The sequence below is a fragment of the Winogradskyella vincentii genome, from assembly GCF_020166345.1.
Taxonomy (GTDB): Bacteria; Bacteroidota; Bacteroidia; order Flavobacteriales; family Flavobacteriaceae; genus Winogradskyella; species Winogradskyella vincentii.
In genome coordinates this window covers 461,371-519,041 of record NZ_JAIUJS010000002.1, presented here as the reverse complement: position 1 = coordinate 519,041, position 57,671 = coordinate 461,371, and the positions used below count along the sequence as shown (strand labels likewise).

Annotated in this window: 50 protein-coding genes and 1 tRNA gene (2 of these 51 only partly in view); 33 read left to right on the top strand and 18 right to left on the bottom strand. The window is 33.4% G+C overall.

Annotated elements, in window-relative coordinates; translation table 11 throughout:
* The 6 genes from frr to LBV24_RS05480 all read left to right on the top strand — a co-directional run.
* On the top strand, positions 1-477 hold the 3' portion of the coding sequence (gene frr / locus LBV24_RS05505; protein WP_224477586.1) for a ribosome recycling factor. The gene continues 78 nt to the left of window position 1, outside the view; 477 of the gene's 555 nt are visible here — the last part of the coding sequence; its start codon lies beyond the left edge, outside the window; it ends in the stop codon at positions 475-477.
* 67 nt (positions 478-544) lie between these two features.
* Entirely contained in the window at positions 545-1,825 is a 1,281-nt protein-coding gene (locus tag LBV24_RS05500; protein ID WP_224477585.1) for a DUF5686 family protein, read from the top strand.
* Between the two features lie 168 nt (positions 1,826-1,993).
* On the top strand, positions 1,994-4,414 hold the full coding sequence (locus LBV24_RS05495; protein WP_224477584.1) for an efflux RND transporter permease subunit: 2,421 nt from the start codon (positions 1,994-1,996) through the stop codon (positions 4,412-4,414).
* Positions 4,415-4,435: 21 nt separating this feature from the next.
* Entirely contained in the window at positions 4,436-5,869 is a 1,434-nt protein-coding gene (asnS, locus tag LBV24_RS05490) for an asparagine--tRNA ligase (protein ID WP_224477583.1), read from the top strand.
* 78 nt (positions 5,870-5,947) lie between these two features.
* Positions 5,948-7,414 carry an RNA polymerase factor sigma-54 gene (gene rpoN / locus LBV24_RS05485; RefSeq protein ID WP_224477582.1) on the top strand — a complete coding sequence of 489 codons (1,467 nt, stop codon included), beginning with the start codon at positions 5,948-5,950 and terminating at the stop codon, positions 7,412-7,414.
* Positions 7,415-7,416: 2 nt separating this feature from the next.
* Positions 7,417-8,025: a hypothetical protein gene (locus tag LBV24_RS05480; RefSeq protein WP_224477581.1), complete on the top strand. Its 609-nt coding sequence runs from the start codon at positions 7,417-7,419 to the stop codon at positions 8,023-8,025.
* Here the strand turns inward: LBV24_RS05480 and LBV24_RS05475 are convergent.
* The 8 genes from LBV24_RS05475 to LBV24_RS05440 form a co-directional block, all read right to left on the bottom strand.
* Positions 8,020-8,709, bottom strand: a complete 690-nt coding sequence (locus tag LBV24_RS05475; protein ID WP_224477580.1) for a porin family protein — start codon at positions 8,707-8,709, stop codon at positions 8,020-8,022. The genes LBV24_RS05480 and LBV24_RS05475 overlap by 6 nt on opposite strands.
* Before the next feature lie 86 nt (positions 8,710-8,795).
* Positions 8,796-9,260 (bottom strand): ExbD/TolR family protein, encoded by a 465-nt coding sequence (locus LBV24_RS05470; protein WP_224477579.1) that lies wholly within the window; start codon positions 9,258-9,260, stop codon positions 8,796-8,798.
* An 11-nt stretch (positions 9,261-9,271) separates the two neighbouring features.
* Positions 9,272-9,907, bottom strand: a complete 636-nt coding sequence (locus LBV24_RS05465; RefSeq protein WP_224477578.1) for an ExbD/TolR family protein — start codon at positions 9,905-9,907, stop codon at positions 9,272-9,274.
* Positions 9,908-9,913: 6 nt separating this feature from the next.
* Complete coding sequence (locus LBV24_RS05460; protein ID WP_224477577.1) at positions 9,914-10,366, bottom strand: hypothetical protein; 453 nt, start codon at positions 10,364-10,366, stop codon at positions 9,914-9,916.
* Positions 10,367-10,381: 15 nt separating this feature from the next.
* Positions 10,382-11,152, bottom strand: a complete 771-nt coding sequence (locus LBV24_RS05455; RefSeq protein WP_224477576.1) for a MotA/TolQ/ExbB proton channel family protein — start codon at positions 11,150-11,152, stop codon at positions 10,382-10,384.
* A gap of 75 nt (positions 11,153-11,227) precedes the next feature.
* Positions 11,228-11,315 (bottom strand) — tRNA-Ser (locus LBV24_RS05450).
* Between the two features lie 75 nt (positions 11,316-11,390).
* Positions 11,391-12,419, bottom strand: coding sequence for an asparaginase (locus LBV24_RS05445; protein ID WP_394371116.1), 1,029 nt, complete (start codon positions 12,417-12,419; stop codon positions 11,391-11,393).
* A complete protein-coding gene (locus tag LBV24_RS05440; RefSeq protein WP_224477574.1) occupies positions 12,419-13,186 on the bottom strand; it encodes a TatD family hydrolase in 768 nt (255 codons plus the stop codon). The genes LBV24_RS05445 and LBV24_RS05440 overlap by 1 nt, the downstream gene beginning before the upstream one ends.
* A gap of 48 nt (positions 13,187-13,234) precedes the next feature.
* Between LBV24_RS05440 and LBV24_RS05435 the strand changes: the two genes are divergently transcribed.
* Both LBV24_RS05435 and LBV24_RS05430 read left to right on the top strand, forming a co-directional pair.
* Positions 13,235-13,687 carry a retropepsin-like aspartic protease family protein gene (locus LBV24_RS05435; protein ID WP_224477573.1) on the top strand — a complete coding sequence of 151 codons (453 nt, stop codon included), beginning with the start codon at positions 13,235-13,237 and terminating at the stop codon, positions 13,685-13,687.
* 49 nt (positions 13,688-13,736) lie between these two features.
* On the top strand, positions 13,737-14,363 hold the full coding sequence (locus tag LBV24_RS05430) for a response regulator (protein WP_224477572.1): 627 nt from the start codon (positions 13,737-13,739) through the stop codon (positions 14,361-14,363).
* A 506-nt stretch (positions 14,364-14,869) separates the two neighbouring features.
* Here LBV24_RS05430 and odhB read toward each other — a convergent pair.
* Entirely contained in the window at positions 14,870-16,081 is a 1,212-nt protein-coding gene (odhB, locus tag LBV24_RS05425; protein ID WP_224477571.1) for a 2-oxoglutarate dehydrogenase complex dihydrolipoyllysine-residue succinyltransferase, read from the bottom strand.
* Between the two features lie 46 nt (positions 16,082-16,127).
* Positions 16,128-18,881, bottom strand: coding sequence for a 2-oxoglutarate dehydrogenase E1 component (locus LBV24_RS05420; RefSeq protein WP_224477570.1), 2,754 nt, complete (start codon positions 18,879-18,881; stop codon positions 16,128-16,130).
* A gap of 109 nt (positions 18,882-18,990) precedes the next feature.
* On the opposite strand from LBV24_RS05420, the gene LBV24_RS05415 reads away from it, so the two are divergent.
* Entirely contained in the window at positions 18,991-19,542 is a 552-nt protein-coding gene (locus LBV24_RS05415; protein WP_224477569.1) for an alpha-ketoglutarate decarboxylase, read from the top strand.
* Here the strand turns inward: LBV24_RS05415 and LBV24_RS05410 are convergent, their stop codons facing one another.
* A complete protein-coding gene (locus tag LBV24_RS05410) occupies positions 19,543-19,974 on the bottom strand; it encodes an RrF2 family transcriptional regulator (protein ID WP_224477568.1) in 432 nt (143 codons plus the stop codon).
* 122 nt (positions 19,975-20,096) lie between these two features.
* Here LBV24_RS05410 and LBV24_RS05405 point away from each other — a divergent pair, with 122 nt between their 5' ends.
* The 12 genes from LBV24_RS05405 to LBV24_RS05350 all read left to right on the top strand — a co-directional run bounded on the left by LBV24_RS05405 (position 20,097) and on the right by LBV24_RS05350 (position 30,862).
* On the top strand, positions 20,097-20,576 hold the full coding sequence (locus LBV24_RS05405; protein ID WP_224477567.1) for a c-type cytochrome: 480 nt from the start codon (positions 20,097-20,099) through the stop codon (positions 20,574-20,576).
* 25 nt (positions 20,577-20,601) lie between these two features.
* Positions 20,602-21,186 carry a fasciclin domain-containing protein gene (locus LBV24_RS05400; RefSeq protein ID WP_224477566.1) on the top strand — a complete coding sequence of 195 codons (585 nt, stop codon included), beginning with the start codon at positions 20,602-20,604 and terminating at the stop codon, positions 21,184-21,186.
* A 27-nt stretch (positions 21,187-21,213) separates the two neighbouring features.
* Complete coding sequence (nosZ, locus tag LBV24_RS05395) at positions 21,214-23,166, top strand: Sec-dependent nitrous-oxide reductase (RefSeq protein ID WP_224477565.1); 1,953 nt, start codon at positions 21,214-21,216, stop codon at positions 23,164-23,166.
* 89 nt (positions 23,167-23,255) lie between these two features.
* The gene (locus LBV24_RS05390; RefSeq protein WP_224477564.1) at positions 23,256-23,873 is read left to right on the top strand and encodes a hypothetical protein; all 618 of its coding nucleotides are present in this window, start codon (positions 23,256-23,258) and stop codon (positions 23,871-23,873) included.
* Positions 23,870-24,298: a nitrous oxide reductase accessory protein NosL gene (locus LBV24_RS05385; protein ID WP_224477563.1), complete on the top strand. Its 429-nt coding sequence runs from the start codon at positions 23,870-23,872 to the stop codon at positions 24,296-24,298. The genes LBV24_RS05390 and LBV24_RS05385 overlap by 4 nt, the downstream gene beginning before the upstream one ends.
* A 9-nt stretch (positions 24,299-24,307) precedes the next feature.
* A complete protein-coding gene (locus LBV24_RS05380; protein WP_224477562.1) occupies positions 24,308-25,549 on the top strand; it encodes a nitrous oxide reductase family maturation protein NosD in 1,242 nt (413 codons plus the stop codon).
* Positions 25,543-26,250: an ABC transporter ATP-binding protein gene (locus LBV24_RS05375; RefSeq protein WP_224477561.1), complete on the top strand. Its 708-nt coding sequence runs from the start codon at positions 25,543-25,545 to the stop codon at positions 26,248-26,250. The genes LBV24_RS05380 and LBV24_RS05375 overlap by 7 nt, the downstream gene beginning before the upstream one ends.
* Positions 26,243-27,025, top strand: a complete 783-nt coding sequence (locus tag LBV24_RS05370; protein ID WP_224477560.1) for an ABC transporter permease — start codon at positions 26,243-26,245, stop codon at positions 27,023-27,025. Before LBV24_RS05375 ends, LBV24_RS05370 begins: the two co-directional genes overlap by 8 nt.
* A 30-nt stretch (positions 27,026-27,055) precedes the next feature.
* The gene (locus LBV24_RS05365) at positions 27,056-27,475 is read left to right on the top strand and encodes a hypothetical protein (RefSeq protein WP_224477559.1); all 420 of its coding nucleotides are present in this window, start codon (positions 27,056-27,058) and stop codon (positions 27,473-27,475) included.
* A gap of 107 nt (positions 27,476-27,582) precedes the next feature.
* Positions 27,583-27,927 carry a hypothetical protein gene (locus LBV24_RS05360; protein ID WP_224477558.1) on the top strand — a complete coding sequence of 115 codons (345 nt, stop codon included), beginning with the start codon at positions 27,583-27,585 and terminating at the stop codon, positions 27,925-27,927.
* 81 nt (positions 27,928-28,008) lie between these two features.
* Positions 28,009-30,276, top strand: coding sequence for a TonB-dependent receptor domain-containing protein (locus LBV24_RS05355; protein ID WP_224477557.1), 2,268 nt, complete (start codon positions 28,009-28,011; stop codon positions 30,274-30,276).
* Positions 30,277-30,394: 118 nt separating this feature from the next.
* On the top strand, positions 30,395-30,862 hold the full coding sequence (locus LBV24_RS05350; RefSeq protein WP_224477556.1) for a c-type cytochrome: 468 nt from the start codon (positions 30,395-30,397) through the stop codon (positions 30,860-30,862).
* Here the strand turns inward: LBV24_RS05350 and LBV24_RS05345 are convergent.
* Together LBV24_RS05345 and LBV24_RS05340 are read right to left on the bottom strand one after the other, a co-directional pair.
* Positions 30,859-31,206: a hypothetical protein gene (locus tag LBV24_RS05345; RefSeq protein ID WP_224477555.1), complete on the bottom strand. Its 348-nt coding sequence runs from the start codon at positions 31,204-31,206 to the stop codon at positions 30,859-30,861. The genes LBV24_RS05350 and LBV24_RS05345 overlap by 4 nt on opposite strands.
* A complete protein-coding gene (locus LBV24_RS05340; protein ID WP_224477554.1) occupies positions 31,206-32,180 on the bottom strand; it encodes a polyprenyl synthetase family protein in 975 nt (324 codons plus the stop codon). The genes LBV24_RS05345 and LBV24_RS05340 overlap by 1 nt, the downstream gene beginning before the upstream one ends.
* 121 nt (positions 32,181-32,301) lie before the next feature.
* Between LBV24_RS05340 and LBV24_RS05335 the strand changes: the two genes are divergently transcribed.
* From LBV24_RS05335 to LBV24_RS05300, 8 genes are all read left to right on the top strand, one after another.
* Entirely contained in the window at positions 32,302-32,907 is a 606-nt protein-coding gene (locus LBV24_RS05335; protein ID WP_224477553.1) for a TetR/AcrR family transcriptional regulator, read from the top strand.
* Between the two features lie 7 nt (positions 32,908-32,914).
* On the top strand, positions 32,915-34,258 hold the full coding sequence (locus tag LBV24_RS05330) for a TolC family protein (RefSeq protein ID WP_224477552.1): 1,344 nt from the start codon (positions 32,915-32,917) through the stop codon (positions 34,256-34,258).
* Positions 34,259-34,267: 9 nt separating this feature from the next.
* Positions 34,268-35,434, top strand: a complete 1,167-nt coding sequence (locus LBV24_RS05325) for an efflux RND transporter periplasmic adaptor subunit (protein WP_224477551.1) — start codon at positions 34,268-34,270, stop codon at positions 35,432-35,434.
* Between the two features lie 5 nt (positions 35,435-35,439).
* The gene (locus LBV24_RS05320) at positions 35,440-38,985 is read left to right on the top strand and encodes an efflux RND transporter permease subunit (RefSeq protein WP_224477550.1); all 3,546 of its coding nucleotides are present in this window, start codon (positions 35,440-35,442) and stop codon (positions 38,983-38,985) included.
* Positions 38,986-39,085: 100 nt separating this feature from the next.
* Positions 39,086-40,840, top strand: coding sequence for an aspartate--tRNA ligase (gene aspS, locus LBV24_RS05315; protein WP_224477549.1), 1,755 nt, complete (start codon positions 39,086-39,088; stop codon positions 40,838-40,840).
* Positions 40,841-40,884: 44 nt separating this feature from the next.
* Positions 40,885-42,666 carry a chloride channel protein gene (locus LBV24_RS05310; protein ID WP_224477548.1) on the top strand — a complete coding sequence of 594 codons (1,782 nt, stop codon included), beginning with the start codon at positions 40,885-40,887 and terminating at the stop codon, positions 42,664-42,666.
* Positions 42,663-42,908 carry a hypothetical protein gene (locus LBV24_RS05305; RefSeq protein ID WP_224477547.1) on the top strand — a complete coding sequence of 82 codons (246 nt, stop codon included), beginning with the start codon at positions 42,663-42,665 and terminating at the stop codon, positions 42,906-42,908. Before LBV24_RS05310 ends, LBV24_RS05305 begins: the two co-directional genes overlap by 4 nt.
* 179 nt (positions 42,909-43,087) lie before the next feature.
* Entirely contained in the window at positions 43,088-43,279 is a 192-nt protein-coding gene (locus LBV24_RS05300; RefSeq protein WP_262901999.1) for a cold-shock protein, read from the top strand.
* 50 nt (positions 43,280-43,329) lie between these two features.
* Here LBV24_RS05300 and LBV24_RS05295 read toward each other — a convergent pair whose 3' ends face one another.
* Positions 43,330-43,779 carry a nucleoside deaminase gene (locus LBV24_RS05295; RefSeq protein ID WP_224477546.1) on the bottom strand — a complete coding sequence of 150 codons (450 nt, stop codon included), beginning with the start codon at positions 43,777-43,779 and terminating at the stop codon, positions 43,330-43,332.
* A gap of 13 nt (positions 43,780-43,792) precedes the next feature.
* Positions 43,793-46,426, bottom strand: coding sequence for a T9SS-dependent M36 family metallopeptidase (locus tag LBV24_RS05290; RefSeq protein ID WP_224477545.1), 2,634 nt, complete (start codon positions 46,424-46,426; stop codon positions 43,793-43,795).
* A gap of 208 nt (positions 46,427-46,634) precedes the next feature.
* Between LBV24_RS05290 and LBV24_RS05285 the strand changes: the two genes are divergently transcribed.
* Positions 46,635-48,419, top strand: a complete 1,785-nt coding sequence (locus tag LBV24_RS05285) for a 1-deoxy-D-xylulose-5-phosphate synthase (RefSeq protein ID WP_224477544.1) — start codon at positions 46,635-46,637, stop codon at positions 48,417-48,419.
* A gap of 226 nt (positions 48,420-48,645) precedes the next feature.
* Here the strand turns inward: LBV24_RS05285 and LBV24_RS05280 are convergent, their stop codons facing one another.
* Positions 48,646-49,986 carry a deoxyguanosinetriphosphate triphosphohydrolase gene (locus LBV24_RS05280; protein WP_224477543.1) on the bottom strand — a complete coding sequence of 447 codons (1,341 nt, stop codon included), beginning with the start codon at positions 49,984-49,986 and terminating at the stop codon, positions 48,646-48,648.
* A gap of 185 nt (positions 49,987-50,171) precedes the next feature.
* Between LBV24_RS05280 and LBV24_RS05275 the strand changes: the two genes are divergently transcribed.
* Together LBV24_RS05275 and LBV24_RS05270 are read left to right on the top strand one after the other, a co-directional pair.
* The gene (locus tag LBV24_RS05275) at positions 50,172-51,374 is read left to right on the top strand and encodes a porin (RefSeq protein ID WP_224477542.1); all 1,203 of its coding nucleotides are present in this window, start codon (positions 50,172-50,174) and stop codon (positions 51,372-51,374) included.
* 79 nt (positions 51,375-51,453) lie between these two features.
* Entirely contained in the window at positions 51,454-53,763 is a 2,310-nt protein-coding gene (locus LBV24_RS05270) for an inorganic phosphate transporter (protein WP_224477541.1), read from the top strand.
* 51 nt (positions 53,764-53,814) lie between these two features.
* Here LBV24_RS05270 and chrA read toward each other — a convergent pair whose 3' ends face one another.
* Complete coding sequence (chrA, locus tag LBV24_RS05265; RefSeq protein WP_224477540.1) at positions 53,815-54,942, bottom strand: chromate efflux transporter; 1,128 nt, start codon at positions 54,940-54,942, stop codon at positions 53,815-53,817.
* Between the two features lie 15 nt (positions 54,943-54,957).
* Positions 54,958-56,697 (bottom strand): Na/Pi cotransporter family protein, encoded by a 1,740-nt coding sequence (locus LBV24_RS05260; protein ID WP_224477539.1) that lies wholly within the window; start codon positions 56,695-56,697, stop codon positions 54,958-54,960.
* Positions 56,698-56,831: 134 nt separating this feature from the next.
* On the opposite strand from LBV24_RS05260, the gene LBV24_RS05255 reads away from it, so the two are divergent.
* Positions 56,832-57,671, top strand: partial view of an OmpA/MotB family protein gene (locus LBV24_RS05255; protein WP_224477538.1) — the 5' portion only. Its footprint extends 12 nt past the window's final position; the window shows 840 of its 852 coding nt (coding positions 1-840); its start codon is at positions 56,832-56,834; its stop codon lies off the right edge, out of view.

Sequence of the window (57,671 nt, the reverse complement as noted above, 5' to 3'; positions counted from 1 at the left end):
TTGGTTAATATCAGAGCTGGGAAAGCAACACCGTCTATGTTAGGTAGCGTAATGGTGGATTACTATGGTGCACAAACACCTCTTAACCAAGTGGCAAATGTAAATACACCAGACGGTAGAACTATCTCTGTACAACCATGGGAAAAGAGTATGCTTCAAGAAATTGAACGCGGTATTATGGTTGCCAATTTAGGTTTTAATCCAATGAATAATGGCGAAACAATAATCATAAACGTTCCACCATTAACTGAAGAGCGAAGAAAAGAATTGGCTAAGCAAGCAAAATCAGAGGCAGAAGATGCAAAAATTGGTGTTAGGAATGCCAGAAAAGATGCAATGCATGATATCAAAAAAGCAGATGCATCTGAAGACCTTCAAGGAAATGCTGAGATTGATATACAAGAATTAACAGATACTTACGTTAAAAAGATAGATAGTATTCTAGATGTCAAAGAAAATGAAATTATGACGGTTTAGAATTCTTGAAAAACATTAAAAACATCCCAACAAAACGGGATGTTTTTTTTAACAATAATACCTCTTTATGTCGAAGCATCTCTTTGTTGTTATTTTTTTACTTGTTGCAACAAATTGTTTTGCTCAAAAACCAAATGAATTAGAAAAGGATTCAGCCCGAGTTAAGCAAGACTCCATAAGAAAAATCGAATTTATCAGAAAGCTGGGCAATGGTTATCTTCCTTTTAAATATTTCAATCTAGATTTAAGATACCTTATTAAATTTAATCAATATGAAGGATTTAGGACAGGTCTAGGCGGAATAACCAATAATAAATTTTCTGAAAAATATCGTCTGAATGGTTATGCAGTATATGGATTTAAAGACAAACGTTACAAATATAGTGTAGGTGGAGGATTTAGAATTAATGAGAAGTCTAATACTTGGATTAATTTGTCATACACTGATGATCTTCAAGAAACCGGAAGTTCTTCATTTTTAACTGACAAACGCTTTTTTACTTTTTTTGAGCCTAGACTTCTTAACATCGACTTATTTCATAGACATATAACAAAATCCATTTCAGTTGAGCATAAGATATCTAAGCATTTACTGACTGAAACGCAGTTGGCAACAAGCAAAATCAACCCAACTTATAATTATAATTTTGTGCTGGATAATGAAAGTTTCAACAACTTCGATGTTAGTACTGCCAAGATTAGCTTGCAATGGAGCCCATTTAGCATTTATAGATACGAAAAAGATTATATAGTTGAAGAAAAGGATGGTTATCCTAAATTTACGTTACAATTTACTCAAGGATTTAAATCGGTATTTGGAAGTGATTTTAATTTTTCAAAATTAGATTTTAGAACTATTTATCATCTTCAACATAAAAATGAGTCATTAACCACTCTTGGTTTGGTAGCAGGTATTGCTGATGGTGAAACGCCACTAACTCATCTATACCATTCTTACCCAAACAACATCAGAAAAGAAACAATTTTACAGCGTTTTTCTGTCGCGGGTTTGAACAGTTTTGAAACCATGTATTTTAATGAGTTCTTTAGTGATAAGTTTAGTACGTTGCAATTCAAACATTTCTTCAAACCTTTTAAAATTACTGAATGGTTTAAACCTCAATTAGTATTAATTTCTAGACATGCTGTTGGCACAATGAATAGTATTGATAGACACCAAGGCATTGACTTTAATACCTTAGAAAAGTTATACTCAGAATCTGGTTTTGAAATCAATAAGTTGTTCTTTGGATTTGGATTGAGTTTTGCTTATCGATATGGAGGCTATCACCTTCCAAATTTCGAAGATAATATTGCCTTTAAGTTTACCTTTAATATTTCTCTGTAGCATATATTATATTCCTGTTAATTAAATGGCTAATCCTTAGGTTTTTTCTACCTTTGCCGCTCATTTTGAAATGAATTTTGTTATTGATTTAATTCAGCAACAATTCAATTAAAAAAGATTATCAATAAACAACATCTTAAAGAATAAACTCTTTAAGGACTTAAGTGCATGTTTAAACTATTTACTACAGGATTTTGGGAGGCTGTTGCAAGGTTAATTCTTCGTAACAAAATCTTCATTTTAATAGTCATAGTCCTAGCTACTGTTTTTTTTAGTTTACAGTGGAAACACATGCGTTTTACTTACACTGAAGCGAATTTACTTCCGGATGAACATGAAGTTAATTTAGTATACAACAATTTTTTAGAGGTCTTTGGCGAAGAGGGTAATCTTATTGTTCTTGGCGTAAAAGATTCAAGCCTTTTTACAGTACAACAATTTAATGCATGGAATAAACTTGCAGATTCATTTAAAGAATTTGACGAAGTTGAAACAGTTCTTTCCATAAAAGACTTACAAAAACTTGTAAAAAATACTAAAAAAGAGCAGTTTGAATTAGAACCTTTCATACAAGATTCTATTAGCAGTATTGACCAACTGAATGATTTGCAAAAAGAGCTTTTTAAAAAGTATCCGTTCTATGATAATTTTTTATTCAATGCAGATTCAAAAACTATAAGAACTGCCATATATCTTAAAAAAGATATTGTAAATACTGCGGCTAGGAAGGATTTCATAATTGAAGACTTAGAAACCATAGTTAATTCCTTTGAACAAAAAACAGGGTTGGATGTTAGGGTTTCAGGAATGCCGTATATAAGAACATTAAACTCACAAAATATTGTTGATGAGATTGGCCTTTTTATCAGTGCAGCGTTACTAGTAACCTCCTTAATTTTCTTTCTGTTTTTTAGATCCTTTAGAGCTACTTTTATTTCTTTAATAGTGGTATGTATTGGAGTAATGTGGACCTTTGGGATACTCGGTCTATTAAAATATGAAATCACAGTCCTAACAGCATTAATACCTCCTTTAATCATCGTTATAGGTATACCTAATTGTATTTTTCTAATTAATAAATACCAGCACGAAGTAAAATCTCACGGTAATAAGGTAAAATCACTTCAGCGCGTCATAACAAAAATTGGTAATGCCACTTTAATGACTAATGTTACAACCGCATCTGGTTTTGCAACATTCATACTTACCCAAAGTAAATTATTGAAGGAGTTTGGTATTGTAGCCTCATTAAGTATTCTAGCAATTTTCATTTTATGCTTATTAATTATACCTATTATATATACGTTTTTACCATATCCTAAAGCAAGACATTTAGAGCATTTAAATAAACGTTGGATTGGTGGTTTTGTTGATTGGATGGAGCGGATGGTGAAACACAAAAAAATCACAATTTACGTAACAGGTTTAGTGCTGATTATAGTTAGTATGATTGGGATTAACAAAATCACCATTTCAGGCAGTCTAATTGAGGATATGCCTAAGAATAAACAATTCTTTAAGGATATTAGGTTCTTTGAGAACGAGTTTAACGGTATAATGCCGCTTGAGATTATGGTTGACACCAAGCGCAAAAAGGGTGTAATGAAATTAGGTACCTTAAAGCGTATAAATGAGGTTGAAGAGTTGATTTTTGAAACTCCAGAGTTATCCAAGCCAATTTCAGTTGTAAGCTTAGTGAAATACAGTAAGCAAGCTTATTATAACGGTAATCCTAAGTACTATCAATTACCGACAAGCCAAGAGAATAGTTTTATACTATCCTATGCGAAAAACTCTAATTCGGAGGTAGATTTATTGAAAAACTTTGTCGATAGTACTGGCCAATATGCACGTGTTACAACTTTCATGAAAGATATCGGTACCGATAAAATGGAGCGTATTCAAGAGAATCTTCAAAATAAAATAGACAAAGTATTTCCAAAGGAGCGCTATGATGTGACACTAACAGGAAAGGCATTAGTTTTTCAAAAGGGAACAAAGTATCTGGTAAGGAACCTTGTCATTTCATTGAGCTTGGCCATATTCTTAATATCATTATTTATGGCTTATATGTTCCGTTCATTTAGAATGATCATAGTATCCTTAATCCCAAATCTATTACCATTACTGGTAACTGCAGGTTTAATGGGCTATCTAGGCGTACCGATAAAGCCATCTACCATTCTAGTATTTAGTATTGCTTTTGGTATTTCTGTTGATGACACCATACATTTCTTGGCAAAATACAGACAGGAATTGCAAGCTAATCACTGGAAAATTAGAAAATCCGTTTATGCTGCCTTAAGAGAAACTGGTGTAAGCATGTTCTATACATCTATCGTTCTATTCTTTGGGTTCTCTGTATTTACCATTTCTAGTTTTGGTGGTACTGTAGCCTTAGGTGCATTGGTGTCTGCAACCTTATTATTTGCGATGCTTTCAAATCTGTTATTATTACCTTCATTATTATTATCGCTGGAACGTAATATTGCAAACAAAGAGGTACTAAGGGAACCAGCAATTAACATTATTCCAGAGGAAGATGATGACGAGGATGAAATTGAAAATAAAGAAGAAAATATATCTTAGCATTTAAAAATTTAAATAGAGATGATGACTAAAACTGTAGCAGAATTACTTTCACAAGAGGTGACCTTGCAAGATGTTACCGTAAAAGGATGGGTTAGAACATTTAGAGCAAATCGATTTATTGCTTTAAACGATGGTTCTACCTTAAATAATATCCAGTGTGTAGTAGATTTCGAAAATTTTGATGAGGCAACATTAAAACGTGTTACAACTGGTGCTGCAATTCATGTATCTGGTGAATTGGTTGAGAGTCAAGGAAAAGGACAAAAAGTTGAAATCCAAGTAAAAAAACTTGAGATTTTAGGTGACTCAGATCCTGAAACATACCCTATTCAACCAAAGAAACATTCGTTTGAGTTTTTAAGAGAAAATGCACATTTACGCACACGTACAAACACATTTAGTGCTGTAATGCGTTTGCGTTCGTCATTATCATTTGCAATCCATAAATACTTTACTGAAAATGGATTTTACAATATGCATACACCAATTGTAACTGGAAGTGATGCAGAAGGCGCAGGAGAAATGTTTAGAGTTAGCACTTTAGATGCTAAGAACCCACCACTTAATGAAAATGGTGAAGTAAACTATACAGAAGACTTCTTTGGAAAAGAAACCAATCTCACTGTTTCTGGGCAATTAGAAGCAGAAACCTATGCCATGTCCTTAGGTAAAGTTTATACATTTGGCCCAACTTTCAGAGCAGAAAACTCTAATACTTCACGTCATTTGGCTGAGTTTTGGATGATAGAACCAGAAGTCGCTTTTATGGATTTAGCTGGTAATATGGATTTGGCGGAAGACTTCTTAAAATCTGTTTTAAACTATGTTTTAGAACATAATTTAGAAGACTTAACGTTTCTAGAGAAAAGACTTTTAGATGAAGAGAAAACCAAACCTCAAGCCGAAAGAAGCGAAATGAGTTTAATTGAGAAAATGAGGTTTGTTGTAGACAATAACTTTAAGCGAGTTAGCTATACCGAAGCAATAGAAATTCTGAGAAACTCTAAGCCTAACAAAAAGAAAAAATTCAAATATATCATTGATGAATGGGGAGCAGATTTACAGTCTGAGCATGAACGATTCCTAGTAGAAAAACACTTTAAATGTCCAGTAATTTTGTTTGATTATCCAGCAAATATTAAAGCTTTTTATATGCGTTTAAATGAAGATGGGAAAACTGTAAGAGCTATGGATATACTTTTCCCTGGTATTGGTGAAATGGTTGGAGGATCTCAACGTGAAGAAAGATTAGATGTTTTAGTTGAAAAAATGAAAGCACTGGATATACCTGAGGAAGAATTATGGTGGTATTTAGATTTACGTAAGTATGGAACTGCTGTACATTCTGGTTTTGGACTTGGCTTTGAAAGATTGGTTATGTTTGCCACTGGTATGAATAATATTAGAGATGTAATACCATACCCAAGAACACCTCAAAACGCAGAATTTTAAAGAAAAGAGAAACCTGTTAAGAATTAATCACCTGACAGGTTTTTTTTATTATTTTTAATACATAAGAGAAATCATTAAATGGCCCTAAAACAGTATTTACAATTTAAACTTTCACAAAAGCTATCACCTCAGCAAATTCAATTGATGAAGCTGATTCAATTGCCTACGCAAGCTTTTGAACAACGCTTAAAACAGGAGCTTGAAGAAAATCCAGCACTTGACACTGGCAAAGAAAGTGACAATACTGAAGATTCTTTTGATGAATTTGACAATAGTGGTGAAGAATTTAACGACAATGACTCAATTGATGCAGATGATATTAATGTAGATGAATATTTAAGTGATGACGAAATTCCGGATTATAGAACACAAGCAAATAATTACAGTGTTGATGATGATGAAAAGAGCATACCTTATGCCGCTGGCACATCATTTACACAGCATTTAATCAACCAATTAAATACATTCAGGCTATCGGATCAACAAGAAGAAATAGCGCAATTTTTAGTTGGTAGTGTTGACGAAAGTGGGTATATAAGACGATCACTTTCAGATATAACGGATGATTTGGCATTTACTCAAAATATTTATACCAACGAGGAGGAAGTTGAAGAAGTATTGAAGATTGTACAACAGTTGGATCCTGCTGGTGTTGGGGCTAGAGATCTTCAGGAATGTTTAAGCATTCAATTACATAGAAAAGAACAAAATCCAGATGTAGAGTTAGCTTCAAAAATAATAGATAAGGCCTTTGAACAATTCACTAAAAAACATTACAAGAAATTAATGCAAAAATTTAGCATTAATGAAGACCAATTAAAAGATGCAATTGAGGAAGTTGAGCGATTAAACCCTAAACCAGGAGGCTCATATGCTGGAAATAATAAGATAATTGAGCATATAGTCCCGGACTTCGCAATTAAAATAGTTGAAGGTGAATTAGAATTGACATTAAATGGACGGAATGCACCAGAACTCCACGTTTCTAGAGAATACAATAATATGTTAAAGGGTTATAAAGATTCAAAGGAAAAATCAAAAGCACAAAAGGATGCAGTAATGTTCATTAAGCAAAAACTGGATGCTGCCAAGTGGTTTATTGAAGCTGTTAGACAAAGGCAACAAACTCTTTTTGTCACAATGAGTGCTATTATGAATTATCAGAAAGAATATTTCTTAACTGGTGACGAAAGAAAACTTCGCCCAATGATATTAAAAGATATTGCGGATGAAATTGACATGGATGTGTCAACCATATCAAGGGTGGCAAACAGTAAGTATGTCGATACTCCATATGGAACTAAATTAATTAAGGAATTTTTCTCAGAGTCCATGACTAACGACCAAGGTGAAGAAGTTTCAACCCGAGAAATCAAAAAGATATTAGAGACTGTAATTGAAGAAGAAAACAAAAAGAAACCACTTACAGACGAAGCACTATCCAAAATCTTGAAAGAAAAAGGATATCCTATTGCTAGACGTACAGTTGCGAAATACAGAGAGCAATTAGATATTCCTGTAGCGAGACTTAGAAAAAAGATTTAAAAATGAGAGATTCTATTTTAAAAAGCATCTCATTTATTTTCCATCCACTAATAATGCCATTATTAGGTGTTCTGTTTTACTTTTCTAAAACACCTAGGTTTATACCCGAGCCTGTAATGAAGGCGAAAATATTCTCCGTTGTTATACTAACAATTATACTTCCGATTCTGCTTTTTTTCTTACTTAAAACTATTAATAAAGTAGACACCATATACCTTAAGACCACCAAGGAAAGGATTTTGCCTTTATTAATCAACTCGGTAATTATTACGTTAATTCTATTGCGCGTTATGACGCCAAATGAAATAGAGGAATTGTTTTACTTCTTTCTTGGAATCTTAATTTCAAACCTACTGTGTCTTTTCTTGGCACTCTATGGTATTAAAGCAAGTATTCATATGATTGCGGCCACTGGGTTTTTTATGTTTGCCGTAGGAATTGGAATCCATTTTAAAATCAACATTAACGGAACAATTGCCTTAATGATGATAATTTTAGGCGCAATTGCAACATCGAGACTTCATTTAAATGCACATACAAATCAAGAATTAATTACAGGTACTTTTACGGGTCTGTTACCTCAATTAATATTATTTAACTTCTGGTTATAAAATATAAAATATCAAACCAAGCCTTATAACATTCATATCTATGGTTTCATTATTCAATTTTGAGTCATCATTGAATATTGAATTCAAACCATAATAAGCATGGAAATTCCATGTTCCATAACCAGCGCTTAATGTTAACCCATATTGAAATTTATTAAACGAATCAATATTAGAAAGCTGAACGTCACCAGCTTCAGATTTTAGTTTTGTGGAGTTATATACCATGTAACCAAGCTTAAAACCGGTGTAAATTCGCCAAAAATTATAATCTGAAGCTGTTGAAGTCCTCCATCTTATTTCTAAAGGTACTTCAACAAGATAGGTAGAGAATTTATTCTTAGAAACATTGATTTCGTCTTCATTAAGTATGCTGAAGATTATTTCCTCGTTCTCTTCAATTATTGATAAATTTTGATTGTAAGAATTTGAAGAAAAACCAATACCTAAACCAATTGCAAAATCTCTGTCCTCATTAATTGGCATATCTCTAATAAAACCAATATGAAATCCAGTTGAAAAACCACTTTGTGCTAAACCGTCTGGTTTAGAATTAAGCAAATTATACGTTACCGAAGCATAAAATTGATCTTCTCGATAATTCTTGTACAAATCGGTTTTGTCATTGCTTTGAGCAATCCCAATCTGACTAATAACTATAATAAATAGCAATGGAAAATACTTCATAAGGTTAAATCTACAAAAACTTTAATTGCTACATAAAAAAACGTCCTGATTACTCAGGACGTTTCTATAACTAAGATTAAGAATCTTTATTGTTGTGCTTTTGCGTTAGCTATATACATAACTTTCAATGTATTTGCTTTACGCAATTCTTGCTTAATATCTGAGACAAGACCAGCATGTGTATCTTTATCTACCTTAAGCCCTACTACAATTTTACTTTTAAGTTCTTCATTCATATCTGCCTGAGCCTGTAACACAGATGCTTGTACATCTTCTACACTGATAAAGGCATCATTAAACTGAATTCTTGGTTCTTCACCAAACTGTTTATATTGACTGCTTGGCTTACCTGCATAGATAAAAGTAGTTCTATCCTTTTTCAATTTTTCTACTTGATCTGCGCTTGGTAACCTATTCTCAATCATTAAAGAACTATCTCTCATTACTGTTGCTACCATGAAAAAGAAAAGCAACATAAATACAATATCAGGCAAGGATGCCGTTGAAATTGCTGGCAATTCACTTTTTCCTCCTTTTTTAAACTTTGACATATCTGTTACTTTTAATTTTTATCTGGTTCTGCTTCAGACAACTTAAGTGGGTAAAGCTTCTTAATGGTTTCTATGCGCTCATTAAGTTCTTCATCCTTCTTAAACTGATTTTTTTCCTTCTCTGCTAACATTGCTGCATACACTTTATCCTCATTTGGATAATATCTTTTGTACAACCTTGTTGCCTCTCTTTCTCTTAAGAAATTATAAGCCGCAACAAGTTCATTCTGAACATCAATGTATTTCTCGTATGAAGTTTCTCTATCATGCTTCATTGAAATAATTGCCTTGTCTGGGTGATCTGATGAACTTGGAGATCTTTTTCCCTGACAATAGTCACAACTTGCTCCTTCAGCATTTGTACCACCACCATTATCCAAGAACTCTATTGCTGCTTGTCTAAGATCTTTAAGCTCCATTTGCTCATCCTCAACAAGAAGTTGATTTCTACGGTTGATAAGAACCGTAAATAAGTTCTTCTGCTTTATAATTGGTGGCTCTACTTCAGAGTCATCAATTGGTGGCAAACTTCTTAATAGACCTTTGTCCTTTTCAATTGTTGTTGTTACTAAGAAAAAGATAAGTAATAAGAAGGCAATGTCAGCCATTGATCCTGCGTTTACTTCGGGTGCTGCTCTTTTTGCCATATTCTATTATTTACTAATTACTTTTTTAACTCCTGAGAAAATCATTGTTAATGCAGCAACAATAATTAATATATAAAATGCTGTGAGGCCTGCACCAACCATTTGTGATTGACTTTCTGTAGCAAAACCATCCTGCAATTTATATTGCATTGGATCACCACCAGACATCACGTATGATATAATTAATACTGCGGCAAAAGCTCCAAAACCAATTAAGGTATTTTTAAGACCAGATGTGTTAGTGAATAAATTTTTGATAACAAAAATTATTACAAAAGCCAACACAAGTCCTAGAATTATATAAGCCACAAATGCCATAGGATCTACTATTGCAGTATCTCCATTCAGTGCTGCTGCCTTTATCTCGTCGTCACCCTTAGATATTATTCTCGCCAAGAAAATAATACCAGCAACGCCAAGTAAGCCAGCTACTATTTTTAATATTTTGTGTAAATTCATAATTAAAGTGGTCTTTTATTTTTTGTGTCTTACTAATAAATCCATCAATGTGATAGATGCATCCTCCATGTCATTAACAATACTATCAATTTTTGCAATGATGTAGTTGTAGAAAATTTGAAGTATAATCGCAACAATAAGACCAAATACTGTTGTTAAAAGTGCTACTTTAATACCACCTGCTACTAATGATGGTTGCATGTCACCTGCAGCTTCAATTTTATCAAAGGCCTGAATCATACCAATTACCGTACCCATGAAACCAAGCATTGGTGCTAATGCTATAAATAAAGAAATCCAAGATACATTCTTTTCTAACTGACCCATCTGAACTCCACCATAAGCTACAACAGCTTTTTCAGCAGCGTCGATATCCTCGTCAGCTCTATCTAATCCTTGATAGAAAATAGATGCAACAGGTCCTTTTGTATTTCTACAAACTTCTTTAGCCGCTTCAATACCTCCTGATGCTAAGGCATCTTCTACGTTTTGAGTTAATTTCTTTGTGTTTGTTGTTGAAAGGTTTAAAAAGATAATTCTCTCAATAGCAATTGCTAATCCAAGAATTAAACATAATAGTACAATACCCATAAAGCCAGGGCCACCTTCAATAAAACGCTTTTTTAATTCTTGATGGAAACTCAAATCTTCACCGGACGCATCTGCATCATCTTGAGTTATTGTTGTTACAGTTGCTGTTGTTGATGCATATGTTGTTGCATTTACATTAACAGTTCCGATAGCCATTAAACATGTTATGGCAAGGATAGAAAATAATCTTTTCATTGTTCTTAATCTTAATTTAATTAGTTAAAGTGTTAAAGATAAAAAAAATAATGTAATCAAAGCTTAAAATATAAGCAGAGAGGAAGGGATTCGAACCCTCGATACCCTTTTGAGGTATACACACTTTCCAGGCGTGCGCCTTCGACCACTCGGCCACCTCTCTGTAAATTTTAAATTAAAATTACAGAACGCCAAATAACGAAAAAAACTTTAAACACTAAAATTTGAGGCGTTAATTTTAAGTCAGTTCACCTCTCAGTGGTTTCTCAAAATAATATTGGAATTCTTCTACTTTAATATTATATCCTATGAGATACATTAATTTGGCGACTGCAGCTTCAGTTGTAATATCCTTTCCAGATATTACACCAATAGATTTTAGTTGTGAGCTCGTTTCGTATTGCCCCATTATTACGCTACCACCTGAGCATTGTGTTACATTAATAATATACAATCCTCTATTGATAGCGTTTTTAAGTTGATTAATAAACCACTTTTCTGTTGTAGCATTACCAGATCCATAGGTTTCAATTATTAATCCTCTTAAATTTTTAGCGCTCAACACAGTTTCAACAAATGGCTCTGATATCCCAGGAAATAATTTTAATACTCCAATATTTGTATCTAACTCTGTTCTAACAATAAGATCATCTTTAAATTCTTCCTTTCTCAAGAACTCATGATTAATCTTTAAATGTACACCTGACTCGGCCAATGTTGGATAATTTGGTGAATCAAAAGCTTCAAAATGTTCTGCGTTGATTTTAGTGGTTCTGTTTCCTCTGTAGAGTTTATATTCAAAATATAAACATACTTCTCTTATTATTGGCTTACCATCATCGTGCAGTGACGCAAGTTGTATAGAGGTGATTAGATTTTCTTTCGCGTCTGTGCGCAAATCGCCAATTGGTAATTGTGACCCAGTAAATATCACTGGCTTTTCTAAATTCTCGAGCATAAAACTTAAAACCGATGCGGAGTAGCTCATGGTATCACTTCCATGCAAAACCACAAAACCGTCAAAACTGGTGTAATTGGTTTCAATTATCCTGGCAATTGCTTCCCAATACAAAGGACTCATATTAGAGGAGTCTATGGGATTATCAAAAGAAACACTTTCAATATTACAATCTAGCAATCTTAATTCTGGGATTTTTATCAGCAAACTATCAAAATCAAATGCCTTTAAAGTACCAGTATGAGAATCCTTTACCATACCAATTGTACCACCAGTGTAAATAAGAAGAATATTTTGCTTTTTCATAATTATACTCCAAAAACGGTTTTAGAATTCTCAGTAGTTATTGATGCAATATCTTGGATATTCATTTTATAAAGTTCGGACAATTTTTCTAGAACCTTAATTATATATGAACTTTCATTACGTTTACCTCTATATGGTTTTGGTGCTAAATAGGGTGCATCCGTTTCTAAAACAATATGTTTTAAATCAATCTGATTTATGAACTGATCTATTTTCCCATTCTTAAAGGTTACTACACCACCTATACCCAATTTCATATTATATGAAATGGCTTTATGTGCTTGCTCAATTGTACCAGTAAAACAATGAAAAATACCAAACAAATCATCTGATTTTTCTTGCTCTAATACATTAAATATTTCATCAAACGACTCGCGACAATGGATTACAATTGGAAGTTTATGCATCTTTGCTAATTTAATTTGATGTCTAAAGGCTTCAATCTGAATATCCAAAGTAGATTTATCCCAATACAAATCAATACCAATTTCACCTACAGCATAAAACTTTCGTTTTGATAACATCTCCTCAACATGTGCAAGTTCTTCTTTAAAATTCTCCTTAACATGTGTTGGATGCAATCCCATCATTAGAAATATATGATTTGGAAAATCCTTCTCTAATTGTAGCATAGATTTGGTGTAAGTAGAATCTATAGCCGGAATAAAAAATCGCTCAATATTTTTATCAATCGCACGTTTAATCATTTCAGACCTGTCCTCATCAAATGATTCACTATATAAATGGGTATGCGTGTCTGTTATTATCATGTTGCAAAAGTAATTGTTTAGTATATTATATTTACACAAATTCAAAAAATGGAAACGTTACGCGACTTTCTTTTAGCTAAAGGGTATTCAAAAATTAAATTAAAATTCACCAAAACAAATCATTTTGAAATTAAGGCTTCTATAAATGGTATTAAAGGACGTTTTATTTTAGACACTGGTGCCTCAAGTAGTTGCGTTGGTTTTGAAGCCATAGATCGTTTTAATTTAAAGGTCAAAGATTCTGAAATTAAGGCTGTTGGTGCTGGAGCATCTGATATGGCAACGAAAATTTCTAAATCAAACAACCTAAAAATTGGAAAGTGGGAAAAAAACAGGGTTGCTTTAATTCTGTTTAATTTGTCTCATGTAAACAAAGGACTCATAAATCACAATGCTGAGCCTGTGGATGGTATTATTGGTGCAGATGTTTTAAAAAAAGGGAAAGCAATTATTGATTACGAAAAAAAATATCTGTATTTAAAAATGAAAGAAATTTCTTGAATGAAAGAATCTTAGTATCTTCACATTTCAGGTATTCTAAAATAGAGCAATGAAACCAACCATCATTATTGCTGATGATCATCCTTTGGTATTGAAAGGTCTTCAAGACTTTTTAACCGAAAAGAATTACAACCTATTGGCCACTGCCAAAAATGGCAAAATTGCATTGTCTTTAATAAAAGCACATTCTCCAGATATTGCGATTTTAGATATTAAGATGCCCTTTTTGACAGGTTTAGAAATTGCTGAAAAATGTAAAGAGGCTAAAATTAAAACTAAAATTGTTCTTATTACTCTTGAAAAAGAAGAGAGTATTTATCTTGAGGCAAAGAGGCTTGGTGTTTTTGGTTATGTTCTAAAAGAGTTTGCCTTAGAAGAAATTGAAAATTGTATTTCCTCAGTTGTTAAAGATAAGCCCTACTTCAGCCCAGAATTAATATCATATATTGAAATTGACAATACTTCTTCTCTCTTAAATAGTTTAACAAATACTGAGTTAAAAATCTTAAAGATTATTGCAAAAAATAAAACTGCAAGGGAAATTGCAGAGGAATTACACTGCTCACCAAGGACCGTGGAGAAACATAAAAGCCACATTATAAGAAAATTAAATATTGATAGATCGCCTAATAGTCTTCTAATTTGGGCTAAAGAAAACCAAAATCATTTATCTTAAAAATACGTAAGGTTACGTATAGTTTTGTATTAATTTATTTACAATCTTTACAGTGTTATTAATTAAGGGTTAATAACGAGCTATTAATTAGTTCTTAGGGGATTATTTGAGCCTTGAACATTTTGTTCGAGGCTCTTTTTTTATGATATAACTAAATATACGTAAGGTTACGTATTGTGTTGTATTACATTATTTTACACCTTTACATTGCTATTAATCGTAAGCCTCAGATTAAATTCTGAAAAGCTCTGGTTTTTGCTAATCCAGAGCTTTCTTTAAAACATATTTTTATCATGAATACCATTAAAGAGAATACTACAAAAAAGGACAAGATCATTATTGCATTATTAATCATATGTTCCGTCTTTGTGGTATCAGCCAATGTGGCAGTTAATTTTTTTAGTTAATTTTAGTTAGTTGTTCTTTTAAGTTAGTAATTACAAGAACAAAAAAAGCGCAACCTCTCCAGTTGCGCTTTTTTCTTTATAAATAATTTTAAATCTAAATTACATTTCGAGTGCTTTCTTAGGATTATTGTCCATTAATAATTCTACAGGATTCTCTAAAGCCTCTTTAACAGCTACCAAGAAACCAACCGATTCCTTGCCATCAATTATCCTATGATCGTAAGATAAAGCCACAAACATTATTGGTCTAATTTCAACTTTTCCATTAACGGCAACTGGTCTTTCTACAATATTATGCATACCCAAAATACCACTCTGAGGAGGGTTAATAATTGGAGTGGACAACATACTACCAAATACACCACCATTTGATATGGTAAATGTACCACCCGTCATCTCATCTACTGTTATTTGACCATCTCTAGCTCTTATTGCCAATCTTTTAACTTCTGACTCAACACCTTTAAAAGTCAACTCTTCAGCATTTCTAATTACCGGTACCATTAATCCTTTTGGTCCTGAAACAGCAATACTTATATCGCAAAAATCATAGGTAATCATTTCCTTGCCATCAATCATTGAGTTTACGGCAGGATACATTTTTAATGCTCTAACAACTGCCAGAGTAAAGAAACTCATAAAGCCTAGACTTACGCCATGCTTTGCTTTAAAATCTTCTTTGTATTCCTTTCTAAGTTCAAAAATTGGGGACATGTCAACCTCATTGAAAGTAGTTAACATGGCTGTTGTATTTTTAGCCTCAACCAATCGTTCAGCAACCTTACGTCTTAACATTGACATTTTGCTTCGAGAGCTTCCTCTATTACCACCATTAGCAGAACCCATAGAAGGTACGGCCTTAACAGCATCATCTTTAGTAATACGGCCATCTCTTCCGGTTCCTTTTACCGAAGTTGCCTCAATTCCTTTTTCGTCAAGTATCTTTTTGGCTGCAGGACTTGGTGTACCAGTAGCATAAGTTTTAGCCTCAGTAGATTTTACCTCTTCTTTTACAGGTGCAGACTCCACTTTTTTCTCAACTTTAGTGTCGGAAGATTGGCCTTCTGGTTTAGCAGCACTCGTATCGATTAAACAAACAACCTGACCTACTGCTACTGCATCGCCTTCTTCAGCCTTAAGTGAAATTGTACCACTGGCCTCAGCTGGAAGTTCTAATGTAGCTTTATCACTATCTACCTCTGCAATGGCTTGATCCTTCTCAACATAATCACCATCTTCTACTAACCACTCTGCTATTTCTACTTCAGTTATTGATTCGCCTGGTGAAGGCACTTTCATTTCTAAAATCATGGACTTATTTTATTAAAGCTTTAATTTGAGTTGTATTTAATATTCTTTACTGATTGTTTTTAGATTTATCAAAAACAAAATTTATTACTTCTTGGTGTCTCAGTTTAGAGCGTACAGAACTACCTGCTGCAGGTGCACTATAAGCCCTCCTACTTGCTACTCTAAATTGTTTTGCCTCATCAAAATGCATTAAAATATGTGAATAAGCACCCATATTTCTAGGTTCTTCCTGTGCCCAAACCATATCATCTGCATTCTTATATTTCTTTATCACCATTCTCATGGCTTCTGCTGGCAAAGGAAATAATTGCTCCACTCGCACTAAAGCAACATCTTTTCTTTTCAGATTATCTCTTTCCTCTAACAAGTCGTAATAGAATTTACCGGTAACAAATACTACCGACTTTACATCATTTACCTTTACCGAATCATCATCAATCAACATTTGAAAACTACCATTTGAAAAATCTTCGACTGTTGATACCGCTTTTGGATGACGCAATAAACTCTTCGGTGTAAATACGATTAACGGCTTTCTGTAGTTAGCCTTCATCTGTCTTCTCAACAAATGAAACATATTTGCAGGTGTTGTACAATCTGCCACAAACATATTGTCCCTTGCACATAATTGTAGGTAACGTTCCATACGCCCAGAAGAGTGCTCAGCACCTTGGCCTTCATAACCGTGTGGTAGTAACATTACCAAACCGTTTTGAGTTTTCCATTTATCTTCACCAGAAGATATGTATTGGTCAATCATTATTTGAGCACCATTACTAAAATCTCCAAATTGTGCTTCCCAAATTGTTAGTGTATTTGGACTTGCCATGGCATAACCATAATCAAAACCAACAACACCGTATTCTGACAACAATGAATTGAAAATATTGAATTGACCCTGATTCTCTGAAACATTCTTTAATAGAATTATTTCTTCTTCACTATCCTCTACTTTAACTACTGCATGTCTATGTGAAAAAGTACCTCGCTCAACATCCTGTCCCGAAATCCTTACATTAAATCCTTCGTTTAACAGCGAACCATAGGCTAAATGTTCTGCCATGGCCCAATCTAAACGATCTTCATTAAACATAGTTTGACGTGACTCAACTAACCTCTGAATTTTTCTTATAAACTTTTTATCTGACGGAAGGTTAGAAATAACATTAGTAATGTCACTTAATACAGTTTTTGGCACTGCTGTATCAATAGTTTCCATCATGGTGTTTTCCCTAACTCTAGTGAATCCTTTCCATTCTTCCTGCATAAATGCAGTTATCTCAGTTTTGTCTTCTTTACGAGAGTCTACTAATTTTTCTTCAAGCTGTTCTTTATACTTAGCTTCAATATACTTAACATAACCCTCATCTATAACATCTTCATCTATCAATCGTTGCGCATAGATATCTCTTGGATTTCTGTGTTTAGCAATCGCTTTATATAAAAGCGGTTGTGTAAATTTAGGTTCATCACCTTCATTATGACCATATTTTCTGTATCCGAGAAGATCAATAAAAACGTCTCGTTTAAATCGCATTCTAAAATGAAGTGCAAAAAGTGCAGCATGTACCACTGCTTCCGCATCGTCTGCATTAACATGCATCACAGGAGATAGGGTAACTTTACCAACGTCTGTACAATAAGTACTTGAACGACCATCTAGATAATTGGTAGTAAACCCTATTTGATTATTTACAACAATATGGATAGTACCATTGGTTTTATAACCATCTAATTTGGCCATTTGAACCACCTCATAAACCAAGCCTTGTCCAGCAATTGCTGCATCACCATGTACAACAATAGGGAGTACCTGTGAAGCATCTTCAATTTCTTCCTTATCTTGTTTTGCTCGAGCAATTCCTTGCACAACTGCACCAACAGTTTCTAAGTGTGAAGGATTGGGAGCAATACTTATATTTATTTTTTTGTTGTTATAGGTTTCTCTATTACTGGTCCAACCCAAATGATATTTTACATCTCCATCGAATAATTCCTCTTGATAGTCCTTACCATCAAATTCGCTAAAAATATCCTTTGCCGATTTACCAAAAATATTAGTCAATGTACTTAATCGTCCACGATGTGCCATGCCCATTACAAACTCCTTAACTCCTTCGTCAGCAGCTTTTTCAATAATGGCATCAACTGCTGGTATCAATGATTCGTTCCCTTCTAGTGAAAAACGTTTTTGACCAACGTATTTTGTATGAAGAAAAGATTCAAAAGCTACAGCCTGATTTAATTTTTTAAGAATATATTTCTTTTCGTCTGCTGTAAAATTGGCGTGGTTATCGTTAACGTTCAGCTTTTTTTGAATCCATTCAATCTCTTCAGGCTTTCTAATATACATATACTCTACACCTATTGAGTCACAATAAATACTTTCTAGGTGATCAATAATTACTTGCAATGTATTTGGCCCTATTCCTATAACTTCACCTGCTGAAAAAACAGTTTGCAAATCCTTTTGCTCTAGACCAAAATTCTCTATTTCTAAGGTCGGTGCATACTTACGTCTAGCACGCACAGGATTGGTTTTAGTAAATAAATGTCCTCTGCTTCTGTAACCGTCAATTAATTTTACAACTTGAAACTCTTTTTGTAATTGTTCGGGAATTTGGGTAGAAACACCTTCTACTATTTCACCCTCCATGCCATAATTTTCAGTCCCAAAATCATAACCCTGAAAAAAGGCTCGCCAGCTTGGTTCTAAAGAATCAGGATTTTTAAGATATTGGTCGTATAAATCAGCAAAATATGCCGTATGTGCTGCGTTGAGAAAGGAATATTTATCCATTACTTTTTATCAAACGTTGTCGTTTCAAAAAATTTCTTCAAAAATACAACATTTAACAAATATAAATATGGTTTTACTATATTTATCACAAACAGAAAATCATAAAATTATGAAGCTATTTTTTTTAACTACATATAATTCCAAATCTTTAATTTTTTGTTTATTAATTACTTGTTTTTTCTACAGTTCTTCAATTGCCCAAAACACTTTAGATAGTAAAAGTAGTTTTTGGGAAAATGTTCAATTTGGAGGTGGAATTGGAATTAATTTTGGCGATGGGTATTTTAGTGGTGCTTTGGCACCTAATGCCTTGTATAGATTAAGCCCATATGTCTCTACAGGTGTTGGTCTAAATTTTCAATATAGTTCTCAAAAAGATTTGTTTAAATCCACAGTAGTTGGTGGTAGTGTTATTGGTCTATTTACTCCTGCAAGAACCGTGCAGCTTTCTACCGAGTTTGAACAGTTGTATGTTAATAGAGATTTTGATCAAAATTTTGTTGGTAATGCAGATGATAGTTATTGGTATCCTGCATTATTCTTAGGTGTTGGATATACAAGTGGACGAATGACTTTTGGTATTAGATATGACGTCTTGTACGATGATGATAAAAGTATACAGCCAGAAGCTTGGATGCCTTTTGTTAGATTTTGGTTTTAATTATAATGGCAAAACTGTTTTTCCTTCTTTTAAATCTTGAGCCAAGGTTTTTAAAGTAGTTTCCTTTAATTTTTGCATTAAAAATTGCTTTTCCTTATAGGCTAAGTCATGTAAAGAACATGGATTACTGGCATTACATTCGCTAAGGCTTAGCAAACAGGAACTAATTCTATCATCTCCCTCAACTGCTTCTATCAAATCATGAACATTTCCTTTTAGGTTATTGTCGCTTAAATAAAAGCCGCCTTTTGGACCTCTTTTTGAAGATACAAGATTCTTTCTTGATAAATCTTGTAAAATTTTGGCAATATAAGCCATCGGAACATTTATAGGATTAGCAATATCTTTAATCATTATTTTATTAGACTCATCCGAGTAAGCCGCCAAATATAAAACGGCTTTTATCGCATATTTTACTGTATTCGAAAACATATATTATCCACTAATTCTATAACTACAAATATAAAAAAGACTTTTTTGTCTTAAATATGATATTTATCATATTATAATCTCATTCTCCAATCTAAATTTGCTTTCTATTAAATGTATATAAAATGAGAACACTAACAAAAATCCTGGTCCTGGTTTTATCACTAACGCTTTTCTGTTGCGGTGGTAATGATAAAAAAGAAGACGTATCATATGGTAAAAAGGAGCCTGCAAAAACCGTAAGTAAAGTCCCTGCCTCTCAAAGGGTTGAATTATCTAACAAAGGGGCTGGATCAATAACCAAAGTAGATTTACCACTTGTGGTAGATGATGAATTAGCAGCACATGGTAAAGAGGTTTACGATAAAATGTGTACTGCTTGTCATAAGGCCGAAAAGAAATTTATTGGCCCTTCACCAAAAGGAATCTTAGAACGACGTTCACCAGAATGGGTAATGAATATGATTTTAAATCCTGAAAAGATGGTTAAAGAAGATCAGTTAGCAAGAGATCTACTTATGGAATTTAATGGTTCGCCAATGGCAAATCAAAATTTGACGCAAGAAGAAGCAAGAGCTGTTCTAGAATACTTTAGAACACTTTAAAAATACTAACTCTAAATTCAAACCAATGAAAACAACAATTAAATCACTATTAATAATTGTGGTTTTTGGATGCTTTATAGGCTGTAATAATTCAGCAAAATCATCCGAAAACTCAACAAATGAAACCTCAGCAAATGAAGCCTCAAGTGAAAAAACTGGACAAGCTTTTATTGAGGATAAAGGAGGCACACCAAATGCATTACAATTAGCTATTCAATCTGAAGACCATACAACTTTAGTAACGGCAGTACAGGCAGCAGGTGTGGAAAACGCATTAGTAAATGTTGGTCCTTTAACTGTATTTGCTCCTAACAATGCGGCATTCGCCAAAATTGATGAAGCCACATTAAATGATCTTCTAAAACCAGAAAATAAAGGCACATTAGCTTTTATCCTTACTAATCATGTTGCACCAAGCAACTATCCTATTGATATGCTAAAAAAGAATGCTGAAAAAGGCCGTAAACTATATATGGCATCAGGGAAGTATTTAGAAGTTACCGAAAAAGATGGTGAGCTTTTTGTGGATGGTGTCAAAATATTAGGAACTGTAAATGTAAGTAATGGCTGGGTACATGTTACCGAAGATGTCATTCTACCGAAAGATTAAAAAATCAACTATTTAAAATAAAATTATATGAACAAAATAGGTAAATATGTATTGGGTATTGCTGCACTTATCTTTATGACAAATTGTGGTAATAACAATAGCAATAGTAATTCTGGCGCTATGTCTTCGAGCAAGGCTGAAAAAGTTTATGTTGCGCCGGGTGAACATGATGAGTACTATGCTTTCTTCTCAGGAGGTTATAGTGGTAATATTACTGTAGCTGGTCTACCTAGTGGACGTATGCTTAAGGAAATTCCTGTATTCTCGCAATTCCCAACCTCAGGATATGGCTATTCTGAAGAAACCAAAGCGATGTTAAATACATCTTTTGGTTTTGTGCCTTGGGGAGACGCTCACCATCCTGATATTTCGCAAACAAACGGTGAATTGGATGGCCGTTGGATTTTTATAAATGAAAACAACACGCCACGTATTGCTCGTGTAAGTTTAGCAACATTTGAAACTGAGGAAATAATTGAGTTACCAAATAGTGCTGGTAACCACGCTTCTTCATTCGTTACTGAAAACACAGAATACATTGTAGCAGGTACACGTTTCGCAGTGCCAAATCCTCAACGGGATATGCCAATTAGTGACATGAAAGGAGAATTTAAAGGACCTCTTTCTTTTGTTAGTATAGCAGAAAACGGTAGAATGAACTTAGAGTTTCAGTTAAATATGCCAGGTTTCAATTATGACTTAGCACATCCTGGCAGAAATAAATCTCATGGTTGGTTCTTCTTTACAAGTTATAATACCGAAGAAGCAAACACTTTGATGGAAGTTAATGCATCACAAAATGACAAAGATTATGTTGCTGCAGTAAACTGGAAAAAAATTGTTGACTACGTTAAAAACGGTGGTGGTAAAAAAGCACCTGGAACTTATGCTCATAATGTATATGATGATAAAACACATATGGCTACTTCTACCATGAAAGAAGGTGTCACTATGGTAGATCCGAGAGAAGTTGAAGGTGCAGTTTTTTATATCCCGATACCTAAGTCGCCTCATGGCTGTGATGTTGATCCTTCAGGTCAATTTATTATTGGTAGCGGTAAATTATCTACAGATTTAAGTGTTTATGATTTTGATAAAATGATAACAGCTATTGAAAACAAAGATTTTGTGGATGATTCTTACGGTATCCCAGTATTGTCTTATGAAAATACGCTTGCAGGTGTCGTAACTCAACCTGGTTTAGGACCTCTACATACTGAGTTTGATGGCCAGGGTAATGCATATACTACATTCTTTATTTCTTCTGAAGTTGTTAAGTGGAGTTTAGAAACTTTTGAAGTATTAGACAGACAACCAACGTTTTATTCAGTTGGTCACCTAATGATACCAGGTGGTAACTCTCGTAAGCCATTTGGCAAGTACTTAGTGGCTATGAACAAAATAACTAAAGACCGTTATTTACCAACTGGTCCAGAACTAGAGCACTCTGCACAATTGTATGATATCTCAGGAGATAAGATGGAATTATTATCTGATTTCCCAACTCATGGTGAACCTCACTATGCAGCAGGTATACGCGCAGATGTTATTAAGGATAAGAGTAAAAAATATTATGAGCTTTCTGAAAATGAACATCCATATGCAGCTAAGAGTGAAGCAGAAGCTAAAGTTACTCGAAATGGAAACGAGGTTCATATTAATATGACAACCATTAGAAGCCACTTTGCACCTGATAATATTGAAGGAATCAAAGTCGGTGATAAAGTTTACTTCCATATTACTAACCTAGAGCAAGATTTTGATGTACCTCATGGATTCTCAATAATTGGCGCCAATACATCCGAAATTTTAGTGATGCCAGGACAAACCAAATCTATAGTTTGGGAACCAAAACGTGAAGGAGTATGGCCATTCTATTGTACGGATTTCTGTTCTGCACTACACCAAGAGATGCAAGGATATGTACGAGTATCTGGGAAAAATTCTAATGTTCCCCTAAAATATACGTTAGATGAATAAAAGGGTTAAATAGTTTTAGTGTTTAGATGTTATTTAACTCATAGGGCGAGTGACAAGCTCGCCCTTTTTATCTTTTAAAATACAATAAAATGAAATCAGCAAGTATTATTATGATTGTTGGCTCAGCACTTCTATTGGGTTTATTTATATTCCCATTATGGAGTATTAGTCTTGAAGCACCTCAATATCCAAGTGGTATAGGAATGAATATCCATCTTGATGGTCTTCAAGGAAAAGAAAAACACGATTTACAAAATATCGATGGACTTAACCATTACATTGGTATGCGGAAATTACCAAAACCAGAAGAAATGTGGGAGTTTAGCGTATTTCCAAAAGTAGTTGGAGGAATGGCGCTCTTAGGAATTTTTATTGGCTTATTAGGTTTGTTCAAAGGTATATCACCAAACTGGTTTTTAACTTGGTTAATAATAATGTGTGTTTTAGGTATTTTAGGTATGTACGATTTTAATGCCTGGATGGTAGATTATGGTACAAACCTCGATCCTAAAGCGATAATGAAAATGACTGACGCAGATGGTAATCCTTTGAGTTATAAACCACCATTGTTTGGCACTAAGCACATCTTAAATTTTGTCGCCCACTCGTATCCACATACAGGTGCCTATATGATGGGATTTGGTATGTTCTTAACATTTATAGCTTATATTGTAGGCAATAAAAAAAGAAAAACTAATCAGGCATGAAGCGTTTGTGGCTTATTATATTATTTCTTGTAATTCTCAGTTGTAGTACTAATCCACAACCTATAAATTACGGTAGTGATATGTGTAATTACTGCCAAATGACAATTGTTACTAAAACACATGCTGCTCAAATGGTGACGGATAAAGGTAAACAGTACAAGTTTGACGCTATTGAATGTATGATTCGTTTTTTAGACGACAAGCAAAATTTAATATCCAAAAGCAATCTCCTAATTACAGATTATAATGCTCCTGGTACTATGACAAATGCCAAAACAGCTAACTATGTTATATGTGAGGAAATTTCAAGTCCTATGGGTGCAAACTTGACTGGTTTTGCAACAAAAAGTAACGTTAAGGAGCTAATAAATAGTTCATCCGCTGAATTCTACGACTGGGATGGTATTTTTAAAAAACTCAATTAGCGGAGTACCATGAAAATACGTTTTAGTATTATAATATTTATCATCACTACCTACTTCGCAACTGCAGAAACCAAAACAGTATGTGAAGCAGGTTGTGATTTTAACTCTATTCAAACTGCAGTAGATAGCTCTGAAAGTGGAGATAAGATTTTTATTAAAGCAGGTATTTACAATGAGTCTAACATTGTCATATATAAAAAATCACTTCATATTTCTGGTGAAAATGGAACGATAATCGATACTGAAAACAATGGCTATGGCTTTTCTGTAGAAGCTACTGACATCGTAATAAAAAATCTTACAATTAAGAATATCAAAATAAGTTACACTAAAGAATATGCTGGTATTTTGTTGTTTAAATCTTACGACTTTGTTATCGAAAATATCACAGTAGATAATGCCTTTTTTGGGTTTTTAATTCAAAAATCTAAAGATGGAATAGTTAAAAACAATATTATTTCTGGTCAAGGAAAAGCTGAAGCAGATTCGGGTAATGCCATTCATTTATGGCACTGCGAAAATGTAAAAATCACTAACAATGATGTTCGCAGAATGCGTGATGGTATCTATTTAGAATTTGGTAATAGTAGTTATATAGCCAACAACTACTCTACAGAAAACATGCGCTATGGTCTACATTTTATGTTTTCTAATGACAATACTTATGAGAAGAACATTTTTGAGGCTAATGGTGCTGGTGTAGCCGTAATGTTTTCTAAACGTATCAAGATGTTTAATAATACATTTAAGAGAAACTGGGGAACTGCTTCATATGGGATTCTTCTCAAAGAAATCAACGATGCCGAATTAAAGCACAACGTTTTTGAAGATAATACGATAGGAATTAATGCAGACGGCACAAACCGTATCACTTATTTTGAAAATACCTTTAAAAACAATGGATATGCCATAAAAGTTCATGGTGCATGTTATGATAATATATACTCCAGAAATAACTTTCTTTACAATTCCTTCGATTTATCATATTCTGGTAAATTAAATAGCAACAAATTTGAAAATAATTATTGGAGCAACTATACAGGTTATGATTTGAACAAAGATAATATTGGCGACACACCATATAGACCCGTGAAATTGTTTTCATACTTGGTAAATCGCACACCTGAAAGTATTGTTCTATTAAGGAGTTTATTTATAGACATTATTGATTTTTCTGAAAAAGTTTCCCCTGTCTTTACACCAGAAAACCTTATAGACAACCAACCGTTAATGACCCAAGTAGAATGGTAGAGATTAAAGATTTACATAAGTCGTTTAGCAAAAACAATGTTCTAAATGGTGTAGACCTCAATATTAATAAAGGTGGGATATTCGCCGTACTAGGGCCAAACGGCTCTGGTAAGACCACAATTATCAAATCCATCTTAGGTATGGTAATCCCTAACAAAGGAAGCATCAAAGTATTTGATTCTGACATAAAAAAGAGCTCCGATTACAGGCATAAAATAGATTACATGCCTCAAATTGCTAATTTCCCAAGCAACCTAAAAGTTATTGAGTTAATAAAAATGATTAAGGATCTAAGGGGTGCAACGGATAAAGATCAAATGCTAATTGAAACCTTTAAACTTGAACCATTTTTAAACAAAAAACTAGGAACATTATCAGGTGGCACTAAACAAAAAGTAAATATAGTTCTCACCTTTATGTTTGACAGTCCAATTATAATTTTAGATGAGCCTACAACAGGTTTAGACCCGATCTCATTAATACGCTTAAAGGAACTTATTGCTACCGAAAAACAAAAAGGAAAAGCCATTTTAATAACTTCTCATATTATGAGTTTTGTTGAAGAAGTGGCGGATGAAATTGTATTTATACTAGAAGGGAAAATTTATTTCAGAGGAAGCATCAAAGCTCTCCAAGAAAAAACAAAAGAAAAAGATTTTGAGCATGCCATTGCTAACATATTAATTGAAAACCATGCTTAAAATTTTAAAATATAGTTTTTACGACTTAATGCGCAGTAGCTGGAGCTATGTATACTTAGGCTTCTATTTACTCTTAGGTATAGTACTTCTATTTCTTAATAACGACTTATCAAAAGCCGTCATAACCTTAATGAATGTTATTATCGTTTTAGTACCATTAATAGGCACCATATTTGGGGTTATGTACTATTATAATTCCAAAGAGTTTACGGAGCTTTTGTTAGCACAACCCTTAAAACGTTCCTCAATATTTCTAGGGCAATATCTAGGAGTTGCAATTTCCTTATCCATGAGTTTAATTATCGGTTTAGGCCTACCATTTATTGCATATGGATTATTTAAGTCTAGTGCTATTTGGGACTTCTCATTATTGTTAATAGTTGGTGTATTCTTAACCTTTATTTTTAGTGCATTGGCATTTAATATAGCACTATCCCATGAAAATAAAATTAAAGGTTTTGGTTATGCTATCCTCATGTGGTTATTTCTAGCCATTATCTATGATGGCCTTTTTTTAATGTCACTTATAATTTTTGAAGATTATCCTTTAGATAAGGTGTCACTCATTGGCACTATGCTCAACCCAATTGATTTATCAAGAACACTTATACTATTAAAGCTAGATATATCTGCCTTATTAGGATATACCGGAGCCGTTTTTAAACAGTTCTTTGGTACAAGTTTCGGGCTCATTATTTCATTTGTAATGTTATTGGTTTGGGTAATATTGCCAGTTTTTAGAATAGTATTTAAGTCTAGGAAAAAGGATTTTTAATTAATTATTAGCTTTAAACTATACTATATTATGAATTCAAAACATTTATTATTTGCCCTTTTTCTCATCTTTGCTCTTGGTTGTATAAACGAAAGTAAAAGTGCTGATTCGCAACCAATAAAATTAGAAGGATTAACACTCAACAACAACGAAAAATGGGTTGCAAATGAAGAGACACATGTAGGTATGACTCGGATAGATTCTATACTTAACAATATCCCAAAACTTGATGGTAAAGTATTAGGTAATGCACTTTCTAATGAAACCAGCTATATTATTAAGAGTTGTGATATGAAAGGCATAGCACATGATCAATTACATATTGTATTAGTCCCTATTCTAGAAAAAATATCCGAAATAAAGGATACTGAAAACACTGATAATCTTAATTCTAAAATCAACCACCTGAAGTCACTAGTATCAACTTATTTTAATTACTTCAAAACTTAAATCAACTGATAAATATCAGGTTATTTAAGACAATTTAGTCCGAAATTAGCGCCATGCTAATCCGGTTTATTCATAAAGCCACAGCGCTAATATTAACTTTAGTTTTAATGGCCAATAACATCAATACTATTGTTGTTGTTACTGATTTTGTGATCAATCAAGACTTAATTGCCAAAACTCTTTGTATTCAAAAAGAAGAACAAAAAGGTTGTAACGGTAAATGCCAATTAAACAAACAATTAAAAGAAGCAAATAACCAAGGGGAAAACCAACCTTTACAAATTAAAAACAGAATAGAATTATCATATTTTATTCTTACCAAAAAAGAATCTTCCATAATTTCAAAAAATTACTTCATTGATTACACAAAGAATAAATTCATTCATCATCAAGACGTAATACCACTTGAAATTATTCGTAAAATTTTACATCCTCCTAAGGCATTTGCATAACATATCTTTTTAATAACCGAATAGAAATTTTAATTCAATTCGGAGCTTTCACTTATGACATAAATCAACAAAAAAGTAGTTATGTATTTACAAAACACATTACTTAATAGGGCTGTCATGACCCTTATGCTTGTATTTTTATCTATTGCAACTTATGCACAAAATAAAATAGATGTACAACTTCTTGACATTACAAATTCATCGCCAATTGTAGGTGCAACTTTTAAATATAGTAACCAGAATGGTATAACTGACAACAAAGGTAATTTCAGTTTTAATTATGAAAAAGGGCAAACCTTATACCTGTCTCATATCAACTATAGTGAATGGTCGTTGGATGATGCCGAAGTACTTAATCTAAAATCTGAAAAAACAATTTACAAGGCGCCTGTATCTATAAATCTTCAACCAGTTACTGTAATTTCTTTAAGATCTAAGAAAAACCCAAGTGAGGATGTAGAATTAGAATACAGGGATCAACTAGCACATGATGCCGCTGCTATACTCAACAAAAATCCATCAATAAATAGTATCGTAAAAGGAGGTGCTTATGGATTTGACCCTGTTTTTAGAGGCTATAAATATGATCAGCTTAATGTAGTACTAAATGGTGCTCAAAGTGCAACTGCGGCCTGTCCTAACCGAATGGATCCACCGACAAGTCAAATGGCTCCAAATATGTTAAATCGCATAGAAATTCTCAAAGGACCATATGTTCTAAGATATGGCACTGGATTTGGCGCTACAATAAATTTTATTCCTGAACCATTAAATTTCACAGAAAAAAATGACATCTATGGAAGAGTGTCTAGTGGTTATGACGGAAATGGAAATATCTTAAGAAATGAAGGGCTTGTTGGCCTTAGTGGCAAAACACATGATGTCACATTTTTTAGTTCTTGGTCTCAAGGTGAGAATTACACAACAGGCAACGATGATGAGGTTGTCGCAGGTTTTAATCGAGGAAGTTTCGGAACTAATTTAGGAATTAAATTAAACGAAACTCAGCAACTAAGATTATCAGCTGTTTATAATATTGCTAGAGATGCTGATTTTGCAGCCTTACCAATGGATTTAAGAAAGGATGATACGTGGCTATTTAATTTAAGACATGATGTATCTTTTAATAAAAAACATTTAAGCTCTTTGAATACCACCGCTTTTGCATCCTTTGTTGATCATTTAATGGATAATTTAATGAAACCACTAGATCCTAGAATGCTTAACGCTCAAACAAATGCAACAACTTATAACTTTGGAGGGAGATCTGAAGGTATTTGGTATTTTGACAATTCAAAACTATTTGCTGGAGCAGATTTTAGAAAAGAAGGTGCAGACGGAACTAGAGATCGAGAGTTTCTTATGGGTCCAAATGCTGGAAACACTATTAGTGATAATGTGTGGTTAAATAGTAATATTACAAAAACAAGTCTTTTTGCAGAATATCAGTTCAACATCAATAAAACAAAGGCCGTATTATCTTCTAGATTAGAATTTAACAGTGGAGAAATAAATAATCTTGCCGAAGAATTTGAAGAGGTTAATGACGCTACCAATATTACACAATTTAACCCTAGCTTTAGTTTTGGCTTAACAAGAAAATTAGGTACAAATGCTTCGTTAGGACTATGGGTTGCAAGAGCACAACGCAGTGGAGGTCTTACAGAAAGGTATATAAATTATTTTCCAGTCGGACAAGATCCATATGAACTAGTTGGTAATCCACAACTAAATCCAGAGATAAATAATCAGATAGATATTACATTCAATTGGCAAGATAAAACTACAATTGTAAATGTAGATTTGTTTGCAGGATACCTTCAGGATTTTATTTCATCTTACATTGACCCAAATCTTACACCAAGATTACCTATGAGTCCTGGTGTGAGACGATTTACTAATATAAAAGATGCCTTTAAAACAGGTTTTGAAATTAATTGGCAACAAGAAATACTTGAAAATCTTGAACACCAAGCAGGAATAGCCTACACCTATGCTGAAGACCTAGAGCGCGATGAGCCCTTACCTGAAATTGCACCTTTAGATTTTAGATATACGCTATCGGGAAATTACCTCAAAGGAAAATTATTCCCTGAACTAACTTTTAGATACGTTTTAGAGCAATCTCGTATTTCATCAGAATTTGGTGAAACGGAGACACCTGCGTTTTCAAAGTTAGATTTTAGAGTTGCCTATCAATTTTCAAAATCTGGCAAACTAACGGGCGGAATTAATAATCTATTTGATGAATACTACTATGAACATTTAAGCAGATCTGTTAGAGGTGAAAATCTCGCAATTTATGCACCTGGCAGAAATGCGTATGTATCAGTAAACTTTATGTTTTAAAATCTGTATTTAAAAAACAACAATTATAAAGGTTGTGTTGAATTTTAAATTATAAAATTTGACACAACTTTTTTTATAATTAATTTTAACTTGTGCTTGCTTAAAATTTTAATTCTTTATGAAGTATTTAATTAAACTCTTATGTCTTTCCGTTTGTATAACTGTTTTTACTTGCGGTGAAAGTAAAAAATCTAATGGTGTTAGTTATGGCAAATCTGATGCCGAGAAGGTGCCAGCGTCAGAACGTGTAGATTTAAAAAACAAAGGTGTTGGATCCATAACATCTGTAGATTTACCGTTAGTAGTTGATGAAGAATTAGCCAAAACGGGCGAGGAAATATATGGCAAATTATGTATTGCCTGCCATATGGTTGATAAAAAATTCATTGGGCCAGCTCCAAAAGGAATTTTAGAGCGTAGATCACCAGAATGGGTAATGAATATGATATTAAACCCAGAAAAAATGGTTAAAGAAGATCCATTGGCTAAAGATCTTTTAGCAGAATACAACGGTTCTCCAATGGTAAGTCAAAATGTAACTAAGGACGAAGCTAGAGCAATATTAGAATATTTTAGAACTCTCTAACTTTTAGCTCTATACCATACTTTCTGCCATTCTCTTTGAAGAATTAAAAAAGTAACATTTTCAGATAGGTTTACGATATCTTCAGTATCTAGTTGACGTATTTTATTCTCAGAAACGTCTACTTGGTATAGCAGATTTAAATAATCTGAAAACTTGTTTTGTATGAGATGATAAACCGTTTCTTGTAATAACAACTTTAAACTAGTTGGCAAAGTATCTATATTAAACTCTAAATCTATATTGGCCAGCAGTAAGTCTTTATTGAGCTGAATAATTAATTTCTTGTAAAGTTTTAATGCCTCAGCCTCTTCAATTAAATCATCAAATGTTTTCGGTAGACTCATTAAACACGTCTATTCAATAGTTGTTCACCAAACAATTGCAACACTTGTTTTTTGTCTTCAGAAATATTTAGAGTTTCAAGTACCTTGAATGCCTCATCCGTAAATTCTCTGACCGCTTCTTGGGTAGCACTAGAAGCACCTGAATCAGTGAATAAATCTTTAATAGATTTTACTTTAAGGTCATCTGAGATCTCATCATTATTAATAGTTTTTAATAATAAGTCTTGATGTAAATCAGAACCTAATTCTAGTGTTTTTAGATATAAATACGTTTTCTTGTTTTCAAGAATATCACCACCAACCTGCTTCCCAAATGTTTCCGGATTACCAAAAGCATCCAAATAATCATCCTGTAATTGAAATGCAATACCCAAATACCTTCCAAAATCATAAATAGATTGCTGATCCGTTTGAGACGCTCCAGCTACAATAGCCCCCATTTTCATCGCAGCACCAACCAAAACAGCTGTCTTATACTCAATCATTTTTAAGTATTCAGGAATAGTTACGTCGTTTCTCGTTTCAAAATCGATATCATATTGTTGCCCTTCACAAACCTCAAGAGCCGTTTTACTGAATAGTTTTGCAAGGGATTGAAATTTTTGAGACTCGTAATTCTCAAATAATTGATAGGCCAATATCAACATAGCATCACCAGACAAAATTCCAGTGTTTAAATCCCACTTTTCATGAACCGTTTGCTTTCCTCTTCTCAAAGGTGCATCATCCATTATATCATCATGAATTAATGAAAAATTATGAAATACCTCAACAGATAATGCGGCATCTAATGCCAAATTAGCTTCAGTACCAAATACTTCTGCAGTCATTAGAGTTAGGACTGGTCTAAGACGTTTTCCGCCAAGTTTAAGAATATAGTTTATTGGCTCATAGAGGTTGTTCGGCTCTTTGTCAACAGCATATTTATTTAAATAATCAATGAATAATTTCTGGTAGGATTCAATCTTTTGCATAACGCAAAAATAAAACTTTCATCATGGTTTAAGCTAATGTTAACGATGTTAAATTATTATTAAAACTTTGGAAACTTTTTTTGTTTTTAAAGTTTCCTAGCCTAAATTTGCCAATTCAATTATGAGAGAAAAAATTATACATAAGGCTTCAGAATTATTTCTGACCCTAGGTTTTAAAAGTGTAACAATGGACGATATAGCCAATGCTTTGGGTATATCCAAAAAAACCATTTATGTGCATTTTAACAATAAAACCAAACTGGTAGAGGCAGTAACATTTACACTATTTGAAAATATATGCGACGGGATAGATTGTATTTGTTTAGATGCAAACAACCCAATTGAAGAGCTGTACGATATAAAAATGTTTGTGATGCAACATTTAAAAAATGAACAAGCTTCACCAATATTTCAATTAAAGAAATATTACCCAAACATTCACGATGCATTAAAAACAAGACAATTTGAAAAAATGCACGAATCCGTTTCCGAAAGTCTTACAAAAGGAATTGAAACAAAATTGTTTAGGCCAAATATTGATGTTGACTTTATTGCAAGGCTCTACTTTAACGGTATGACAGGTATTAAGGATGAAGCTATATTTCCGCGCAACAAATTCTCGATGGAATATTTAATTGAAAACTTCTTGGAGTACCATCTAAGAGCAATTGTTACCGAAAAAGGATTTACAATTTTAAATACGTTTATTACTAAAAATCAATCATAAAATTAGAATGAAACATTTATCAATACTAATATTTTTATTGCTATTTAGTTTAGGCTTTAGTCAGGAATATCCTGAAAGACTAAGCTTACAAGAAGCTATTGATTATGCTTTAGAAAACAATAGAACGGCAAAAAATGCTACCAGAGATATTGAAGTTGCCGAAAAACAGAAATGGGAAACCATTGCTACCGGATTACCTCAACTCGATGCAAGTATTAATTATCAAAACTTCTTAAAACAACAGGTCTCAGTAATACCTGCTGAATTCTTTGGTGGCAATCCTGGAGAATTTGCAGAAGTAATCTTTGGTACAAAACAAAATGCTACAGCAACAGCAACATTAAATCAACTGATATTTGATGGATCTTATATTGTAGGATTGCAGTCTACAAAGGTTTTTTTAGAAATTTCTAAAAATGCAAAAGCCAAAACAGATTTAGAAGTTAGGGAAGCTGTAATTAATGCCTATGGAAATGTTCTTGTGTCAATTGAAGGCGTTAAAATAATAGAGAAAAATATTTCTGTTATTCAAGATAATTTAGATGAGACAACCAAGATTTACGAAAACGGTCTTGAGGAACAAGAAAGTGTTGAACAACTTCAGATAACACTTTCTAACCTTCAAAGTGATTATGACAATCTAAAGCGATTAGAAGTAATTGCATATCAAATGCTCAACATTACTTTAGGTATAGAATATAGTGCTCCCTTAGAACTTACAGATACCTTAGAATCATTGGCTTTCCAAAATTTAGCTAATGAAACAATTAATGCAGAAAGTGATGTTACTGTGACACTTGACTATCAAATTGCAGACAACGACAAAAGATCTAAAGAGCTACTAGTAAAGCTTGAACAAAGTAAAGCATTGCCAAGGTTAAGTGGTTTTATAAATGGAGGGTACAATACATTCGCAGATGACTTTGTGTTTCTAGACAACAATACAGAGTGGTTCGGTTTTTCATTATTAGGTTTAAATCTAGACATTCCCATTTTCAGTTCGGGAATGCGAGGTGCCGCTACACAAAGGGCAAAAATTAATTTAGAAAAAGCCAAGGATGACCTTACGGAGGTTGAACAACTCCTTAAACTTCAAATAGCAACTGCAAAAAGCAAATACCAGTTTGCAACAGAAGACTATTTTAATAAAAAGAGAAACTTAGATTTAGCTGAGCGTATCGCTCAAAAAAATGAGACCAAGTTCTTTGAGGGCATTGGATCAAGTTTTGAATTAAGACAAGCACAAACTCAACTTTATAGTGCGCAGCAACAATTGCTTCAAACTATGCTAGATGTAATAAATGCTAAAGCAGAATTAGAAACGATAACAAACACACCGAGCAAATACTAAAAATTCATCATGAAAAAAATACTAAACATTATAATAATCAGCTCACTAGTCTTGGCCTGTTCTAGCGGACACAAAGAACAGAGCATTGAAGATATAGTGGCAACAAAAGATATTAAAACCATTCAGACAAAGAAAGATGAATTGGTAAATGAGCAACTAATTATTGCTCAAAAAATAAAGCAATTAGATGAGCAACTTAAGGAATTAAGCCCAGATAGAAACATCCCACTAATTACTACAATCACAACAAAAGCTGAAGAATTTAAGCACTATTTAGAGCTTCAAGGTAGTGTAGAAACAAAGAAAAATGTTGTGATTACCCCAGAAATGCCAGGGATATTAACAAAGGTTTATGTGAAAGAAGGCGATAGAGTTGTTAAAGGGCAATTATTAGCTAAAATTGATGATGGAGGCTTAAGTCAACAAATAGCTTCCCTTCAAATTCAAGCAGATTTAGCTAAAACCACTTTCGACAGACAAAGTAGATTATGGGACCAGAAAATTGGAAGTGAAATACAATATCTACAGGCAAAATCTACATACGAAAGCGCTGTTGAATCTGTTAATCAATTAAAACAACAATTAGCAAAATCTAATGTAAGAGCACCATTTACTGGAGTTGTGGATGATGTTATTACAGAACAGGGTAATGTAGTGGCAGCAGGACAGACACAATTGATTAGAATTGTTAATCTAGATGACATGTACATACAAACTGATGTCCCAGAAAGTTATATCACCAGTATCGTTGATGGTAAAGAAGTTGAAGTTATGTTTCCTGTTTTAGGAAAAACTTTAAAATCTTCGATAAGACAAACAGGTAATTTTATCAATCCTGCAAACAGGACTTTTAAGGTAGAAATAGCCGTGCCTAATAAAAACAAAACTATAAAACCGAACCTTACTGCAAGATTGAAAATTAATGATTACACAAGTGATAAGGCTATTTTAATTCCTCAAAGTATTATATCTGAAAATGCTTCTGGAGAACAATATGTATATGTATTAAAAGAAAAGGTAGAGAATAAAGCTGTAGCCAATCAAGTAGTTATTACAACTGGTAAAACTCAAGGAGATAAAATTGAAGTTTTATCAGGGCTTAACGAAAATGACGAACTCATTGTAGAAGGAGCAAGAAGTGTAAAAAACAAACAAACTGTTAAGATTAAAAATTAACATCAATGGCCAACAAAAAGAAAACAAAAAAAGTAGTTGATAAGGAATTCGGCTTATCCTCTTGGGCCATTAGTAATAAGACCACAATGTATGTGGCTATTATACTAATCCTATTTCTAGGAGCTTCAGCATATTTTTCAATGCCTAGAGAAAGTTTTCCAGAAATTAAAGAGACCAAGATTTATATAAGTTCACTTTTTCCAGGAAACACAGCAGAGGATATAGAGAAACTAATAACTGATCCGTTAGAAGATAAATTAAAGAATGTCAGCAACGTTGTAGAAATCACTTCCAATTCCCAAGAAGATTACTCAATGGTAATAGTAGAATTTGATGAAGATCTAAGTGTTGAGGAAGCCAAGCAAAAGGTTAAAGATGAAATTGATAGTGAAACGTCTGGTGAAGATTGGCCAACTTTTAATGGTGCCAAAGTAGAACCAAATGTCTTTGAATTGAGTATGTCTGAAGAAATGCCTATTCTAAACATCAATATTTCAGGAGACTATCCCGTAGAACGATTAAAAGAGTTTGGAGAATATTTAGAAGATGAGATTGAGGACTTGCCAGAAATTAAGCAAGTTGATATAAGAGGTGCACAAGAAAAAGAAGTTGAAGTTGCTGTAGATGTGTATAAAATGATGGCATCTAAGGTAAGTTTCAATGATGTTACTGGTGCAATAAGCAATGGAAATATGACTATGTCTGCAGGTAATTTTATTACAAGCGGACAACGCAGAACCATTAGAATTATTGGTGAAATTGACTCTCCTGAAGAACTTGAAAATTTTGTAGTTAAGTCTGAAAACAACAACCCAATATATCTCAAAGACATAGCTACTATTGCGTTTAGACCAAAGGATAAAACAACTTATGCAAGAGAGTTTAATCCCATTTCAAACAAGGGTGAGGCAGTTGTAATGCTAGACGTAAAAAAGCGTTCAGGTAAGAATATGGTCGCCGCCGCTGAGAAGATTGAAGACATTGTAAAAAAGGCTAAAGCAGAGGTTTTTCCATTAGATCTTAGAGTTACAACTACAAATGATCAATCTTCAAAAACAATAGGACAAGTTGACGACTTGGTGAACAATATCATCTTTGGTATTATCCTGGTGGTTACAGTTTTGATGTTCTTCTTAGGGTTCAAGAATGCTTTGTTCGTTGGTTTTGCAATACCAATGTCAATGTTTATGTCTCTAACAATACTCAGTGCATTAGGGTTTACCATGAACACAATGATTTTATTTGGGCTCATTATGGGCCTTGGTATGTTGGTGGATAATGGTATAGTTTTAGTAGAAAATGTATACCGTCTAATGGACGAAGAAGGTTTGTCTCGACTTGAAGCTGCTAAAAAAGGTATTAGTGAAATAGCATTCCCTATAATAATATCAACAGCAACAACTGTGGCCGCATTTATTCCATTAGGTCTATGGCCAGGTTTAATGGGTCAATTCATGGTTTATTTCCCCAAAACACTAGGTGTTGTATTAGGATCTTCATTGGTTGTAGCTATTTTCTTTAATTCCGTTTTAGTATCTCAGTTTATGACTACTGAAGATAAGGAAATGCCACTGAAACAAATTATGAAAATATCAGCAATTCTTGTAGGTATTGGTGCGCTGATAGTAATCTTTGGTGGTACATATAGAGGTTTAGGAACCTTAATGATTGTTACTGCTATTCTACTTTGGATTTACAGATTATTTTTAAGAAGTGCGGCCAATGCATTTCAGACTAAAGTATTAACACGCCTAGAAAATGCTTATGAAAATGTTTTAACTGGTTCCCTAAAAGGATGGAAACCTCAAATGATAGCGATAGGAAGTGTTTTATTATTCTTTATTGCATTTATAAGTTTTGGAATTTCTGTTGGGATGCAAAGAACAAAAATTGAATTTTTCCCTGACAACAAACCGAATCAAATTGTTGTCTACATAGAATATCCTGAAGGTACTGATATTGAAAAAACCAATAAGATTACTAGTGAAATAGAAACTAAGGTATATGGTATATTAAATGATTCTGAATTTATTGCAGATGGTAGTAATTTCATGGTAGAAAGTGCCGTTTCTCAGGTTGGTGAAGGTGCAGGAAACCCCATGACAGATGGTGGATCTTCTGCTGAAATGCCCCATAAAGGAAAGATTACTGCCTCAATGAGAGAATACAAATTCCGAAAAGGTAAAGATAGTGAGGCCCTTCGTCAGAAAGTGCAAGAATCACTAACTGGAATTTATCCAGGTGTTTTAATTTCAGTTGAAAAGGATGCTAATGGACCTCCTATTGGACCTCCAATAAATATTGAAATTGAAGGTGATGACTATGATGAATTAATTGCTATCGCCGAACGAATGCGCAATTTCATTAACTCAAAAAACATCGATGCCATCGATGAACTTAAAATTGATGTTAATAAAGATAAACCAGCAATGCAAGTTGTTGTTGATAGAGAAAAAGCTGGTGAGCTAGGAGTTAGTTCCGGTCAAGTTGGTCAGCAGTTACGTAATTCTCTATTTGGTGCTAAAGCTGGTATTTATAAAGAGGATGGTGAAGATTATGATATCTATGTTCGTTTTAATGAAGATTTAAGGTATAACAAAAGCGCACTTTTTAATCAGAAAATAATTTTTAGAGATATGGCCTCTGGCCAAGTTAAAGAAATTCCTGTTTCGTCAGTTGCCAATCAAAATAACAATTCAGGATTTAGTGCAATAAAACATAGGGATACTAAACGTGTAGTAACGGTATACTCAGCCCTAGCACCAGGTTACGTAGATGCTGGCGCTGTGGTAAATCAAATTCAAAATGAAATGAAAAATTTTGAAGAATTACCACCAAATATAAAGATTGATTTTACTGGACAAATTGAAGAACAAAATAAAGAACAAGCATTTTTAATGAGTGCGTTTTTCGCTGGTTTATTCTTAATTTTTCTAATTCTAATTTTCCAGTTTAACTCAATATCTAAACCTGCCATCATAATGATTGCGATTTCCCTAAGTTTAATTGGTGTATTTGGTGGAATAGTTATTACTGGTGCATCCTTCGTCATTTTAATGACCATGATGGGTATTATTTCATTGGCTGGTATTGTAGTAAATAATGGTGTTGTACTACTAGATTATGCTCAATTGCTTATAGATCGAAAAAAGAATGAATTAGATTTAGATATCTCAGAATATCTAACTAATGATGAATTATTAAAGCAAATCATTAAAGCAGGTAAAGCTAGGTTGAGACCCGTAATTCTAACTGCTATTACTACAATTTTAGGGCTTATACCTCTTGCCATAGGGCTTAACATTAACTTTTTCACCTTAATGAGTGAGCTAGATGCCAATATATATTTTGGTGGTGATAATGTTATATTTTGGGGGCCATTAGCTTGGACTGTAATATATGGCCTATTCATAGCGACCTTCTTAACGTTAATCGTAGTGCCAGTTTTATTCTACTTATCTATGAGATTTAAAATGTGGCTTAGGAGGAAATTTGGAAGCTCATCTATAGAATTAGAATCAAATACTGAACAAACTCCCGCACTGGAGTAAATAAGTGCATTGATTAATAGCCAAAAGCCTCAACAATTGTTGAGGCTTTTATTTATTTATCTTCTGAAGTTGATTAAATTTGCAGGATTAAATTTTCATTATGTATAGAACGCATTCATGTGGCGAGTTAAGAGCTGCACATAGCAATACAGAAGTTACTCTAGCTGGTTGGGTACAAGGTGTAAGAGACAAAGGGTTTATGATTTATATTGATCTAAGAGATCGATACGGTATTACACAGCTTTATTTTGATGAAGAACGTACTTCGAAGGATATAATGGAAAAGGCTCAAAAACTGGGTCGTGAATTTGTTGTTCAAGCAAAAGGTACTGTCGTAGAACGTGCTTCAAAAAACCCAAATATTCCTACTGGAGATATTGAAGTTTTAGTCTCAGAATTAAATATTCTCAACACATCATTAGTACCTCCATTCACAATTGAAGACAACACTGATGGTGGAGATGATTTACGCATGAAATATCGATATCTAGATATTCGTCGTAATCCTGTTAAAGAGAGTTTAATCTTTAGACATAAGGTGGCACAGGCTGTAAGGAATTATTTGTCTGGTGAAGGATTTATTGAGGTTGAAACACCCTATTTAATAAAATCTACACCAGAAGGTGCTAGAGATTTTGTTGTACCATCTCGTATGAATGAAGGTCAATTTTATGCATTACCACAATCGCCACAGACCTTTAAGCAATTGCTTATGGTTGGCGGTATGGATAAATACTTTCAGATTGTAAAGTGTTTTAGAGATGAAGATTTAAGGGCTGATAGACAACCAGAATTTACACAGATAGACTGTGAAATGGCATTTGTAGAACAAGAAGATATCCTAAATACATTTGAAGGCTTAACGCGCCATCTCATAAAAGAAATCAATGGAGTTGAGGTTGAGAAATTCCCAAGAATGCTTTATGATGATGCCATGCGTCTTTATGGAAATGACAAACCAGACATTAGATTCGGGATGGAGTTTGGTGAACTAAATGAAGTAGCACAGCATAAAGATTTTAATGTTTTCAATTCAGCAGAATTAGTAGTAGGTATAGCAGTGCCAGGCGGAAATAGTTATACAAGAAAAGAAATTGACAAACTCATAGATTGGGTAAAGCGACCTCAAATTGGTGCTTTAGGTATGGTATATTGCCGATGCAATGAAGATGGTACGTATAAGTCTTCTGTAGATAAATTCTATGACCAAGACGATTTGGCTAAATGGGCTGAAGTTACGGGTGCAAATAAAGGCGATTTAATATGTGTTTTATCTGGTGAAACCAATAAAGTTAGAGCACAACTTAGTGCCCTAAGGATGGAATTAGCTGAACGATTAGGATTACGTAAGGCAGATGAATTTGCACCACTTTGGGTTATGGATTTCCCACTTTTGGAATGGGATGAGGAGACAGAACGTTACCATGCAATGCACCATCCATTTACATCACCAAAACCAGGTCAATTAGAATTGTTAGATACTAAACCTGGTGAAGTAAAAGCAAATGCATACGATTTGGTACTCAATGGAAATGAAATTGGAGGTGGTTCTATAAGAATTCATGATAAACCTACTCAAGCAATTATGCTTAAGCATCTTGGATTCTCTGAAGAAGAAGCTAGAGCTCAATTTGGTTTCCTTATCGACGCATTTGAGTATGGTGCACCGCCACATGGTGGTATTGCTTTTGGTCTTGACCGACTAGTTGCAATTTTAGGTGGACAAGAAACCATTAGAGATTTTATTGCTTTCCCTAAAAATAATTCAGGGAGAGATGTAATGATTGATGCTCCGGCACCAATCGATGAGGATCAACTAGATGAATTGAATTTGAAACTTAATTTAAAGTCATAACTAAAAAATCCTGCTAAGTGCAGGGTTTTTTAATTAGATAAATAATGCCAGTAAAGTCAACAATATTTAAACGGATTCACATTTGGAGATACAAACATATTTCCGAGAAGAACTTCATTTTCTTATTGAGTTTAGTGATTGGTTTACTCGCAGGTATCATTTCTGTTTTTATTAAGAATGTAACTTTTGCAATAGAGTCAATTTTTCAAAAGGGAATTATTCTTTCTGAAAATAGTATTTACTTCATTCTACCGATTATAGGATTATTGCTAGTGTATCTCTTTGTAAAGTACATTTCGAAAAAACCAAGTGAACATGCAATTCCATCTATTCTATTTTCATTGTCTAAAAGAGACGGAATTATTAATAAAAGGAATATCTATTTACCATTAGTAACTGCTCCACTTACAGTTGGATTTGGAGGTTCAGTAGGATTACTTGGTCCGGCAATTGCGTCTGCATCAGCAATGAGTTCTAATCTGAGCCGTTTGCTGCACATTGATAGAAAAACAAGAAGCTTATTGATAGGATGTGCCTCAGCTGGAGCAATTGCGTCAATTTTTAAATCACCTATTGCAGCCATCATTTTTGCAATAGAAATATTTAGTCTAGACTTAACATTTGCTTCGTTATTACCATTGTTAATTGCATCTGTTTCCTCGGTAATAACATCTTATTTTTTTCTTGGAGATAGTGTACTTTTTGACTTTAATGTCACTGAAAAATTTATAATAAAAGACACCTTATTCTATATTATATTGGGAATAGGGACTGGTATTGCGTCTATATATTTTTCAAAAATGTACTTTGGAATCTCATCTTTATTCAACAGACTTAAATCGGCAAAACGAAAACTTATAATTGGTGGATTAGCAATTGGTGTAATGCTATTTTTTATTCCTCCTTTATATGGTGAAGGATTTGGTTTTATAAATGATTTATTATTAGGTAACGATATTAAAGCATTAGGTAGTAATCCATTTAATGACTATATGGATAACATTTGGATCGTAATTGGATTACTCTTCGGAATTACAATATTCAAGGCTATTGCAATGACAACTACTTTTGCTGCAGGTGGAACAGGTGGAATTATAATCCCTACACTTGTAATGGGTAGTGCATTAGGAAATGTTGTCGCCAAAGTGATAAATAATTGTGGACTAGGTTTTTCAGTTTCGGAAGCCAACTTTACATTAATTGGAATGGCCGGATTAATTGCTGGTGTTCTTCATGCGCCTCTTACAGCCATATTTTTAATTGCTGAAATTACAGGTGGATATGAATTGTTCATACCACTCATGATTACTGCTTCTATGTCTTTTATAATAAACAAAAATGGTCTTGATCATACTATTTATACCAAAGAACTACTCGAAAAAGGCGCTCTACTCACCCAAGACAAGGATAAAAGCGTACTTACCTTGATGAAATTAGAGTCAGTGATTGAAAAAGATTTTATTCAACTGCACCCAGAGATGAGCTTAGGTGAAATGCTGAAAAATGGTGTTTCTAAATCTAATAGAAATCTTTTCCCCGTTACTGATGAAGAAAATAATTTTGTGGGTATAATATTATTAGACAATATAAGAACTGTAATGTTTGATCAAACGTTATACAACTCCACTACAGTTGAAACCTTTATGCATAAGCCTCCTGAGTACATACATTTTGAAAATGACTCCATGGAAGTTGTAATGAAAAAATTTCAAAATTCTGGCGCCTGGAATTTGCCAGTTATAAAGGATAATAAATACTATGGTTTTGTTTCTAAATCCAAATTGTTAACGGCTTATCGACGCGAATTAATTAATTTCACATCATGAAGTTGATAAAAATCATAACGTTTCTAACTCTCATTGCCTCCATAACCAGTATTATTTGTGGTTTTCTGTTGGAGTTAGACTATTCGCAAAAGTTAATTGGTTTTGGTGTAATTGGTATTTTCTTTATTGTATTCCCCCTATTCTCTTATTATCGTTGGAAGGGTAAAAGCATGAAAGATTACATGTTAACAAAAGAAAATCTTGATAAAATGAGAGAAAATCAAAAAATTAATAAGTATTAAATATATCTTTTCTCAACTTTTAGAACAAGGTTAACATCTTTAAAATCAATAAATTAACATTTATTTTTTGTCACTACTTAAAACTCATTAATTTTCAATAAATTAAAATAAAACGATTTATTAACTAGAAGCATTAGTTTATACATTACCTTTGTGCTTTAATTTTTATTTATTTTATAATGACTGGAACAGTTAAATTTTTCAATGATTCAAAAGGATTTGGATTCATTACAAACGACGAAACAGGAAAAGACATTTTCGTACACGTATCAAACCTTAATGGTGTTGAATTACGCGAAGGCGATAATGTAGAGTACACAGAAGAAGAAGGAAGAAAAGGAATGGTTGCTGCAAACGTAAGCATTCTTTAAGATATACTTTATTACAGTTTCAACGCTCAACCAATGGTTGGGCGTTTTTTTTAGTTCAAATTTCTCTTCTCGATAAAAAATCGCTTCATTAAGTCTGACGCCTCTTCTTCGAGTATTCCACCAATCACTTTGGTCTTTGGATGAAGTTTCGCACCTAACGCCTTAAACCCTCTTTTTTCATCAGTCGCTGCATAAACTACTTTAGAAATTTGGCTCCAGTATAATGCACCAGCACACATTTGACAGGGTTCTAAGGTCACGTAAAGCGTGCAACCTACTAGATATTTACCTCCTAGAAAATTAGACGCTGAGGTAATAGCTTGCATTTCTGCATGTGCAGTTACATCATTTAATAGTTCTGTAAGATTATGTGATCGTGCAATTATTCTATCCTTAACAACAATTATTGCTCCTACGGGAACCTCACCTTTATCAAAAGCCTCTTCAGCTTCCTGAAGGGCTTTTTTCATAAAGTAAGTATCGTCATAAGGATTAATCATAATCTAAAGATAATTAGTTCTTAATTATCTTTTCGTTGAAATTAATTGAGTCTCCTTTAATATTAAGAATATATAAACCAGTTTTAAGGTTAGAGGTGTCTAAAGTAACAGTACCCAATAAATCCTTTTCCAAATTCAACACCACTCTACCATTAACGTCAATTAAGCTAATTGAGACATTTCCTAAACTTTCAGTAGTATTTATCGTTAATTCGGTTTGCGTTGGATTAGGGTAAACTTTAAATCTATCTTTTGAGAACTCATTAATACTCAATAAATCAGAACAATTGTCTAAAGAAGGATCATCACTTGGTGGCATTGAAAAATCTTCAACTTGGTCTAATCTTATATCCGGATCTCCTTGCGCTGCATTAAATCCTAATCCTCTTGCAGCAAACACTTCCCAAATAGTACATTGATCTAATCCGCCCGTTAGCAATGTGTCAGCTGCTAAAAGTGCATCTCTACCATCAACAAATCCAGGGCTACAAGGTTGCATCTTAAGACCTTGTATTACAAGATCCATAATTTTATTGTTCCCTCCATCACCGTCAATAAGGTCTGAGTCAAATCCATATTTATCAATGTAGGCCCAAGTAAGATCCCATAAAACTGTTGCCCAAACAGAACCAATACCATGTGGTTGACTTATACTTGTATTATTGGTAGCAGCATAAGTTAGCTCATTAATTGTAAAATCAGGACTGTATCGTCTTGGACGAATCCCTAGACCAGTAGTAGGTTGGCTAACAGCAAACGTTCCTATTCCTCTTGCCTCTGCAGCAGTATCAGTATCATACATTGAAACCATTAGTCCGAACCAATCAGACCAACCCTCACCCATCTGTTCAGCATTAAACAAACAACTAGTGGTTGATGGTCCTCCAGTAGTTCTATTAGAAATTCCATGACCGTACTCATGTGCTATAATACCATTATCAAAATCGCCATCTATTTGAAATGGTCCGTTATTAACTAAAGTAGCATTGATGGTTTGGCTATTATTTTCTAATGAGGATATAATGGCTTCTCCATCTGCTTGTGTAACCATAATAGAAGGAATTGTAACAGATGCACCTTGTGCTCCTGGACCCATTACAATAGGGTCACCAGCTACATTATTTACCATAATAACAGCTACGGCTCCTGCATTTTGAGCTGCTAACACTTTAACACCAAATTCACAATCTCCTCTTCTAATTACCGCTATTTTTCCATTTAAAAATGATGAATTAGTTATTGCGTTACAAGCATCTAATACATCAGGTGACAAATCAATTGCTAATGCCAATTGAGTTGTTATTGGCGTAGTTGATAATGGTCCACCAAAACCAGCTTCAACACCAGAATAGTTACCAGCTGCTATTCCATTTTGTACTTCAAGTGGATCATCTAAAGGTCCTACTGGTGCCCACATAAACATAGTCATGGTAGGATTTTGTCCGTCTGGTGGTGTACCGAATGTTGCATTATTAATACCACTTCCATCTTGCGCATCTGCAACAACCTCATCTCTTTGAAGACCAGGATTGCCATAGTTGTTTGATTGAAAGTTACCTGCTCTCTCATCAAAACCATGATGATACCAGATATCATGCATCATATTGTTCATGTAAAACAAATTCGTAACCGATGCAGCTTCATATCCTTCTGCAGGTTGGTTCATATCTAAAGGGAAATCAAAGGTTAAGGTAGATGTTCCGTCTGGCATAAATCCATTTGTAAACACTTGACCATCTCTATCTTCTTGTGCAAAAACATTATTTCCTCGAGTTGTGGTATGCTCTGCACCAACTAAGCCATCTTCATCGTGCCATCCAAATGGTGAAGCGACAGGATCTGCTGGATTTACAACTAATTGTCTTGGACCATGATTTGGACTTTCAGCAGGTAGTGCAAATACATTATAACTAGCACCATCTACCAAAACCGAGGAAGGAGAAACCATTTCATTATAAAAATTAAGTTCTTCACTCGGAGTATTATGTGTATGATCTTTCTCAAAAGTACAGGTTAAAAGAAAATCGTTCACATCTAAAACCTCATTGTTGGTTGCATCTAATCTCACACTATACCAATGCGAACTATCGTTGGCATATACTACAATATCCCAAGCTAACTTTAATTCTCGATCTTGCTGTGAATAAACAAGTTCTATAGTGATATCTCGTTGAGAGATACCAGCATTTGAGAAAAGATAAGAGTTACCTCTTTTTTCTAGCTGTGTTAAGCCTACCGGATTAGATAATTGAAAATGATTTGCCATTGCAATTATAGATTCCTCAGGTGAAAACGTTGCATTAGTTGTATTTACGCGATTTACAATATCATCAGTAAATCTATTGGCATAGTAAAACACTTTATTGTCTTTAACTACAACTGTTGAAATAGCATTAAAGATTTCTATTCCTTGATATGTTTGATTTAAGTATATATAGCTTACACCAGCATCATCGGTATAAGAATCTCTTACAATAATATTTTCTAAATCCTCATTTTGTAAGTTGTATTGGTCTTTGTTCTCCTTTAAGTAATCTAAAATTAAAGTTCCGAATTGTGACGCTTCCAAAGTGTTCTGTGCAGTAACTAAATTTCCTGAAAATAATAGCGCAACAAGCCATGCAAAAACAATGTAGTTCTTTTTCATCTTTTTGTTAATTAGGGATTATGTGAGACTTATAATTATAGCCTCCGCAATTTTTTTTACGAAAATAACAAAATATTGAGGAATTCTAAAACCAGGGTGTCTGATGTTGTGAATATCGTAAATACAACAAGGAACAACCGGACTGTATAAAAAATAAGCGTGTTCTATTCATTTTTAATTGACAAACTAATTCTCGTATTTTTGCTGTATGAGCAATGGACTACTAAATCAAATTAATTCACCTGCAGATTTACGCAATTTGAAAATTGAAGATTTAACTGCCTTAAGCAAGGAATTAAGGCAATTTATTATTGATATAGTAGCTACAAAAGAAGGTCATTTAGGGGCAAGTTTAGGTGTTGTAGAGTTAACTATAGCACTACATTATGTTTATAAAACACCAAATGATTTATTGATTTGGGATGTTGGTCACCAAGCATATGGCCATAAAATTTTAACTGGCAGAAAAAATGTATTTCATACTAACAGACAATTAGAAGGACTAAGTGGATTTCCAAATCGTTCTGAAAGTGAATTTGACACCTTTGGTGTAGGTCATTCATCAACATCAATTTCCGCAGCACTTGGAATGGCTATTGCTTCTCAATTAAAAAATGAAAATAGACACCATATAGCAGTTATTGGTGATGCTTCAATTGCAAGTGGTATGGCCTTTGAAGGCTTAAATCATGCAGGTGTTACAAATGCAAATTTGCTCGTAATTCTTAACGATAATGCCATAGGTATTGATCCTAGTGTTGGAGCGCTAAAACAATACCTTACAAACGTAAAAAAGGGGACACAAAAACAAGACAATATATTTGAAGCTCTAAACTTTGATTATTCCGGACCCATAGATGGTCATAATTTACCCTTACTAATTTCAGAATTAGAACGTCTTAAATCTGTCAATGGCCCAAAGTTATTGCATATTATTACTACTAAAGGAAAGGGATTAAAACAAGCAGAACAAGACCAGGTTAAATATCATGCACCTGGAAAATTTAATGCTGAAACTGGAGAGCTTGTAAAAAACATTAATAACAACAACCCTCCCAAATATCAAGATGTATTTGGAGAAACAATACTAGAGCTAGCATTAAAAAACAAAAATATAATTGGTATTACACCTGCAATGCCTACTGGAAGTTCTTTAAAATATATGATGGATGCAATACCAGATAGGGCATTTGATGTTGGTATAGCAGAACAGCATGCGGTAACATTGGCGGCTGGAATGGCAACTCAAGGGTTAATTCCGTTTTGCAATATTTATTCTACTTTTTTGCAACGTGCGTACGATCAAATAATTCATGATGTAGCACTTCAAAACCTTCCTGTAATTTTTTGCTTGGACAGAGCAGGATTAGTTGGAGAAGATGGAGCAACGCATCACGGAGTTTTTGATTTAGCCTATCTAAATTGTATTCCTAATCTTGTGATTTTCGCACCTAGAGATCCTATTGCATTACGCAATATTATGTACACTGTACAATTGGGTATTGACTTTCCTATCGCTATACGTTATCCAAGAGGTCGAGCTCATATTAAAGATTGGAAAAAACCATTTAAATCAGTTGAAATTGGTAAAGGCGTTTGTTTAAAAAAAGGAAAATCAATTGCCGTACTTTCTATTGGCACAATGGCAAAAAATGTTGAGTTGGCAATTTCTGAATGTAAATTCTCAGATGAAATTGGGCATTACGATATGCAATTTGTTAAACCAATAGATGAAAAATTACTTCATAAAATCTTCAAAGAATATACAGGTGTTGTTACAATTGAAGATGGTACAATAATAGGTGGTTTTGGCAGTTCAGTGCTGGATTTTGCCAATAAAAACAACTATAAAAAACCAATAAAGTTATTAGGTATTAAAGATGAATTTGTTGAACACGGAACCGTTTCACAATTGCAACTATCACAACATTTAGATGTAGCAAGTATAAAACGTGAAATTGATAACTTAAGATTGATTATCGATAACGGCTAAATTGTTCTGCTGTTCCACTTTCTCAACCTCAGACTTAATTTGTTGATTGTCTATTTCCTTCGGTTTTGAAATATCGTCTATCATAATAAGGCATGTCACAACAACCATGAAGATGACAAGTCCACCAAGAATATTATTTCGCATAAGTAGGTTATTTGGAGCTAATAATGATCTAAAGTAAGACTATATAGCGATAAAAAACAAATATAATCGATGAAATGCATTATTATGCAATACTTCCTTTCAATTTCTTGTACAATAACATGGCATTTGTATCCGAAAGCTTGGAAATAAATAAACAAATTGAAATTAAATTATCATATAAGGAATCATCACCCAGTTTTATGGTTTCAGGTAAGGTATTAAGTAATAATTTATCATAATTTGAAAGTTTGTTATTAAAGCAGTTAAAAGCTAGTTTACCAAAAGTCGTTAGTAACTGATTTAATATTTCATATCCAGCAATTTCTTTGTCAATAACATTTTTCGATTGGTATACATTCTTGATACTAATAGAAATTATATCCTCAATCTGGGCTTTATATTTACAAACATCCAATAGTGCCGATTCAAATTTTCCAGAAAGAATAAGATCTTCATTTTTCATAAATACATCTGCTGCCTCTTCAATTAAATTTCCAATTGCCAAAGCTCTCAAATAGCTCACTCTATCTTCCTTAGATTTAAGATCATTATATTTGTTTGTATTAATTGTTTCTCTTACGAGATTAATGAGATATTCCAAAGCATATTCTTCTTCTATCAAACCTAAATTAATACCGTCCTCAAAATCAATAATTGTATAACAAATATCATCTGCTGCCTCAACCAAATAAGCTAAGGGGTGTCTATTGTAACTAATATGTTCCTTACTTCTGCTTATTAGTCCAAGTTCATTTGCAACCTCCTGAAACATAACTTTTTCACTCTGAAAAAAACCATACTTCTTATCTACAATATGGGATGTTGGTTTCTTAGGAAGGGATTCTTTTGGGTATTTCATAAAAGCTCCTAAAGTAGCATAGCTCAATCTTAAACCTCCATTTCTGCCAGTACGACTTTCAGTTAAAATTTTAAAACCGTTTGCATTACCCTCAAAATCACATAGATCTTGATATTCCTTATCTGTTAAATACGATTTAAACGTAGCGCCATCACCATTTTTAAAATAGGCTCCAATTGCTTTTTCACCTGAATGCCCAAATGGCGGATTACCAATATCATGTGCTAATGCTGCAGCTGCTACAATGGCTCCAAAATCATTCATCTTGTAACCATGTATTGTCTCCAAGTGTGGATGTTTTTTTAATAATAACTGACCAACCTTGCGACCTAACGATCTTCCAACTACACTCACTTCTAGACTATGAGTTAATCTAGTGTGTACAAAATCCGTTTTAGAAAGAGGAACAACTTGTGTTTTATCTTGAAGACTTCTAAACTCAGACGAGAATATTATTCTATCATAATCTACCTCAAAGCCCAAACGAGCTTCATTTTGTTCTTTTCTGAGTCTTTTGTTTGTATCACCAAAACGTTTTAGAGAGAGTAATTGGTCCCAATTCATAGTAAAATATTAGAGTGTGCAAGATAGATAAATTGAAGTTTAAAATTCTAATCAAATTATAGACAAGAACTGTATTTGCCAATTACAATAAAATATAACTAAAAAGTGAAATTGTTTAATGTTTAGGAAACATTCACTTAACATTAGTTTTAGTTATTTGCAGCTGACAAAAACTACAATTTATCATGAAATTTAAATTTAGCTTACTAGCAATATTTGCTTTTATTTCTCTAACTATTCAAGCTCAAGAAATCAGCGATACGAGTTTTGGAAAGGGACTAATTAACTTTACTGCAAAAGACAGTTCTTTTAGTATTAAATTTGCACCTCGTTTTCAGGTTCGTTCTGTATCGTCTTGGGACTATACTGGTGACCAGTTTGGTAGCCCAGAGCACAATTTTATCGTTCGAAGAGCACGTCTTAAATTTGATGGTTTCGCATATAGCAAAAAACTTGTTTACAAAATAGAGCTTGGCTTATCTAATCGAGATATTTCAGGCGCCAATCAGTTTAACAGAAATACTCCGAGATATATATTAGATGCCGTTTTAAAATGGAATTTTACTGGAAACTGGGAACTATGGGCAGGACAGACAAAATTACCTGGAAATGTTGAGCGTGTTGTATCTTCTGGTAATTTGCAGTTAATTGATCGTTCATTACTCAATAGTAGATTTAACATTGACCGTGATTTAGGAATTCAACTTAGACACAAAACCAATTTAGGTGGTGACTTTTTAATGCGTGAAAAGTTTTCTGTTTCTCAAGGAGAGGGTCGTAATGTTACTGAGGGTAACGAGGGAGGACTTCAATATACCGCTCGTTTAGAATTTTTACCGTTTGGAACTTTTAAATCAAAAGGAGATTATAGTCAATCAGATTTAAAGCGTGAAGAAAAACCAAAACTAATGGTAGGTGTAACTTATAACTTTAACGAAGACGCTGTAAGAGAAAGAGGTTTTGCTGGCGATTACATGCTTAAAAGTGATGGTTCATTATATCAGACTGACCAAACTACTGTATTTGCTGATGCTATGTTTAAATACAAAGGATTCTCTTTTATGGGAGAATACGCCAAGAGAACTGCTGATGATGAAATTGCCACTGACGTTGATGGAACACCTACTGGTGATATCGTACTAACAGGTAATGCTCTTAACCTACAAGCCGGTTATTTGTTTAAAAACAACTATGAAATTGCAGGACGTTATACAAGCACAGATTATGAATCTGTAACAAATAGAGATCCGGAAAGACAATACACTTTAGGTTTTAATAAATTTATAGTAGGACATAAATTGAAAATTCAATCTGATCTTAGCTATACTACAGTTGACGGGAACGAAGATAACATCACCTTCAGATTAGGTTTTGACTTCCACTTCTAATTATTTAAAAATAACAATTAGGTAACACTAAGCTGAATTAGATTATAGATATTTGCAAACTTATTCTAACTAAAAAATTATGGACAATATTTATTTATTAATGTTAATAGCAATAACAGTTTTGGCTGTTGCTGACATCGTAGTAGGTGTAAGTAATGATGCTATTAATTTCTTAAATTCTGCTATTGGATCAAAGGCAATATCCTTAAGAACAATAATGATAGTCGCCAGTTTGGGTATTTTTATTGGGGCCGTCTTTTCTAGTGGTATGATGGAAGTAGCACGTAAGGGGATTTTCGTGCCAGCCCAATTTGAATTTGGGGAAATCATGCTCATTTTTATGGCGGTTATGATTACCGACATATTATTGCTGGACTTCTTTAATACTCTCGGATTACCGACATCTACAACGGTTTCAATAGTTTTTAATTTATTGGGAGCTGCAGTTGTAATGTCATTGATAAAAATTAGTCATTCTGAAACTCAATCATTTTCGGATTTGGCAACATATATAAACACTACAAAAGCTATTGAAATTATTTCTGGTATATTGTTATCTGTAGTAATAGCTTTTACTGTTGGTGCCATTGTACAATGGGTTTCTAGATTAATTTTCACCTTTAATTACGAGAAAAAAGTTAAAAATTTCGGTGCGATTTTTGGTGGTGTAGCATTAACAGCTATTACTTATTTTATTTTCCTAAAAGGTCTTAAAGGAACACCTTATTACAAAGATTTAAAATCAATTTTAGAAGGAAATGAAATTTATATCATTGCAGGTAGTTTTGTCTTCTGGACCGTTTTCTCATACATCTTTGAAAGCATAACTAAAAAAACAGTGTTATTAGTTGTTATCGCCATAGGTACATTTGGATTGGCATTAGCATTTTCTGGTAATGATTTAGTAAACTTTATCGGTGTACCAATGGCTGCATATCACTCTTATGAAGCTTGGGTTGCTGGAGGTATGGATGTAACTATGTCAATGGATGTATTAGATAAAAAGGTTCCTGCTGAGCCATTACTATTATTCATTGCAGGTGCTATAATGGTACTTACTTTATGGTTTTCTAAAAAGGCCAAAACAGTTGCCGAAACAGAAATTAGTTTATCACGCCAAGGTGAAACTCACGAAAAGTTTGAACCTAATAGATTATCTAGATCGATAGTAAAAGGAACTACTCAATTGTCAAACTACTTTAGTGTAATCGTACCAACGTCAATTCAAAATCGAATTGGTAAAAGTTTTGATAAACCTAACTTTACTTTAACAAAAGATCAAAGTATCGATGCACCAGCATTTGATATGATTAGAGCTTCTGTTAATCTAATGGTTGCTGGTGTATTAATTGCAATTGCTACTTCAATGAAATTACCTCTATCTACGACTTACGTTACGTTTATGGTAGCAATGGGTACGTCTCTTGCAGACCGCGCTTGGGGTAGAGAAAGTGCTGTATATAGAGTTGCAGGTGTATTAAATGTTATTGGTGGTTGGTTTGGTACTGCTATTGGTGCATTTATCGCAGCCGGTACAGTAGTATATTTAATCAATTGGAATCCAAAAGTAATCATCCCAATATTATTATTATTAACTGTAATCTTATTGTACAGAAACTATACTTCTCATAAGAAAAAGTCTACTAAAGTAATTGCTGAGGATAGTTTAAAGAAAGCTGAAAGTAGTTCATTACAAGGTGTAATCCTTGAAAGTGCTAACAACATGGCTAATGTTGTAAAACGTACAAATAGAATCTACTCTAATGCTATTGTAGGACTTGCTAAACAGGATTTAGACTTGCTCAAAAAGAGTAAAAAACAGGTCATAAAACTATCAGATGAAGTTGATGATTTACGTGATAATGTTTTCTATTTTATTAAAAATCTAGATGAGTCTAGTGTAGGTGCAAGTGATTTTTATATTAATATTCTAGGCTATCTTCAAGATATGACACAGTCATTGGAATATATTGCTAAAGTGAGCCATAAGCATATTAATAATAATCATAAGAAACTTAAGTTCAGTCAGATTAAAGAGTTAAAGGAAATCGATGACAAACTAGAAATTCTATTCGAAGACACGCGTAAAGCTTTTAAATCTGAATCGTTTGAACAAATAGGAGCGATTTTAGATGAAAGGACTGAAGTTTATAAACTTGTAAAGAGTAAAATTAAAGAACAAGTTAAGCGTACAAGAACGGAAGAATCTAGCCCAAAAAATACAACACTTTATTTTAGTGTTTTATTAGAAACAAAAGATTTAATTAAATCTACAATGAACTTATTGGAAGAGTATCATAACTCTTTTGATAGTTCAGTAGAGCCAGCAACAATTGACGTTGTTGATGAAGTTGTAGAGGGTGGTGAAAAACCTGAAGCAGAAGAATAAATCTATTAATCAAATTTATATAAAGCCATCATCTAAACAGTGATGGCTTTTTTATTTTGATAAGGATAATAGTAAGAAACCTAATATTGCACCAATAACAATCGTCCAAATAGTGCTTACTTTTGTTTTAAATGTTAGTACTACAGCAACTAATGCGATTGCTATACTTTGCCATTCAATTAATGTTTCTTGACCCATAACAATTAATACTGCTAACATTACAGCAACTGCTGCAACATTAACTGAGTCTAAAAAATATCGTAATATTTTTGAATTACGCATTCTTGGAATAAACGGGTTCAAAATAAGTACAAATAAAAACGACGGCAGAAAAATACCTGTTGTGGCTACTAAGGCTCCTGTAAATCCTGAAAGTTGATACCCTATAAAGGTAGATGTTGACAACACAGGTCCTGGAGTAAATTGTCCAATTGCTATAGCGTCAATAAGTTCAGCTCTTGTCAGAAGACCTCTTGTTACCAATTCAGCATCCAAATATGCAAAAAGTACATATCCACTACCATAAAGTATTGCGCCTACTTTTAGAAAAATTAAAAATAACTTAACCGTTGAAACCTTTGCAACAGCAGTATTAATACCCAGTAACACTAAGACAGGGGAGATAGTATTTAATGTAGAAACCGTTTTAGACTTCAAATAAAAATAGACCATGCCTAATACACCTGCAGATAGTAGTGCCAATACTTCATTCACTCCGAGAAGACTGACAATCAAAACAATAATCCCAAGTATAATAAGTTCAATACCTTTTACTGCCTTTTTTCCAAGTTTTAAAATTGCGCCAGCAATAATGGCTAATACGGCGGGTTTTATGCCGTATATAAATGGTTCAATTTCTGGAAGTTGCCCGTATTTTACATATAAATATGCAAGAAACGCTGTAATGACAGTAGCTGGTAGAATAAATGAAATGCCTGCAACGAACAAGCCAGCCTTACCAGCCCTCTCATAACCACAATGCATGGTCATTTCAGTTGAGTTTGGTCCTGGGATTAAATTTGTTGTGCCAATTAGATCTAGAAAATAGTCTCGAGTCATCCACTTTCGTTTTTCAATGATCTCATCTTCCATCATTGCAATATGTGCGGCAGGACCACCAAAAGCAAAGCAACCAAGTTTAAAAAAAACCTTGGCCACTTCGATCAACTTCTCGTTCATAAAAAGCCTAAAATATTAATTGTTCAAAATAGAATCTCTCTTACCATAAAGTAAATCTGCAACCTCAATTAGTTTGTCAATCATATCATTTACATTATCATAATCATTGAACAGAGAAGAGGCCATATCTACAGTTATTAAATCATTCCTTATTAACTCATCAATTTTAATATTGTTAGAATGAATATTAGCCTTAGCCTCCTTTCTTAGTTTAACTAATTTTCCATGATAAACCTCATTTTCTTTTTCTGTTCTAAATAGGTGGATTGTGCGTAATACTTTAACCACCTTATTCCTAATCTTATCGTATTCTTTCTTTATGTACTTATTATCTGAATTTAAATAAAAGTCCACATTTTTGCTTAACTCACGGACATCCCTTAAGATTTCTACCATTTCTCTATTTGCGACCTTCAATTCTAACAACTGTTTATTTTGAACTTCATTTAATTTCAATTTACTCTGAGCTTTAGTTGCATAACTAATGATCTCTCCATAAATTTTCTTAACTTTTGTAGTATAGAGTTCTCTAACATTTGTATCAAAAAGAATATTAGACTTTTTAATAACCTTTTTAACCTTCAGGTCCGATTTTATGTCAGTTCTATGAATGTTTAACGCATGGGATACTATTTCAAAAATGGCATTTTTATACAAATATTTTGACTCTCTTGTTATTGCCTCAATAGCCGTCTCAGGGTATTTTAAAACATCCTTTGATAAAAATTTAGGCTGATCTATTTCTTTTTCTACCATTTCCTTTTCAGGTACCATTCTTTCAACAATTTTTGCTATTGGCTTAACAAACCAAACCAATAAAAATGTATTGGCAATATTAAAAGTGGTATGAAATAATGATATGGATACAGGTATAGCTGCTGCACTAACATATGGTGATTCTGAGCCCAAATACATGGCTAACCAGCTCACCATCTTTAAAAAGGGATAAAATAAAATAAGCATCCATACCACACCTAATAGATTAAAAATCAAGTGGGCTCTTGCAGTTTGCTTGGCCTTATAATTTCCTATAATAGCTGCTAAGTTTGCCGTAATTGTTGTGCCAACGTTTTCACCTAAAACCATAGCTGCCGCTAATTCAAAAGGTATCCAACCCTGTGCGGTCATTATTAAAGTTAATGCCATTGTTGCACTAGAGGATTGTATTACCACGGTTAGTAAAGTTCCAATTAACAAGAACAATAAAATGGATAAATATCCTAAATCTGTATACTGTGAAAGAAAAGCCAGTAATTCTGGATTATTCTTAATATCTGGCATAGCTTCTTTTAAAAATTGAAGCCCTATAAAAAGCAATGCAAAACCAATAATAAAACTACCAAGGTTTTTAAGTTTTTCTTTTTTAAGAAAAGTAAAGGCAAATCCAAACCCAACTAAAGGTAAAGCAATTGCACTCATGCTTACCTTAAACCCTAAAATTGTGATAAGCCATGCTGTTATTGTGGTTCCAATGTTTGCACCCATAATAACTCCTATAGACTCTACCAAGGTTAAAAGTCCAGCATTGGCAAAACTCACTACCATTAATGTGGTAGCTGAAGAAGATTGTATAACAGAAGTAATTAAAAACCCTGTTCCTATACCAAGTACCCTATTCGAGGTCATTCTGGCCAGTATTGAACGCATCTTATTACCTGCCAATAATAAAAGGGCATCACTCATAACCTTCATTCCAAATAGGAATACACCTAAGGAACCCAATAGTTGTAATATATCTGTAAAACCGTATTCCATAACTTTTAACTACAGATTAAAATAATGTGAAAAATTTATAAAATGAAAAATATGAATTTTATTTTCTTTTCAACGTCTTTTTTTACAGTTTCGTCGTATATGTATTTAAATTAAATATTAAACCAAAACCAAACATGAAAAAAATTTCAATCCTATTAGTAACTATGCTTCTTTTAAGTTCTTGTGTTTCTAAAAAGAAGTATTTAGCACTAGAACAAGAAAACGGCGAAATTAAAAGTGAACTTACCAAAACAAAGGTGGCTAAGGAAGACCTTGAAACAAAATTCGCAAAAATCCAAGCAAGAGTTGATGACTATAATGCGAAGATTAATTCTCTAAATGAAGATGTTGAGGGCCTTACAATAGAAAACGATATAAAGCTAGATGTTAATGCAGACGGCTCTGTAATTTCTAATGAAGCTAAACGTAAAATGCTGGCAACATTAGAAAATGTTGATCAAGCAAAATTGGCCAATGCTAAAACCTTAAAAGATTCTATGAATTTAGCCGTTCAATATAATCTTGAAAAATCAATGGATACTTCAAACCTTGATGAAGATGAGGACATTGCAGTTAATATTAATGAGACTGTAGTAATGATTTCTATTTCAGACAAGATGTTATTTAACACTGGTAGTTACAGATTAAGCAGTAAGGCCAACGGAATTTTAGAGAAATTGGCCGATGTTATTAACTCAGAAGAAAGCATAGATGTTATGGTAGAAGGCCATACAGATTCTAGAACAATTAATACAGATAAAATTGCAGACAACTGGGATTTAAGTGTACTTAGAGCTACATCTGTGGTAAGAAGATTACAAAACAAATACAATGTAAATCCAGAGCAACTTATAGCATCTGGTCGTAGTAGTTACCAGCCATTAGTGGCAAACGACTCTAGAGAAAATCGCTCTAAAAACAGAAGAACACGTATTATTTTAATGCCAAATATTGACAAGTTTTTTGCTATGATG

Coding starts and splice junctions, on each gene's coding strand:
- LBV24_RS05455 (WP_224477576.1), bottom strand. CDS start 11,152: ATGAAAAGATTATTTTCTATCCTTGCCATAACATGTTTAATGGCTATC.
- LBV24_RS05415 (WP_224477569.1), top strand. CDS start 18,991: ATGAAGCTATTTTTTTTAACTACATATAATTCCAAATCTTTAATTTTT.
- LBV24_RS05340 (WP_224477554.1), bottom strand. CDS start 32,180: ATGCAAAAGATTGAATCCTACCAGAAATTATTCATTGATTATTTAAAT.
- rpoN (WP_224477582.1), top strand. CDS start 5,948: ATGGCCCTAAAACAGTATTTACAATTTAAACTTTCACAAAAGCTATCA.
- LBV24_RS05495 (WP_224477584.1), top strand. CDS start 1,994: ATGTTTAAACTATTTACTACAGGATTTTGGGAGGCTGTTGCAAGGTTA.
- LBV24_RS05370 (WP_224477560.1), top strand. CDS start 26,243: ATGCTTAAAATTTTAAAATATAGTTTTTACGACTTAATGCGCAGTAGC.
- LBV24_RS05305 (WP_224477547.1), top strand. CDS start 42,663: ATGAAGTTGATAAAAATCATAACGTTTCTAACTCTCATTGCCTCCATA.
- LBV24_RS05280 (WP_224477543.1), bottom strand. CDS start 49,986: ATGAATTGGGACCAATTACTCTCTCTAAAACGTTTTGGTGATACAAAC.
- LBV24_RS05390 (WP_224477564.1), top strand. CDS start 23,256: ATGAAATCAGCAAGTATTATTATGATTGTTGGCTCAGCACTTCTATTG.
- LBV24_RS05295 (WP_224477546.1), bottom strand. CDS start 43,779: ATGATTAATCCTTATGACGATACTTACTTTATGAAAAAAGCCCTTCAG.
- LBV24_RS05260 (WP_224477539.1), bottom strand. CDS start 56,697: ATGGAATACGGTTTTACAGATATATTACAACTATTGGGTTCCTTAGGT.
- LBV24_RS05345 (WP_224477555.1), bottom strand. CDS start 31,206: ATGAGTCTACCGAAAACATTTGATGATTTAATTGAAGAGGCTGAGGCA.
- LBV24_RS05405 (WP_224477567.1), top strand. CDS start 20,097: ATGAGAACACTAACAAAAATCCTGGTCCTGGTTTTATCACTAACGCTT.
- LBV24_RS05320 (WP_224477550.1), top strand. CDS start 35,440: ATGGCCAACAAAAAGAAAACAAAAAAAGTAGTTGATAAGGAATTCGGC.
- LBV24_RS05360 (WP_224477558.1), top strand. CDS start 27,583: ATGGCCAATAACATCAATACTATTGTTGTTGTTACTGATTTTGTGATC.
- LBV24_RS05480 (WP_224477581.1), top strand. CDS start 7,417: ATGAGAGATTCTATTTTAAAAAGCATCTCATTTATTTTCCATCCACTA.
- LBV24_RS05430 (WP_224477572.1), top strand. CDS start 13,737: ATGAAACCAACCATCATTATTGCTGATGATCATCCTTTGGTATTGAAA.
- LBV24_RS05350 (WP_224477556.1), top strand. CDS start 30,395: ATGAAGTATTTAATTAAACTCTTATGTCTTTCCGTTTGTATAACTGTT.
- LBV24_RS05435 (WP_224477573.1), top strand. CDS start 13,235: ATGGAAACGTTACGCGACTTTCTTTTAGCTAAAGGGTATTCAAAAATT.
- LBV24_RS05375 (WP_224477561.1), top strand. CDS start 25,543: ATGGTAGAGATTAAAGATTTACATAAGTCGTTTAGCAAAAACAATGTT.
- LBV24_RS05500 (WP_224477585.1), top strand. CDS start 545: ATGTCGAAGCATCTCTTTGTTGTTATTTTTTTACTTGTTGCAACAAAT.
- LBV24_RS05275 (WP_224477542.1), top strand. CDS start 50,172: ATGAAATTTAAATTTAGCTTACTAGCAATATTTGCTTTTATTTCTCTA.
- LBV24_RS05300 (WP_262901999.1), top strand. CDS start 43,088: ATGACTGGAACAGTTAAATTTTTCAATGATTCAAAAGGATTTGGATTC.
- LBV24_RS05365 (WP_224477559.1), top strand. CDS start 27,056: ATGAATTCAAAACATTTATTATTTGCCCTTTTTCTCATCTTTGCTCTT.
- LBV24_RS05310 (WP_224477548.1), top strand. CDS start 40,885: ATGCCAGTAAAGTCAACAATATTTAAACGGATTCACATTTGGAGATAC.
- chrA (WP_224477540.1), bottom strand. CDS start 54,942: ATGAACGAGAAGTTGATCGAAGTGGCCAAGGTTTTTTTTAAACTTGGT.
- LBV24_RS05355 (WP_224477557.1), top strand. CDS start 28,009: ATGTATTTACAAAACACATTACTTAATAGGGCTGTCATGACCCTTATG.
- LBV24_RS05385 (WP_224477563.1), top strand. CDS start 23,870: ATGAAGCGTTTGTGGCTTATTATATTATTTCTTGTAATTCTCAGTTGT.
- LBV24_RS05330 (WP_224477552.1), top strand. CDS start 32,915: ATGAAACATTTATCAATACTAATATTTTTATTGCTATTTAGTTTAGGC.
- LBV24_RS05380 (WP_224477562.1), top strand. CDS start 24,308: ATGAAAATACGTTTTAGTATTATAATATTTATCATCACTACCTACTTC.
- LBV24_RS05475 (WP_224477580.1), bottom strand. CDS start 8,709: ATGAAGTATTTTCCATTGCTATTTATTATAGTTATTAGTCAGATTGGG.
- LBV24_RS05465 (WP_224477578.1), bottom strand. CDS start 9,907: ATGGCAAAAAGAGCAGCACCCGAAGTAAACGCAGGATCAATGGCTGAC.
- LBV24_RS05460 (WP_224477577.1), bottom strand. CDS start 10,366: ATGAATTTACACAAAATATTAAAAATAGTAGCTGGCTTACTTGGCGTT.
- asnS (WP_224477583.1), top strand. CDS start 4,436: ATGATGACTAAAACTGTAGCAGAATTACTTTCACAAGAGGTGACCTTG.
- LBV24_RS05290 (WP_224477545.1), bottom strand. CDS start 46,426: ATGAAAAAGAACTACATTGTTTTTGCATGGCTTGTTGCGCTATTATTT.
- nosZ (WP_224477565.1), top strand. CDS start 21,214: ATGAACAAAATAGGTAAATATGTATTGGGTATTGCTGCACTTATCTTT.
- odhB (WP_224477571.1), bottom strand. CDS start 16,081: ATGATTTTAGAAATGAAAGTGCCTTCACCAGGCGAATCAATAACTGAA.
- LBV24_RS05410 (WP_224477568.1), bottom strand. CDS start 19,974: ATGTTTTCGAATACAGTAAAATATGCGATAAAAGCCGTTTTATATTTG.
- LBV24_RS05285 (WP_224477544.1), top strand. CDS start 46,635: ATGAGCAATGGACTACTAAATCAAATTAATTCACCTGCAGATTTACGC.
- LBV24_RS05270 (WP_224477541.1), top strand. CDS start 51,454: ATGGACAATATTTATTTATTAATGTTAATAGCAATAACAGTTTTGGCT.
- LBV24_RS05440 (WP_224477574.1), bottom strand. CDS start 13,186: ATGATAATAACAGACACGCATACCCATTTATATAGTGAATCATTTGAT.
- aspS (WP_224477549.1), top strand. CDS start 39,086: ATGTATAGAACGCATTCATGTGGCGAGTTAAGAGCTGCACATAGCAAT.
- LBV24_RS05420 (WP_224477570.1), bottom strand. CDS start 18,881: ATGGATAAATATTCCTTTCTCAACGCAGCACATACGGCATATTTTGCT.
- LBV24_RS05400 (WP_224477566.1), top strand. CDS start 20,602: ATGAAAACAACAATTAAATCACTATTAATAATTGTGGTTTTTGGATGC.
- LBV24_RS05470 (WP_224477579.1), bottom strand. CDS start 9,260: ATGTCAAAGTTTAAAAAAGGAGGAAAAAGTGAATTGCCAGCAATTTCA.
- LBV24_RS05325 (WP_224477551.1), top strand. CDS start 34,268: ATGAAAAAAATACTAAACATTATAATAATCAGCTCACTAGTCTTGGCC.
- LBV24_RS05335 (WP_224477553.1), top strand. CDS start 32,302: ATGAGAGAAAAAATTATACATAAGGCTTCAGAATTATTTCTGACCCTA.